Origin of the sequence: Burkholderia sp. Bp9140, from assembly GCF_003853425.1 — a bacterium.
Taxonomy (GTDB): Bacteria; Pseudomonadota; Gammaproteobacteria; order Burkholderiales; family Burkholderiaceae; genus Burkholderia.
Genome location: NZ_QTPQ01000020.1, coordinates 1 through 56,255 on the forward strand (window position 1 = coordinate 1; position 56,255 = coordinate 56,255).

General features: G+C 68.9%; 53 protein-coding genes (1 of these 53 running past the window's edge). 34 read left to right on the plus strand and 19 right to left on the minus strand.

Annotated features, from left to right (window positions below; translation table 11 throughout):
* The 3 genes from DIE21_RS17725 to DIE21_RS17735 all read left to right on the plus strand — a co-directional run.
* Positions 1-105, plus strand: a 105-nt coding sequence (locus tag DIE21_RS17725) for a hypothetical protein (RefSeq protein WP_133117963.1), incomplete at its 5' end; no start/stop codon positions are given.
* Between the two features lie 217 nt (positions 106-322).
* Complete coding sequence (phbB, locus tag DIE21_RS17730) at positions 323-1,066, plus strand: acetoacetyl-CoA reductase (RefSeq protein WP_124498928.1); 744 nt, start codon at positions 323-325, stop codon at positions 1,064-1,066.
* A 198-nt stretch (positions 1,067-1,264) separates the two neighbouring features.
* Positions 1,265-1,465 (plus strand): hypothetical protein, encoded by a 201-nt coding sequence (locus DIE21_RS17735; protein WP_124498929.1) that lies wholly within the window; start codon positions 1,265-1,267, stop codon positions 1,463-1,465.
* An 81-nt stretch (positions 1,466-1,546) separates the two neighbouring features.
* On the opposite strand, the gene DIE21_RS17740 is transcribed toward DIE21_RS17735, so the two are convergent.
* From DIE21_RS17740 to DIE21_RS17785, 10 genes are all read right to left on the minus strand, one after another.
* Positions 1,547-1,840 carry a hypothetical protein gene (locus DIE21_RS17740; protein WP_124498930.1) on the minus strand — a complete coding sequence of 98 codons (294 nt, stop codon included), beginning with the start codon at positions 1,838-1,840 and terminating at the stop codon, positions 1,547-1,549.
* A 22-nt stretch (positions 1,841-1,862) separates the two neighbouring features.
* The gene (locus DIE21_RS17745; RefSeq protein ID WP_124498931.1) at positions 1,863-2,402 is read right to left on the minus strand and encodes a hotdog family protein; all 540 of its coding nucleotides are present in this window, start codon (positions 2,400-2,402) and stop codon (positions 1,863-1,865) included.
* On the minus strand, positions 2,399-3,217 hold the full coding sequence (locus DIE21_RS17750; protein ID WP_124498932.1) for a beta-ketoacyl synthase chain length factor: 819 nt from the start codon (positions 3,215-3,217) through the stop codon (positions 2,399-2,401). Before DIE21_RS17750 ends, DIE21_RS17745 begins: the two co-directional genes overlap by 4 nt.
* Positions 3,214-4,437 carry a beta-ketoacyl-[acyl-carrier-protein] synthase family protein gene (locus DIE21_RS17755; RefSeq protein ID WP_124498933.1) on the minus strand — a complete coding sequence of 408 codons (1,224 nt, stop codon included), beginning with the start codon at positions 4,435-4,437 and terminating at the stop codon, positions 3,214-3,216. Before DIE21_RS17755 ends, DIE21_RS17750 begins: the two co-directional genes overlap by 4 nt.
* Before the next feature lie 63 nt (positions 4,438-4,500).
* Positions 4,501-5,394 (minus strand): polysaccharide deacetylase family protein, encoded by an 894-nt coding sequence (locus tag DIE21_RS17760; RefSeq protein WP_124498934.1) that lies wholly within the window; start codon positions 5,392-5,394, stop codon positions 4,501-4,503.
* Positions 5,391-7,871 carry an MMPL family transporter gene (locus DIE21_RS17765; protein ID WP_124498935.1) on the minus strand — a complete coding sequence of 827 codons (2,481 nt, stop codon included), beginning with the start codon at positions 7,869-7,871 and terminating at the stop codon, positions 5,391-5,393. Before DIE21_RS17765 ends, DIE21_RS17760 begins: the two co-directional genes overlap by 4 nt.
* Positions 7,871-8,521, minus strand: a complete 651-nt coding sequence (locus DIE21_RS17770) for an outer membrane lipoprotein carrier protein LolA (RefSeq protein ID WP_124498936.1) — start codon at positions 8,519-8,521, stop codon at positions 7,871-7,873. The genes DIE21_RS17765 and DIE21_RS17770 overlap by 1 nt, the downstream gene beginning before the upstream one ends.
* A complete protein-coding gene (locus DIE21_RS17775) occupies positions 8,518-9,492 on the minus strand; it encodes an acyl-CoA synthetase (protein ID WP_124498937.1) in 975 nt (324 codons plus the stop codon). The genes DIE21_RS17770 and DIE21_RS17775 overlap by 4 nt, the downstream gene beginning before the upstream one ends.
* On the minus strand, positions 9,489-11,258 hold the full coding sequence (locus DIE21_RS17780; protein ID WP_124498938.1) for an AMP-binding protein: 1,770 nt from the start codon (positions 11,256-11,258) through the stop codon (positions 9,489-9,491). The genes DIE21_RS17775 and DIE21_RS17780 overlap by 4 nt, the downstream gene beginning before the upstream one ends.
* A gap of 65 nt (positions 11,259-11,323) precedes the next feature.
* Positions 11,324-11,968, minus strand: coding sequence for a hypothetical protein (locus DIE21_RS17785; RefSeq protein ID WP_124498939.1), 645 nt, complete (start codon positions 11,966-11,968; stop codon positions 11,324-11,326).
* Between the two features lie 568 nt (positions 11,969-12,536).
* Here DIE21_RS17785 and DIE21_RS17790 point away from each other — a divergent pair.
* The 5 genes from DIE21_RS17790 (at position 12,537) to DIE21_RS17810 (ending at position 16,861) form a co-directional block, all read left to right on the plus strand.
* On the plus strand, positions 12,537-12,821 hold the full coding sequence (locus tag DIE21_RS17790) for a phosphopantetheine-binding protein (RefSeq protein WP_014896047.1): 285 nt from the start codon (positions 12,537-12,539) through the stop codon (positions 12,819-12,821).
* Between the two features lie 95 nt (positions 12,822-12,916).
* On the plus strand, positions 12,917-13,633 hold the full coding sequence (fabG, locus tag DIE21_RS17795) for a 3-oxoacyl-ACP reductase FabG (RefSeq protein WP_124498940.1): 717 nt from the start codon (positions 12,917-12,919) through the stop codon (positions 13,631-13,633).
* An 85-nt stretch (positions 13,634-13,718) separates the two neighbouring features.
* Positions 13,719-15,017 carry an endoribonuclease L-PSP gene (locus DIE21_RS17800; RefSeq protein WP_124498941.1) on the plus strand — a complete coding sequence of 433 codons (1,299 nt, stop codon included), beginning with the start codon at positions 13,719-13,721 and terminating at the stop codon, positions 15,015-15,017.
* 125 nt (positions 15,018-15,142) lie between these two features.
* Positions 15,143-15,949: a glycosyltransferase family 2 protein gene (locus DIE21_RS17805; RefSeq protein ID WP_124498942.1), complete on the plus strand. Its 807-nt coding sequence runs from the start codon at positions 15,143-15,145 to the stop codon at positions 15,947-15,949.
* A gap of 150 nt (positions 15,950-16,099) precedes the next feature.
* Positions 16,100-16,861 carry a M48 family metalloprotease gene (locus tag DIE21_RS17810; protein ID WP_124498943.1) on the plus strand — a complete coding sequence of 254 codons (762 nt, stop codon included), beginning with the start codon at positions 16,100-16,102 and terminating at the stop codon, positions 16,859-16,861.
* A 109-nt stretch (positions 16,862-16,970) separates the two neighbouring features.
* Here the strand turns inward: DIE21_RS17810 and DIE21_RS17815 are convergent, their stop codons facing one another.
* Genes DIE21_RS17815 through DIE21_RS17830 form a run of 4 tightly spaced genes read right to left on the minus strand, consistent with a single transcriptional unit; the run spans position 16,971 to position 21,684 of the window.
* Entirely contained in the window at positions 16,971-18,671 is a 1,701-nt protein-coding gene (locus DIE21_RS17815) for a lactate permease LctP family transporter (protein WP_124498944.1), read from the minus strand.
* A gap of 51 nt (positions 18,672-18,722) precedes the next feature.
* Complete coding sequence (locus tag DIE21_RS17820) at positions 18,723-20,168, minus strand: LutB/LldF family L-lactate oxidation iron-sulfur protein (protein ID WP_124498945.1); 1,446 nt, start codon at positions 20,166-20,168, stop codon at positions 18,723-18,725.
* The gene (locus tag DIE21_RS17825; protein ID WP_124498946.1) at positions 20,165-20,887 is read right to left on the minus strand and encodes a lactate utilization protein C; all 723 of its coding nucleotides are present in this window, start codon (positions 20,885-20,887) and stop codon (positions 20,165-20,167) included. Before DIE21_RS17825 ends, DIE21_RS17820 begins: the two co-directional genes overlap by 4 nt.
* A complete protein-coding gene (locus DIE21_RS17830) occupies positions 20,884-21,684 on the minus strand; it encodes a (Fe-S)-binding protein (protein ID WP_124498947.1) in 801 nt (266 codons plus the stop codon). The genes DIE21_RS17825 and DIE21_RS17830 overlap by 4 nt, the downstream gene beginning before the upstream one ends.
* A gap of 134 nt (positions 21,685-21,818) precedes the next feature.
* On the opposite strand from DIE21_RS17830, the gene DIE21_RS17835 reads away from it, so the two are divergent.
* The 5 genes from DIE21_RS17835 (at position 21,819) to DIE21_RS17855 (ending at position 27,251) form a co-directional block, all read left to right on the plus strand.
* Positions 21,819-22,535 (plus strand): FadR/GntR family transcriptional regulator, encoded by a 717-nt coding sequence (locus DIE21_RS17835; protein ID WP_124498948.1) that lies wholly within the window; start codon positions 21,819-21,821, stop codon positions 22,533-22,535.
* 224 nt (positions 22,536-22,759) lie between these two features.
* Positions 22,760-24,385 (plus strand): phospholipase D family protein, encoded by a 1,626-nt coding sequence (locus DIE21_RS17840; RefSeq protein ID WP_124498949.1) that lies wholly within the window; start codon positions 22,760-22,762, stop codon positions 24,383-24,385.
* Between the two features lie 230 nt (positions 24,386-24,615).
* On the plus strand, positions 24,616-25,389 hold the full coding sequence (locus DIE21_RS17845) for a class II aldolase/adducin family protein (protein ID WP_124498950.1): 774 nt from the start codon (positions 24,616-24,618) through the stop codon (positions 25,387-25,389).
* Positions 25,390-25,750: 361 nt separating this feature from the next.
* The gene (locus tag DIE21_RS17850) at positions 25,751-26,185 is read left to right on the plus strand and encodes a CHRD domain-containing protein (RefSeq protein WP_124498951.1); all 435 of its coding nucleotides are present in this window, start codon (positions 25,751-25,753) and stop codon (positions 26,183-26,185) included.
* Positions 26,186-26,288: 103 nt separating this feature from the next.
* A complete protein-coding gene (locus DIE21_RS17855) occupies positions 26,289-27,251 on the plus strand; it encodes an alpha/beta hydrolase (protein ID WP_124498952.1) in 963 nt (320 codons plus the stop codon).
* Here the strand turns inward: DIE21_RS17855 and DIE21_RS17860 are convergent.
* Positions 27,221-28,063, minus strand: coding sequence for an EcsC family protein (locus tag DIE21_RS17860; protein WP_124498953.1), 843 nt, complete (start codon positions 28,061-28,063; stop codon positions 27,221-27,223). The genes DIE21_RS17855 and DIE21_RS17860 overlap by 31 nt on opposite strands.
* A 107-nt stretch (positions 28,064-28,170) precedes the next feature.
* On the opposite strand from DIE21_RS17860, the gene DIE21_RS17865 reads away from it, so the two are divergent.
* Positions 28,171-29,766 carry an MDR family MFS transporter gene (locus tag DIE21_RS17865; protein WP_124498954.1) on the plus strand — a complete coding sequence of 532 codons (1,596 nt, stop codon included), beginning with the start codon at positions 28,171-28,173 and terminating at the stop codon, positions 29,764-29,766.
* Between the two features lie 34 nt (positions 29,767-29,800).
* Complete coding sequence (locus DIE21_RS17870; RefSeq protein WP_124498955.1) at positions 29,801-30,247, plus strand: MarR family winged helix-turn-helix transcriptional regulator; 447 nt, start codon at positions 29,801-29,803, stop codon at positions 30,245-30,247.
* 115 nt (positions 30,248-30,362) lie between these two features.
* Here the strand turns inward: DIE21_RS17870 and DIE21_RS17875 are convergent, their stop codons facing one another.
* Positions 30,363-30,944: a DJ-1/PfpI family protein gene (locus DIE21_RS17875; RefSeq protein WP_124498956.1), complete on the minus strand. Its 582-nt coding sequence runs from the start codon at positions 30,942-30,944 to the stop codon at positions 30,363-30,365.
* Positions 30,945-31,108: 164 nt separating this feature from the next.
* Positions 31,109-32,389 (minus strand): amino acid deaminase, encoded by a 1,281-nt coding sequence (locus DIE21_RS17880; protein WP_124498957.1) that lies wholly within the window; start codon positions 32,387-32,389, stop codon positions 31,109-31,111.
* Between the two features lie 119 nt (positions 32,390-32,508).
* Here DIE21_RS17880 and DIE21_RS17885 point away from each other — a divergent pair, with 119 nt between their 5' ends.
* The 3 genes from DIE21_RS17885 (at position 32,509) to DIE21_RS17895 (ending at position 35,444) form a co-directional block, all read left to right on the plus strand.
* Positions 32,509-33,444: a MurR/RpiR family transcriptional regulator gene (locus tag DIE21_RS17885; protein WP_124499038.1), complete on the plus strand. Its 936-nt coding sequence runs from the start codon at positions 32,509-32,511 to the stop codon at positions 33,442-33,444.
* 2 nt (positions 33,445-33,446) lie between these two features.
* Positions 33,447-34,928 carry an amidohydrolase family protein gene (locus tag DIE21_RS17890; protein WP_124498958.1) on the plus strand — a complete coding sequence of 494 codons (1,482 nt, stop codon included), beginning with the start codon at positions 33,447-33,449 and terminating at the stop codon, positions 34,926-34,928.
* Between the two features lie 129 nt (positions 34,929-35,057).
* Positions 35,058-35,444 (plus strand): RidA family protein, encoded by a 387-nt coding sequence (locus DIE21_RS17895; RefSeq protein ID WP_006751946.1) that lies wholly within the window; start codon positions 35,058-35,060, stop codon positions 35,442-35,444.
* A gap of 109 nt (positions 35,445-35,553) precedes the next feature.
* On the opposite strand, the gene queF is transcribed toward DIE21_RS17895, so the two are convergent.
* Entirely contained in the window at positions 35,554-36,378 is an 825-nt protein-coding gene (gene queF / locus DIE21_RS17900; RefSeq protein ID WP_124498959.1) for an NADPH-dependent 7-cyano-7-deazaguanine reductase QueF, read from the minus strand.
* A gap of 12 nt (positions 36,379-36,390) precedes the next feature.
* Positions 36,391-37,914, minus strand: a complete 1,524-nt coding sequence (gene ilvA / locus DIE21_RS17905; RefSeq protein WP_124498960.1) for a threonine ammonia-lyase, biosynthetic — start codon at positions 37,912-37,914, stop codon at positions 36,391-36,393.
* Positions 37,915-38,489: 575 nt separating this feature from the next.
* Between ilvA and DIE21_RS17915 the strand changes: the two genes are divergently transcribed.
* From DIE21_RS17915 to DIE21_RS17990, 16 genes are all read left to right on the plus strand, one after another.
* A complete protein-coding gene (locus tag DIE21_RS17915; protein ID WP_124498961.1) occupies positions 38,490-42,512 on the plus strand; it encodes a DUF3683 domain-containing protein in 4,023 nt (1,340 codons plus the stop codon).
* Positions 42,513-42,597: 85 nt separating this feature from the next.
* Entirely contained in the window at positions 42,598-43,041 is a 444-nt protein-coding gene (locus tag DIE21_RS17920) for an HIT family protein (RefSeq protein ID WP_124498962.1), read from the plus strand.
* Positions 43,038-43,451 (plus strand): gamma-butyrobetaine hydroxylase-like domain-containing protein, encoded by a 414-nt coding sequence (locus tag DIE21_RS17925; protein WP_124498963.1) that lies wholly within the window; start codon positions 43,038-43,040, stop codon positions 43,449-43,451. Before DIE21_RS17920 ends, DIE21_RS17925 begins: the two co-directional genes overlap by 4 nt.
* Before the next feature lie 52 nt (positions 43,452-43,503).
* A complete protein-coding gene (ubiE, locus tag DIE21_RS17930; protein ID WP_124498964.1) occupies positions 43,504-44,235 on the plus strand; it encodes a bifunctional demethylmenaquinone methyltransferase/2-methoxy-6-polyprenyl-1,4-benzoquinol methylase UbiE in 732 nt (243 codons plus the stop codon).
* A gap of 41 nt (positions 44,236-44,276) precedes the next feature.
* Positions 44,277-45,311 carry a Tim44 domain-containing protein gene (locus tag DIE21_RS17935; protein WP_124498965.1) on the plus strand — a complete coding sequence of 345 codons (1,035 nt, stop codon included), beginning with the start codon at positions 44,277-44,279 and terminating at the stop codon, positions 45,309-45,311.
* A gap of 163 nt (positions 45,312-45,474) precedes the next feature.
* A complete protein-coding gene (locus tag DIE21_RS17940; RefSeq protein ID WP_124498966.1) occupies positions 45,475-46,101 on the plus strand; it encodes an SCP2 domain-containing protein in 627 nt (208 codons plus the stop codon).
* Between the two features lie 12 nt (positions 46,102-46,113).
* Positions 46,114-47,691: a ubiquinone biosynthesis regulatory protein kinase UbiB gene (gene ubiB, locus DIE21_RS17945; protein ID WP_124498967.1), complete on the plus strand. Its 1,578-nt coding sequence runs from the start codon at positions 46,114-46,116 to the stop codon at positions 47,689-47,691.
* A 17-nt stretch (positions 47,692-47,708) separates the two neighbouring features.
* Complete coding sequence (locus DIE21_RS17950; RefSeq protein ID WP_124498968.1) at positions 47,709-48,335, plus strand: SAM-dependent methyltransferase; 627 nt, start codon at positions 47,709-47,711, stop codon at positions 48,333-48,335.
* Positions 48,336-48,431: 96 nt separating this feature from the next.
* On the plus strand, positions 48,432-48,770 hold the full coding sequence (locus tag DIE21_RS17955) for an FmdB family zinc ribbon protein (RefSeq protein ID WP_124498969.1): 339 nt from the start codon (positions 48,432-48,434) through the stop codon (positions 48,768-48,770).
* A gap of 61 nt (positions 48,771-48,831) precedes the next feature.
* On the plus strand, positions 48,832-49,482 hold the full coding sequence (locus tag DIE21_RS17960) for a DUF502 domain-containing protein (RefSeq protein WP_027785397.1): 651 nt from the start codon (positions 48,832-48,834) through the stop codon (positions 49,480-49,482).
* A gap of 67 nt (positions 49,483-49,549) precedes the next feature.
* Positions 49,550-51,352 (plus strand): aspartate--tRNA ligase, encoded by a 1,803-nt coding sequence (gene aspS / locus DIE21_RS17965; RefSeq protein ID WP_006477843.1) that lies wholly within the window; start codon positions 49,550-49,552, stop codon positions 51,350-51,352.
* A 158-nt stretch (positions 51,353-51,510) separates the two neighbouring features.
* Positions 51,511-52,005 (plus strand): dihydroneopterin triphosphate diphosphatase, encoded by a 495-nt coding sequence (gene nudB, locus DIE21_RS17970; RefSeq protein WP_124498970.1) that lies wholly within the window; start codon positions 51,511-51,513, stop codon positions 52,003-52,005.
* On the plus strand, positions 52,002-53,276 hold the full coding sequence (clsB, locus tag DIE21_RS17975; RefSeq protein ID WP_124498971.1) for a cardiolipin synthase ClsB: 1,275 nt from the start codon (positions 52,002-52,004) through the stop codon (positions 53,274-53,276). The genes nudB and clsB overlap by 4 nt, the downstream gene beginning before the upstream one ends.
* A 199-nt stretch (positions 53,277-53,475) precedes the next feature.
* Positions 53,476-54,075: a TetR/AcrR family transcriptional regulator gene (locus tag DIE21_RS17980; protein WP_006751498.1), complete on the plus strand. Its 600-nt coding sequence runs from the start codon at positions 53,476-53,478 to the stop codon at positions 54,073-54,075.
* 58 nt (positions 54,076-54,133) lie between these two features.
* The gene (locus DIE21_RS17985) at positions 54,134-55,921 is read left to right on the plus strand and encodes an acyl-CoA dehydrogenase C-terminal domain-containing protein (protein ID WP_124498972.1); all 1,788 of its coding nucleotides are present in this window, start codon (positions 54,134-54,136) and stop codon (positions 55,919-55,921) included.
* 113 nt (positions 55,922-56,034) lie between these two features.
* Positions 56,035-56,255: the beginning of a 3-hydroxyacyl-CoA dehydrogenase/enoyl-CoA hydratase family protein gene (locus DIE21_RS17990; RefSeq protein WP_124498973.1), read on the plus strand. The gene runs 2,215 nt beyond the window's last position; only the first 221 of its 2,436 coding nucleotides appear in the window; the start codon lies at positions 56,035-56,037; the stop codon falls past the right edge of the window.

A 56,255-nucleotide genomic window follows, 5' to 3' on the forward strand; every position in this document is an offset into this window, starting at 1 on the left:
GTGACGCTGCTGCACGAGATGGTCAAGCGCGACGCGAAGCGCGGGCTGGCGTCGCTGTGCATCGGCGGCGGGATGGGCGTGGCGCTCGCGGTCGAGCGCGGTTGAGCAGGGTCTGACGAGATTGCGCGTGTGCGGCGCCGGCCTGCGCCGCACACGCGCGAAGCAAACTTCGCGCAAAACAAGCTACCAACAACAAGCGTGATGTTCCGGTGCGCGCCGTGTCCGCCTTGCGGACGCCAGCGCACCGCAGCGGTGGGGCGGCAGCATGTGCGATGCCGCCGCCCCGCACCATTGACTACTTTATTTGTCGGTAACTTATAGGATGACTAAGCGAATTGCAGTTGTGACAGGTGGGATGGGCGGCCTCGGCGAAGCAATCAGCATCCGGTTGCACGATGCGGGCCACCGGGTCGTGGTCACGTATTCGCCGAACAATGCGGGCGCCGATCGCTGGCTGACCGAGATGCATGCGGCCGGCCGCGAATTCCACGCGTATCCGGTGGACGTGGCCGATCACGATTCGTGCCAGCAGTGCATCGAGAAGATCGTCCGGGACGTCGGCCCGGTCGACATCCTGGTGAACAATGCCGGCATCACGCGCGACATGACGCTGCGCAAGCTCGACAAGGTCAACTGGGATGCGGTGATCCGCACCAACCTCGATTCCGTGTTCAACATGACGAAGCCGGTTTGCGACGGCATGGTCGAGCGCGGCTGGGGGCGCATCGTCAACATCGCGTCGGTCAACGGCTCGAAGGGTTCGGTCGGCCAGACCAACTACGCGGCGGCGAAGGCCGGCATGCACGGCTTCACGAAATCGCTCGCGCTCGAGATCGCGCGCAAGGGCGTGACGGTGAACACGGTGTCGCCGGGCTATCTCGCGACGAAGATGGTGACGGCGATCCCGCAGGACATCCTCGATACGAAGATCCTTCCGCAGATTCCGGCGGGACGGCTCGGTCAACCCGAGGAAGTCGCGGCGCTGGTCGCGTATCTGTGCTCGGAGGAGGCCGGCTTCGTGACGGGCTCCAACATCGCGATCAACGGCGGCCAGCACATGCACTGACGCGCGGCGGCCCGGGCGGCGTTCGCGCGCGCGTCCGGGCCGTGCTCCCGCTGTATCCAGCGCCGGGGCGGCGCGCACGCGCGCGGTGACGGATCACGGACGCACGCTCGCCGCGCGTGCGGCGGGCAGTGTGCGCCCGCGGTCCGGCCACCGTGTCGCGGCAGGCGCGCCGTACCGGCCTCGCATTCCGGAGGAGGCATGGGTGAAACCTGGATGGGACTCGCGATCGGCGGCTCGGCACTGGCCGTCGCGCTGACGATGGCGATCGCGCTTCACTGGCTCGAGCGGCGCCGCGCGCGGCTGCTGCGCAACTTCGATCATCGCGATTGCTGGCTCGTCGCGTACGGCAAGTGCCTCGCACGCAGGCCGGCGCGCCGCACGCGCGGCAGCGCGCGATGACGGTGGCGGTGCGGCATCGGCGCGCTCAACGGTCGTGCCGCATCCCGCGCATCCCGTCTGCGGTGCGCGGGCCGCCTACACTCAATCGTGGCTTTTCTCGGCGCCTGCGCCCGAATCGTTCTTGTGGAAGATCCGCTTCGTCGTGCGCTTGGTGGCATCCCAGCCCTCGCGCGACGCATGCGCGATGCCGTGGCCGACCGTCTTCGCGGCGCTCGCGGTCGCATGGCCGAAGCTGCGCGCGGCCTCGCCGGTCTTGTGCGCGGCTTCCTTCGAATCGCGCTTGATGTCCTGCTTCACTTCCGACATGTCCGCGTGCGCGATCGGGCTGATCAGCGCGAGAACGAACGCGGTGCAAATGAACTGACGTGCTTTCACGGCCTGGTTTCCTTGGGCAAATTCATCGAGGGTCCGCGCGGCCGGCAGGCGGCGGAACGAGTGGGCCGGCCGCCGATGCATCGAGCATCACCGCGGCGCGGCCGCTGAGCAGCACGCGCTCGCCGCAGCGCAGCGCGAATCCGTACAGCACGGAGCGGTCGTCGCCGCCGATGCGCTCGGCGTCGACGATCAGCGGCAGCGCGAACGTGTCGAGCCGATCGACGAACGCGTCGACGTTGCGCACGCTCGCGAGATAGCCGGCGCGCGGCCGCGCGTGTTCCGTCCGCGCCGGTTGCGCACCGAGCAGCGCGCCGTGCACGGCCATCGCCTGCGCCGCGTATTCGATTCCGCAGACCACCGCAAGCCGGCCGCGCGAACGCAGCGGGTTGTGCGGATCGCGGTGGCTCGTCGCGCTGCAGCGGATGCGCGCGGCATCCCATGCTTCGACGCGGTCGAGCACGCACATCGCGCCGTCGTGCGGAATGTGCGCGGCGATCCATGCGCGATCGAGCGTCGTCATCAGCGGCGGCGTCGGTGTCGGAGTCGAGACGGGCGCAGTCATTGCGCGTGCTCCGCGGCGGCATCCGGCAGCGCGATATCGACCTGCACGCGCGCATCTTCCAGATAGTCGAGCACGACGCGCGTCGCACGCCGCGCGGCGAGCGCGTCGAGCAGCGGCAGCGCACGCGCGGCCGGATTGCCGGTGCGCAGCGCGTCGAGTTCGCGGTTCGCGAGCGTCGTCGCCGGCGCGTCGGTGAGCTGCACGTCGATGCGCGCGAGCGCGCGTTCGCTTGCGTCGGGCGCGAGCACGAGCGCGACGCCGAATGCGTCGACGATCGGCCGCACCGCGCGCAGCGGCTCCGGATAGTCGGTGTCGTAGGCGATCAGCAGGCTCGGCACGCGATCGACCGCGACCTGGCACAGGCTCTCGAGCAGGCCCGCGGCAAAGCTGCCGTCGTACGCGCACAGCACGTTCGACGTCGCCATCGCGCGGGCCGCGATGCTCCAGTAGCCGGCCGGCGCGTTGTGCACGGAGTTGTGAAAGCGCGTGGGCGACAGGTGGCGATCGTCACCGGCGAGGGTCTCGCAGATCGCGTGGCAGTTCTGGCCGTCGCCGCCGGACGCGCTGAACACGGTCGCGAGCGTGGCGGCATCGCGCCCGCTCGCGGCGGCCGCTTCGAGCCCGACCGCGAGCGCGACGCGCACGACGGGCCCCGTGCGGCGGCGCTCGGCCGGCGGCAGGCCGGCCGGCGGCGGCAGCACGGTGCGCGCGCTGGCATAGGCCGCGCGGCCCGCGAGCACCTCGGCCGCGTGCGGCCAGTCGTTCAGTCCCGGCCCGACGAGGCCGACGCTTTCGATGAAGGCGGTGAGTGTCATGTCGGCTCCCGGCGGCGGGCGTGCTCGGCGCGGCCGAGGATCAGGCTGCAATTCGTGCCGCCGAAGCCGAACGAATTGGACAGGACCGCCCGCACGCGGGCGTCGCGGCTCGCGAGCACGTAGTCGGCGGCCAGCGTCGGGTCGGGTTGCGTCGTATTGACGCCGGCCGGCACGAACTGCTCGCGCAGCGCGAGCGCGGCGACGACCGCTTCGAGCGCGCCGGCGGCGCCGAGCGTGTGGCCGGTCGCTCCCTTCGTCGAGCTGCACGGCGTGCGCGCGAGCAGCGTGCCCACGGCGCGGCTTTCGGCGGCGTCGTTGCTGGGCGTCGCGGTGCCGTGCAGGTTCACGTAGTCGATGTCGCTTGCATCGAGGCCGGCCGACGCGAGCGCCTGTTCGATCGCGATGCGCGCGCCGAGCCCTTCCGGATGCGGCGACGACATGTGATGCGCATCGCTCGATTCACCGAGGCCGAGCAGCAGGATCGCGTCGTCGTCGAGCGCGGCGGGCGCATCCGGCACGCGTTCGAGCAGCGCGAACGCCGCGGCTTCGCCGATCGAGATGCCGTCGCGCGAGACGTCGAACGGCCGGCACGGCCGGCGCGACAGCAGCTCGAGCGAATTGAAGCCGTACAGCGTCGTCAGGCACAGCGAATCGACGCCGCCGACGACGGCTGCATCGATCAGCCCCGCCTCGATCATCCGGCGCGCGGAGCCGAATACCTTCGCGCCGGACGAACACGCGGACGAGATCGCCATCGCTGGCCCGCGCAGCGCGAAATACGCGCGCACGAACGCGGCCGGCGAATACGGGTTGTGCGTATGCGCGTAGCGGAACCCGGCGGGCAGCGCGCCGCTCGCCGGATCGCGCTGCTCATACGCGCGTTCGGTCTCGAGGATGCCGGACGTGCTCGTGCCGACGAACACGCCGACGCGCGCAGCGCCGTGGCGCGACACGGCTGCCGCGACGCGCGCGGCGAAACCGTCCTGGACGAGGCCGAGCTGCGCGAGGCGGTTGTTGCGGCAGTCGAAGTCGGCGAGATCCGCGCGCACGGGCTGTGCGTCGACGCTGTCCACCGAGCCGATCCAGGTGTCGAGTTCGGCGCGCTCGAAGTCGCACGGCGTGAGTCCGCCGCGCGCGTGGCGCAGCGCGGCGAGGGTCGCGTCGAGGCCGCGGCCGATGCAGCTGGTGGCGGTGAAGTGCGAGAGCAGGAGAGGTTTCACGAGGGTCGCATCCGGTGGCCGGAACGGGCGCCGCAGCGGGGCTGGCGGGCGCGCCGGGCATGGTCAGATTTTATCAAACGGGGGTGCCGGCATGCCCGGCCGGCCGGGCGGTGCGGGCGGCTCCGGCGCGAGCGCGGCGCGCAGCGTGGTCCACTGCAACTGTGCATCGGCAGCCGCGCGCAGCAGCGCCGGCAGCACGTCGAGTACGACCGGTTCGCCGCGCGCATCGCGCGCCGCGTGACCGTCATGCACGAGCAGGATGTCGCGGGGCGCCAGGCCGTTCAGCAGGCGGCGCGTAACGATGCCCGCATCGTGCGCGCGCGTGTCGAAGCCGCGCCGCGTCCAGCTGGCGAGTTGCAGGCCGAGCTCGCAGAGCACCGGCTCGAGAAACGGATTGCGCAGGCCGGCCGGCGCGCGGAAGAAGCGCGGGCGCGTGCCGGCGATCTCGGTCAGCGTCTGCTGCGCCGCCGCGACTTCGCGCCGCAGTGCGGCGGGGCCCGACAGCGAGAACGTATGCCGGTGCCGCTGGCTGTGGTTCTCGACCGTGTGGCCGCGCGCGACGATCGCCTCGATCCACTGCGGATGGCGGCGCGCGAGATCGCCGATGCAGAAGAACGTGGCGCGCGTATCGTAACGATCGAGCAGGTCGAGCACGCGCGGCGTGACGTCGGGGTCCGGGCCGTCGTCGATCGTCAGCGCGATCCGGCGGCCGGCATCGGCCGGCAGGCGAGTCCAGTTCGGCCCGAGCAGCGCGCTGCGCGGCCACAGGCCCGCGGCGGTCAGCGCGAGATGCGACGCGACCACGCCGCCGGCGGCCCACGGCCAGGCGGCCGGTTGCGCGACGACGGCCGCGAGCGCACCTGCGTGCAGCGCGGCCGTGCCCGCGATCAGCGGCGTCGGTTTCCAGCGGCGCGTATCGCCGGGCTGGCGCGGCGGAACGGACGACGGTGCGTTCATGAGCGGGCTCCTGCCGGATCACGAGGACGGCTGCTGGCGGCCGCGGCACGCGGCGCGAGAATCGCCGCGAACGCAAGCGCGAGCATCGCGCCGGGGCCGACGGTCAGACCGAAGGTTTCGAGCAGCGGCACCCGCGAAAGCGCGAGCAGGCCGAAGCCGGCGACCGTCGCGAGGTTCGCGATCAGCAGCGACACGAGCGTGTGCGGCGTGACCGGTTGCGCGTCGTCGCGCTTGCAGAAGAACAGCGCGTAGTTCGAGCCGACCGCCACGATCAGCAGCATCCCGACGAGGTGCAGGATCGTCAGCTGCACGCCGGCGAGCGCGAAGCCGGCCGTCACCACGAGCACGGCCGCGACCAGCGGCGCGAGCGCGCGCACGACGCGGCGCGGCGAGCGTAGCGCGATCAGCAGTAGCACGGCGATCGCGGCGAAACCCGCGAGCGACAGCCGGATGTCCTCGTGCACGTAGTTCACGTACAGGCGATCGGCCTCGGCCTTCATGTCGACGAACAGCGCGTCGGGTACGCCGGCGCGCGCGACGGCCGCGCGGATCGGCGCGGCATCGAGCGCCGGCGCAGCCGCCGACGCGGTGCGTGCGACGTCCGGCGCGCGCAGCGGCAGCATCGCGCTCCAGCGGCCCGCGCGCTCGGTCAGCAGCGCGTCGACGGCGAGCGCCATCGACGTGCCGTGCAGGTCCGCGCGCGTGAGCAGCGGCGCGTGGCGTGCGGCCTCGACATCGGCGATGAACGGCGCGAACAACGCGGGCCTGACCGAGACCGGCTGGTTCGCGACGGCCGCGCGCATGCGCGCGGCAAGCACGTCCGCGTCCGGCAGGCTCGCCTGGCGCGCGTGCTGCGCGGCGTCGCTCGGCAGGTAGCGCGCGGGACTTTCGAAGCCCGCGAGCGTGCCGCGATCGACGAGCGGCTGCAATTGCGCGGCGACCCGTTCCGCGCGTTCGAGCGCGGCCTGTTCGGTCGGTGCCGAAATCACGACGAGGTAGCGCACGTCCGGTGCGCCGATATCGGCGCGCAGGCGTGCGTCGAGTGCCTGCGCCCGGGCGGGAACCGGGCTCAGCGCCGCGAGCTCGCGGCTCCACAGACCGTCGCGATGCAGCACGAGCGTCGCGCACGCGACGAGCACGAGCACGGCGAGCGGCCAGCGCAGCCGCGGCGCCGCGCGGGCCGCCCGCGCGAGCCCCGCGCCGACGCGCGACACGTCGCGAATCGCGACGTGCTCGCCGCGCAGGTGCGGCAGCACGAAGCGCGTAACGAGCGCGGCGGCCGTCAGCCCGACGATCGAGTACAGCCCGAGCTGCACGAGGCCCGGAAAGCCGGAGAACAGCATCGACGCGAAACCGCATACGGACGTCAGCACGCCGAGCCGGATCGTCGGCCAGTATGCGGCGACCCACGCGCGTGTCGCGTCGGCTGGCCGTGCGGCGCCGCGCGGGCCGGCCTGCGCCGATTGCACGAACAGGTAGATCGAATAGTCGACGGCTTCGCCGATCAGCGTCGTGCCGAAGCCGAGCGTCAGCCCGTGGACCGTGCCGAACGCGACACTGACCGCCGCGATGCCGGCCGCGATGCCCGTCAGCACCGGCAGCAGCCCCAGCGCGAGCGTGCGCGGCGAGCGGTACAGCGTCAGCAGCAGCGCGACGATCAGCACGACGCTCGCCGTCGACAGCCGCTCGACGTCATGCCGGATCGTGTCGCGCGTGTCGACCGAGAACACGCCGGGGCCGGTCATCGCGAGCGTGTATGCGCCCGGGTTCGGCAGCGTCTGCGCTGCGGCGGAGAATGCGCGGCGCACCGCGTCGATCGCGCGGGCCTGCGCGTCGGTGTCGGAGCCGGCAGCGGCTGTCTGCACGACGAGCACCGCGCGCGTGCCGTCGCGCGACGCCCACACGCCGTCGCGGACGGCGGGCTGCGCGCCGCTGTCGAGCTGGTCGATGAGGGCGGTCACTTCGCCGGTCGGGTCGTGCGGCAGCATCGCCTTCGCGACGAGGCCCGCCGACGAGCTCAGCAGGTCGAGGCTGTCGCCGAGCGCCTGGTGCAGGCCGTCCGCGCTGAAGCGCTGCGGCGTGACGGCCGGGCTCAGCAGGTAGCGATGGTCGAACACGAACTGCCGGTCGCGCGTGTCGTTGACGGCCTCGCCGTTGTTGACCGCCGCGAATTGCCGGTCGGCGCGCAGCGTGCCGGCGACGCGCTGCGACAGCGCGGCGCGCGTGGCCGCATCGCCGCCGTCGATCGCGACGAGGATCAGCCGCGACACGATGCCGTCGCGCAGCTGATCGACGAGCACGCGCTGGCCGGCGCTCGGCGCACTCGGCAGGAACGCGGACAGGTCGGCCGTGAAATTCGCGCGGGCGATCGCGATCCCGCATGCGACGAGCGCGACCAGCCACACGAGCACGGCGCGTTGCCGCAACGCGGGCAGGCGCTGCGTGACGGGGGCGGGCGGCCGGGTGCGTTCGTCCATCAGTTCGCCGGGACGGGTTGCAGGCGCATCATCGAATGGTCGCCGTCGGCCTGCCGGATCGCGACGCTGCGCAACACGTCGCGCGTGCCTTCGAGCGTGATCGTGCTGACGACCTTCAGCATCCGCGAATCGAGCGGCGTGAGCGTCAGCGTCCAGTCGTCGCCGCGACCGGCGAGCGCGACCTTGTAGACCTGCTCGAGCGCGTAGCGGTTGCCGGCGAGCGTCGCGCGAATGCTGTCGATGAACGCGCCGAGCTCCGGATAGCGTGCGAGCGCGAGCGTGTACTTGCGATTGGTGCGCTCGACGGTGAGCATGTCGCCGTCGACGACGAGATGTTCGGGCTTCGGGGTCAGCGTGTGCTTCTCGAGATGGTCGGGTGCGACGAACACGAGCTCGCCCGACGACTCGACCGGTTGCGTGGCGATCGACAGCGTCTTCGTCTCGGTGAAGGTCGCGCGCCCGGACTTGTGCTGCGCGAGCGTCGACATCAGCCGGTCGAGGGTCCACGCCGAACCGGTGTCGGCCGCATGCGCGGGCAGCGCGAGCGCGATGGCGGCCGCGACGGCGAACGCGCGCGCGGCGCGGCGCGGCACGCGCGCGCACCGCAACGGGAACAGCAGCAGCGGCAGGAAGCGGCGAACGGCGGTCATGCGTCGGAATTCCTCGTGGCGGGCAGGTCGGTGCAGGCGCGCGCATCGTCGCGGCGTGCGGCGGCCTCGCCGGTCTGCCAGAAATCGAAATAGTTGAACCAGTTGTACGGCGCCGCACGGCAATACGCGTCGAGCAGCGCGACGTAGCGCGCAAGTGCCGCATCGACGGCCGCCGCGCGCGTATCGCGGCGCACATCGGAGAAATCGGCGATCGTCTCGAAGTGCACATCGTAGCGGTTGCCGTCGCGATAAAGGCCCGTCATGAACAGCACCGGACGCCGCAGCATCGCGGCCATGTACAGCGGCCCGAGCGGGAACGCGGCCGGCGTGCCGAGCAGCGGCAGCCGCCGCAGCGACGCGGCCGCGTCGTCGAGCAGCGTGCGGTCGGCCAGCATCCCGACCATGCAGTTCGCGTCGAGGCGCTCGCGCACCTTCAGCATCGAGTCGACCTGCCCGAGCGGAATGACTTCCGGCTTCGCGGCCGGATTCACGGCGGCGAGCGTCGCGTTGATCTTGCGTGCATTCTCTTCGAACATCGTGACGACGACGCGCAGGTCCGGACGCGTGCGGCCGATCGCCCGGACGACTTCGAAGCTGCCGAGGTGCGCGCCCATCAGGAATGCGCCGCGTCCGCCGGCGAGCGCGTCGTCGACCCGCGTTTCGCCGTGCAGCCGGATGTCGAACAGGTCGAAGCGGCCGTTCATCAGGTAGATGCGGTCATGGATCGTCGCCGCGAACGTGAACACGTGCCGGTACACGTCGCGCCAGCGCGCGGGACGGCCGAGCACGCGGCGCAGGTAGTCGCGCGACGCCGCGCAGGCGACCGGCGAGAACAGCACGAAATAGGTCGCGACGGCGTGCAGCACGACGCGCGACGGCCGCCGGCCGAAACGCAGCGAGATCCAGGCCATCGCGCGCAGCAACCCCGCGTTGCTGCGTTCCTGGCGCTCGGCCCACCCGGTGCGCTTCATGGCTGCGGGCCGTCCGGTGCGGCCGGCGGCGCGGCCAGCACGCCGGTCGCGACGTCGCGCGCGCCGGCGCGCAGCGTGAAGCGGATCGCACCGCCGGCCGCCGCATCGAACGCGAGATCGAGCGGTTCGCCGGGCGCGACCGGGCTCAGGAATTTCGCGGACGCCAGCCGCCACGTATCGAGCGGGCGGTTCAGCGACGCGCCGAGCGCGGTGATCGCGTGATCGAGCAGCACGACGCCCGGCACGATCGGATGACCAGGGAAATGGCCGGGCAGCGCCGGGTGATCGGCGGGAATCGTGAACGCGAGCGGCGCATCCGTTTCGCCGCGATCGCGCACGTCGGTCGCGGCGGCGCGCGTGTGCCGTGCGACGAGCGCGGCGAGCACGTCGCGCGGCAGCTTGCCCGTTTCGTTGCGCGGCAGTGCGTCGACGAACATGAGCGGACGCGGCATGAACGCGGGATCGATCCGCTCGCGCAGCGCGCGCTGCAGATCGGCTGCGGCGAGCGTCGGTGCGACCACGAGCGCCACGAGGCGCGTGACCGGTTCGCGGGTCGCATCGGCGTCGGCCGGCGCGGCTTCGTCCGGCATGAAGAACACGCCGTCGGCGACGCCGGCGATCGCGTTCAATTGATGATTCAGATAGGCGAGCGACGTGCGCTTGCCGGCGATGTTGACGAGGTCCGCCTTGCGGCCGTGCAGCAGGAACCGGCCGTCGCCGAGCAGCTCGAGCGCGTCGCCCATCGGCACGGGCGTCTCGACGTGTCCGCCCGACACCCACACGGTCGGGCCGCTGTCGTCGCCTGCGGCGTCGCGCTCCGACGCGTCATGCGCATCACTCGCGTCACGCGCGTCGAGCCGGATACCCGGGAACAGCTGCCACGTCGCGCCCTGCGACGTGCGGCGCGTCGCGATCTGGCCGGTCTCGGTGCTGCCGTAGATCTCGACGAGCGGCGCGTCGAGCGCGGCCTCGGCTTCGCACGCGAGTTTTTCCGACAGCGGCGCGGTGGCCGACAGCACGAGCGCGGCCGGCGGCAGCGCGTGGCCGGCCGACAACAGCGCGCGCAGGTGGATCGGCGACGTGACGAGCACGCGCGGCTGCGGGATCGCGTCGAGTTCGTCGCGAATGTCGACCGGATAGAACGGCTGGCGGTTGCTGAACGCGAGGCCGCCGATCAGCGCGAGCAGCACCGTCGATTCGAAGCCGTACATGTGCTGCGCGGGTACGGTGCCGATCAGCGTGGCCGCGCGGCCGTCGAGCAGGCCGAGGCGGTCGGCCGCCGCGCGCACGCAGCCGACCAGGAAGCCCCAGGTCTTGCGGTGCGGCACCGGCGCGCCGGTCGAGCCGGACGTGAACACGTACGCCATGATCCGCGCGGCGTCGATCTGCGGCACCACGCACGGCGCGTCGTCGGCGAGTTCGCCGGGTGCGGCGTCCGGATACGCGAAGCGCGGCAGGTCGATCGTGCAGTCCGGCGCGTCGTGCAGGCAGAACGCGTCCGGTGCGAACGACGCCAGCTGGCGCACCATCTCCGGCGTGTGCGTCGACGGCAGCAGGCTGATCTTGCCGGAGACGAGCGCCGCGCACAGGCTGACCGCGAAGCGGTAGCGGTCGCGGCACACGTTGAACACGTGGCCGCCGGCAGGCAGCGCGGCGGCCACGCGCGCGACGTCGGCGACGAACGCGCGCACGGTGACGGGCGTGGCGTCGCGCCAGGCGATCGTCTGGTCCGGCGAGGAATGGAATACCAGCGGGTGAGTCGGCATAAATCGGCAAAAGCGGGAAGCGGTTGCCGGCGCGGCCGCGATGCGGCGCGGCGCCGGCCATGAATTCATCGTGACGGCTGCGTCGACGCGCGATACGCGCGCACCGCGTCGACCATCCGCGGCCGCGCGTCGTGCGGCAGCGCGAAGCGCCGGCACGCGTGCTCGGCGGCGAACATCACGGCGACGAGCGGCAGCGACAGGTAGTTCGCGAACGTCGACCACGCCGCGATCGGCGCGGTCGCGAACATCAGCGTCGACACGGCGGCGATCGCGACGAAGAACAGCGTCCACGCGAGCGTGATGCGCCGCGTGTAGCGCGCGACGGCCGGCGTGATCGCACCGTGGATCATCGTCGCGAAACGCGTGCACAGCGGCACCTGGCCGGCCGCCAGCGTGCGGCCGAACAGCAGCGCCATCGCGAGGTTGAAGCTCGCGTGCTCCAGATACAGGCCCCATTCGAAATGACGCGCGAGCGGGATGCGCGCGGTCCACAGCGCGGCGGCGGCCAGCAGCCACGCCGGCACGAGCCAGGCGCGCCGCGGCGAGCGCAATGCCGCGCCGAGCGCGAGCAGCAGCGGCGGCACGAGCGCCATCGCGAGGCCGAAGCCATGCGCGCCGGGCGTCGCGGCCGCGTAATGCGCGCCGATCTGGTACGCCGCCACCGCGGCGAGCGCGCCGACGCCGCGCGCGATGTCGAGCGGCGTGCTCATCGCGGCGCTCCGGGCGCGCGGCGCGCACGCACGTTGCCACAGGCCGCCGCGGCACGGTGGTGGCGGACGGGCGGGCAAACCGGGGCGAGACAAACGGACGGGCGCGGCATGGCTGCTGGAAACATCGGGCGGATCGGGGCCGGACGCATGCATCGGGCCGTCAAACATCATATGAATGGCGGCCGGGACGCTAGTCCGGGCCGGCTGTCGTGCACGCCCATTTTAGGGCCCCGGCGCGGCGGTTCGAGACGGGCGCAGCCAGGTTTTGTAACCGAATGTATGGCTGCGCACCGAAGCTTTCGCGGCGGCGATCCATTTCCATCCGAAGCGGCTCAAGCGTCTGCTGCGATCGGGTCCCGAAACCGGCCGTGGCCGGGGCCCTTCAGTCTGTAACCATTCGCGGTATACGCACCGATACCCATCGTCTAGAATCCGCGTAACTTTTACAAATGATCCCCAATAACGCAGGCGGGGAAGCCGGCAGACGCCGGAGGGACGGAGATTCGCGCGTGCTTCGCACGCGCCGGGCGTGCACGACGGTTGCCGTTTCCGGACGCCTCCCGCTGCCATGGGCCGCCTGCCCGCAAGCATGATGAACGCACTGGAACAAGAGCTCGCCACGCTGATCATCGGCGAACTGAATCTCGAGGACGTCCCGCTCGAAACGGTGACGGCCGGGACCCCGCTGTATGGCGAGGGCTTCGGGCTCGACTCCATCGACATCCTGGAAATCGCGCTGCTGATCTCGAAGAAATACGGCTTCGAGCTGCGCTCGGACAATCCGGACAACCAGAAGATCTTCGCGACGCTCGGCGCGCTTGCCGCGTACGTCGCCGCGCATCGCACGAAGTGACGGTGGCACGCAGATGATGACGGCACGCGGCGGCGGTCGCTGGACGATACGCCGCCGCGTCGATCGAGGTGAAACGCGATGAACGGAGCAATTCGATGCGGGCGCTCGTAACGGGCGGCAGCGGCGCACTCGGGCAGGCGATCTGCACGATGCTCGCGCAGGCCGGTCACGAAGTCTGGGTGCACGCGAACCGGAATCTCGCGCAGGCGGAGACGGTCGCGCGGCAGATCGTGGCGGCCGGCGGCACCGCACACGCGATCGCGTTCGACGTGACCGACGCCGACGCGACGCTCGCCGCGCTCGCGCCGTTCGTCGACGACGCGCCGGTGCAGATCCTCGTCAACAACGCGGGCATTCACGACGACGCGCCGATGGCCGGCATGTCGCGCCGGCAATGGCACAGCGTGATCGACGTGACGCTCAACGGTTTTTTCAACGTCACGCAGCCGCTGTTGCTGCCGATGATCCGCACGCGGCGCGGCCGGATCGTCAACATCGCGTCGGTCGCCGGCGTGACAGGCAACCGCGGGCAGGTCAATTACGCAGCCGCGAAGGCGGGGCTGATCGGCGCGACGAAGTCGCTGTCGCTGGAGCTCGCGTCGCGCGGCATCACGGTGAACGCGGTCGCGCCCGGCATCATCGAATCGCCGATGGCCGACCACGCGTTTCCCGCCGAACGGATCAAGCAGCTCGTGCCGGCGCAACGCGCGGGCCGGCCCGACGAAGTCGCGGCGATGGTCGCGTATCTGGTATCCGATGCGGCCGCCTATGTGACGGGACAGGTGCTGTCCGTCAACGGCGGGCTCGCATGACGACACGCGCCGCGTCGGCTTGACGCGAGGCAACGGCGCGCGGCCGCGGTGCCGCGAGCCTGCGCCGCATAGTGAGGAAATCGAAGTGTCAGTGCATCCAGTCGACACCGAACGGCGAGCGTGTTCCCCGTCGTCCGCCACGACCGCGGTCGCGCGCGGCCACATGGCAGCCGGGCCCGCCGCATCGCGAGCGGGCATCTCGCCCGCAGCGCACGGCGGCAACCGTGCGCTGCGACTCGTCCAGGTCGATCATGCGCGGCTGGCCGCGCTGCTGCACGCTGCGCAGCAGCGGGGCGACGCATTCGACCAGGTGTTCCCCGGCGCGCTGGGCGCGGTGTGCATCGGCGCGGCCGGATCGCCGGTCGATGCGATGGCACGCATGCTCGCCGTCGCCGCGCCCGGCCTGCCGATCGCACCGGTGCCGATGGCGCTGCTCGACGCCGGCGGCCACGCACGCGCCGGCGCGGTCTGCGAAATCTGGCAGTGCGGCGCGCACGACCTGCGCAGCGCGCGACGCGGCGCGCTGCAGTACCGCTACAGCGAAACGGCAGGGCTCGTGTTCGGCAGCATCGTCGTGCAGGAAGCGCAGGAAGCGCACGAAACGACCGACGTGGATCGCGACGGCGGCACGCCGCTCGAACGCGCGACACACGCTGCCTACCGCGCGCTGTTCGACGTGCTCGACACGCTCGGTCTCCCGCATCCGCTGCGGATCTGGAACACGGTGCCGGCGATCAATGCGCAGCAGTTCGGGATCGAGCGCTATCGTCAGTTCAATATCGGCCGGCAGCGCGCGTTCGATGCGTGCCGCCGCGTGCTGACGGGCGGCGTGCCGGCCGCCTGCGCGCTCGGTTCGGTCGTGCCGGTCGCGGGCGACACACCGCCGGCCGCGCCGCTCGCGATCCATTTCATCGCGAGCCGCACGCCGGCCGATCCGGTCGAGAACCCGCGCCAGGTCAGCGCGTATCACTACCCGGCGGAGTACGGCCCGCGGGCGCCGACGTTCGCGCGCGCGGCCGCATGGGCCGACGGCGATGCGGCACCGCTGCTGTTCGTGTCGGGTACCGCCAGCATCGTCGGGCACCGCACCGTGCATTGCGGCGACGTCGTCGCGCAATCGCGCGAGACGATCGCGAACCTGGCGGCCGTGCTCGAGCAGGCCGCACGGCAGGGGCACGGCCCGTTCACGCTCGCCGACCTGAGCTATCGCGTCTACGTGCGCGACGCCGGCGATGCCGCGGCGCTCGCCGCGATCGAACGCGAGTTGCGCGCCGCGGCCGGCCCCGGCGTGCGGACGCTGTTCGTCCACGCGGACGTGTGCCGCGACGATCTGCTGGTCGAGATCGAGGCGAGTGCCGGCCATCCGCTGGAGCAGTTGTCGTGAAGCGCGCGGGCCTGTCGCTGCGCGAACCGACGCCGCATGCGGGCGGTGTCGACGAAGCCTGTCGGCGGTCGCCCGCAGGTCATAAACTTTTGTCAGGATCATCGTCTTCGCAATCGGCCGTTCCCATGTCCAAGCCGCACGCCTCGTCCACCCATCTCGTGCTGATTCCGAGCTACAACCCGGGCGTCAAGGTCGACACGACCGTGCGCAACGCCCGCGCGCAGTGGAATCCGGTGTGGGTCGTCGTCGACGGCAGCACCGACGGCAGCGCCGAGCGGCTGCAGGCGATGGCCGAGCGCGATCCGGGGCTGCGCGTGATCGTGCTGCCGGAGAACCGCGGCAAGGGCGCCGCGGTGCTGGCCGGCCTCGACGCGGCGGCCGCGAGCGGCTTCACGCACGTGCTGACGATGGATTCCGACGGCCAGCATCCGGCCGACCTGATTCCCGAATTCATGGCCGCCTCGCAGGCGAGCCCGGACGCGATGGTGCTGGGCCTGCCGAAGTTCGACGCGAGCGCGCCGCAGCTGCGCGTGCAGGGCCGGCGGCTGTCGAACGGATGGGCCGACCTCGAGACGCTGTGGGCCGGGATCGGCGATTCACTGTACGGCTTTCGCGTGTATCCGGTCGCGCCGCTCGCGGCGATCATGCATCGGCAGCCGTGGATGCGCGGCTTCGACTTCGATCCGGAAGCGGCCGTGCGGCTGTGCTGGGCCGGCGTGCGGCCGATCCGGATCGAAGCGCCGGTGCGCTACTTCGGCGCGCACGAGGGCGGCGTGTCGCATTTCCACTATGGCCGCGACAACGCGCTGCTCGCGTGGATGCACCTGCGGCTGTTCGCCGGCTTCGTGGTGCGCCTGCCGATGCTGGTCGCGCGGCGGTTGACGCGCCGGTCGCGTTCCGCGTTCGGCCGGTCGCCCGGCCGCGGCGATTGACGGCCTGTTTGTCGTCAGTTTGCTGAACAATCGCATCGTTCATTTCGAATGACGCGGTAATCAAGCTGTCATTCGATGTAAACATCTGGTAATTTTCTGCCGGATTATGCAAAATCGCCGCTCCCAATACTAACTACCGAGGGATCCGGGATGCATATCAAGAAAGCGGCGGCAGCGTGTGGCATGGCGTTCCTGTTGAGCGCATGCGGCGGCGTGCAGAGTCTCGACGCAAACAGCCTGACGTCGGCGGGGACCAACCTGGTCAAGGCGGCGACGCTGTCGGACAGCGACATCGCGGCACTGTCGAACGACTCGTGCAAGGCGAGCGACGCCGAATCGAAGATCGCCGCGCCGAACAGCGCGTACGCGAAGCGCCTGACGAAGGTGATGAAGGGCTTTGGCGACATGACGCTGAACGGCCAGAAGATCAACTACAAGGTCTACATGACCAAGGACGTCAACGCGTGGGCGATGGGCAACGGCTGCGTGCGCGTATACAGCGGCCTGATGGACATGATGAACGACGACGAACTGCGCGGCGTGATCGGTCATGAAATGGGCCACGTCGCGCTGGGTCACTCGAAGAAGGCGATGCAGACCGCCTACGCGGTCAGCGCGGCGCGCAGCGCGGCCGGCGCGGCATCGCCGGGCGTCGCGGCCCTGACGAGCTCGCAACTCGGCGACATCACCGAGAAGTTCATCAACGCGCAGTTCTCGCAGACGCAGGAAAGCGCGGCCGACGACTACTCGTTCGACCTGATGAAGCAGAAGAGCATGAGCCAGAAGGGCCTCGTCACCGCGTTCCAGAAGCTCGCGCAGCTCGACGGCGGCAAGAGCTCGATGATGAGCTCGCACCCGTCCTCGGCGAGCCGTGCGCAGCACATCCAGGATCGCATCGCGAAGGGCAGCTGATCGAGGCTCGAGGCGCCGGATTCGTCCGGCGCCCGGGACGAAGAAAACCCCGCGCTCTTTCGAGCGCGGGGTTTTTGTTTTTCGGGAGCAGGAAAAACGGCCGCGCCGCTTACGGCACCATCCCCGGCAGCACGTAGGCCTGCACGAGCGTGATCAGGCCGACGACCACCGCGAACAGCAGGCTGTGGCGTACCGTGAAGCGGAACAATTCAGACTCCTTGCCGACGAGGCCGGTCGCCGCGCATGCCACGGCGATCGACTGCGGCGAGATCATCTTCGCGGTCACGCCGCCGGTGGTGTTTGCGGCGACCGCGAGTGTCTCGGGCACGCCGAGCTGGTGCGCGGTCGCTTGCTGCAGCGAGCAGAACAGCGCGTTCGACGACGTGTCCGAGCCGGTCAGGAACACGCCGAGCCAGCCGAGGAACGGCGAGAAGAACGGGAACGCGGCGCCGGTCGCGGCCAGCATCAGCGCGAGCGTCGACGACATCCCCGAGTAGTTCGCGACGAACGCGAATGCGAGCACGAGGCCGATCGACAGGATCGGGCGCGTGAGTTCCTTCAGCGTTTCGCCGAACGTGACGAGCGCGTCGCGCGGCTTCATCCGCAGCAGCGCCATCGAGATCAGCGCGGTCACGAGGATCGCGCTGCCCACCGCCGACACGAGGTCGATCTTGAGCACTGCTTCGAGTGCCTTCGGCGTCGCGGCGATCGGCGCGGTCTTCACGACGAGCTGGTCGAGCCCGGCCACATGGAACTTCAGGACGGTCGACGCGAGCGCGCCGTGCGCGGCGAACAGCGCCTTGAACGGCGCGATGCTCCACACCGTGACGACGGCCGTCAGGATCAGGAACGGCGACCACGCGCGCACGGTCTGCGCGAGCGTGTACGGCGACGCCTGGCGGCTCGTGGCCGACCCGTTGCCGCCCGCGCCGAACCCCGCGAGCGCCGCACCGCCGCCGGACGCGACGAGGCCGCCTGCCGCCTGCTTCGCGCTGCTCGGCTGCCAGACCTTCAGGAACGCGGCAAGCGACACGAGGCTCACGAGCGACGACGTGATGTCCGGCAGCTCGGGCCCGATATGGTTCGACGTGAAGTACTGCGTGATCGCGAAGCTGCCGCCGGCGACGAGCGCGGCCGGCCAGGTCTGCCGCACGCCGCGCAGCCCGTCCATCATGAACACGAGCCAGAACGGCACCGCGAGCGACAGCAGCGGCAACTGGCGGCCGGCCATCGCGCCGATGTGGAACGCGTCGATGCCCGTCACCTGCCCGGCGACGATGATCGGGATGCCCATCGCACCGAACGCGACCGGCGCGGTGTTTGCAATCAGACACAGTCCGGCCGCGTGCAGCGGCTTGAAGCCGAGGCCGACGAGTAGCGCGGCCGTGATCGCGACAGGCGCGCCGAAGCCGGCGGCGCCTTCGAGGAATGCGCCGAACGAGAAGCCGATCAGCAGCATCTGCAGCCGCTGGTCGTCGGTGATGGCCAGCACCGATGCGCGGATGATGTCGAACTGGCCGGTCTTCACGACGATCTTGTACAGGAACACGGCCGCGACGATGATCCACGCGATCGGCCACAGGCCGTATGCGAAGCCGAAGCCGGCCGCCGCGAGCGCCTGCGGCACGGGCATCCCGTACGCGAGGATCGCGACGCCGAGCGCCAGCAGCAGCGTGATCGCGGCCGCGACGTGCCCCTTCATCCGCAGGGCGGCGAGCGCGATGAAAAAGAAGATGATCGGAATTGCGGCGACGAGCGCCGACAGCCCGAGGCTGCCGAGCGGCGTGTAGATCTGATGCCAAACCTGCATGGGTGTCTCCTCCATGGATTTCTATCGGTACGGGTTTTAAAGCGAGGTGGTCTATTCGGGCTGGCCGCGTGCGCGCAGCAGGTCGGACAGGCTGCGCGGCGCCGGTTCGAGCGGCGTGCGGTGCTGCGTCCAGCCCATCTGATTCGCCGGCGTCAGCGCGCGCAGCCGCGTCGCGGTCCAGCGGAACGCGCGATAGGCGCGCGGATGCGCGAATGCGCCCGACCAGAAGCGCCACACGAGGTCTTCCGCGCGGTTGTAGTTCGCGCCCTGGCCGCGCAGCGGATGCGCGACGGCTTCGTCGGGCTTGCGGTTCGCCTCGGTGCGCAGCCGCACGAGCAGTTGCGGGATCGGAATTCGCACGGGGCACACCTCGCCGCAGGCGCCGCACAGCGTCGACGCGGTCGGCAGGTCGGCCGTCGCGTCGAGGCCGAGCAGGTGCGGCGAGATGATCTTGCCGATCGGGCCGGGATAGGTCGTGCCGTATGCGTGGCCGCCGATGCGCGTATAGACGGGGCAGTGGTTCATGCACGCGCCGCAGCGGATGCATTGCAGCGTCGCGCGCAGCTGCTCGTCCGCATAGGCCTGCGTGCGGCCGTTGTCGAGCAGCACGAGATGCAGCTCGCGCGGGCCGTCGCGCTCGCCGTCGCGGCGCGGGCCCGAGATCAGGTTGAAGTAGGTCGTGATCGCCTGGCCGGTGGCCGAACGCGTCAGGAGGCTCGACAGCGGCACGATGTGCTCGAGCTTCTCGACGACCTTCTCGATGCCCATGATCGCGACGTGCGTGTCGGGTACGGTGGTCGACAGCCGGCCGTTGCCCTCGTTCTCGACGAGCCACAGCGTGCCCGTGTCGGCCGCTGCGAAGTTCACGCCGGACAGGCCGATGTCGGCTTGCGCGAACGCGCGGCGCAGCGCGCGCCGGCCGGTCTGGATCAGCTCGTCGACGTCCTCCGTGTAGCGCGTGCCGGGGATGTGCTCCTCGAAGAGTGCGGCGATGTCGCCGCGCGTCTTGTGGATCGCCGGCATCACGATGTGCGACGGCTTCTCGCCCGCGAGCTGCACGATGAACTCGCCCATGTCGGACTCGATGCAGTCGACGCCGTGATCCGCGAGGTAATGGTTCAGCTCGATTTCCTCGCTCGCCATCGACTTGCCCTTGATCACGCGGCGCGCCTTGTTCGCCTGCGCGATGCCGAGCACGATCGCGTTCGCGTCGGCGGCCGTCTCGGCCCAGTGCACGTGCACGCCGGCCGCGGTGAGCTTTGCCTCCAGCCGCACGAGCAGCGCGGGCAGTTGCGCGAGCGCGTGCCGCCGCACGGCTTCGCCGAGATCGCGCAGCTGCTGCAGCTCGGTATCGTCGGGGAACTGGGTCGCGCGCTTGCCCTGCAGGAAGTCCATCGCGCCGCGAAAGCTCCGGCGCAGCGCGGGATCGTCGAGCGCGGCGCGCGCGCGGGCCTTGAAGTCGCCGGGGGCGACGAATTGCAGTGGCTGGTCGCTCATTGCGGCAGGTCCTGGCAAGCGGTTGCGGTCGGTTCGGTGACGATCACGACCCAGAGGTTGCGCGGGCCGTGGGCGCCGTACGCGAGGGTCTGCTGGATATCCGACGTCTTCGACGGGCCCGACACCAGCACGACGTTGGTCGGCATGCCGGCGTGCCAGCGCTCCGCGTGCACGGCCGCGTGAAGGTCCGGATGCAGCGTGTTCGCATGAACGAGCGCGACGTGCAGCGGCGGCACCAGCGACACCGTGCGTGGCGTGCCGGCATCGGGCGCGAGCACGACGGTGCCGGTCGCCGCGATGCCCGAGCGCGCGACGGTGAAGCCCGCATCGATCGTGTCGAACAGCTCGGCTTTCCATGCGTCGATCGGCCGGTCGAACGGCACCGGCGCGACCGCGCCGGGCAGCGCGCGCGCGAGCGCCGCGGCTTCGGGGCGGGCCGGGTCGAGCAGCACCCGGCGCACGCCGGCGTCGGCCAGGCGCGCGGCAAGCTGTGCGGGCCATGCATCGGCGGTGGCGCACCAGACTTCGGCGTGCGACGCGGCGAGCGCGGCCTGCATCGTCTGCGCGAGCGCGTGAGGATCGGTGGCGACCGGCTCACGCCGCGCCGCGTAATGCGCGTCGATGCGCGTATCGAGTGCGGGCGCGGCGTGCGCGGCGTGCGCGGCGACGCCGGGCGCGGCGGTGCGCAGGCGCGCGAGGATTGCGTCGCGCGCGCTCATTGCGCGTCTCCGCGCAGCGACGCGGCATCGGCCGTGCGGCGCCACAGGAAGCTCGCGAGATGCTCGACGGGTAGCGTCGCGCCGGCCTTGTCGGCAGCGTGACCGATGTTCAGCAGGCAGCCGCAGTCCGCGGACACGAGCCGGTCGCAGCCCGTCGCGCAGGCCGATGCGACCTTGTCGCGCACCATCGCGCCCGAGATGTCCGGATGTTTCAGCGAAAACGTGCCGCCGAAGCCGCAGCATTCCGATTCGCGTTCATGGTCGATGCGCGTGACGCCCGGCAGCGCGTCGACGAGCGCGACGCCGTGCATGCGGGTGCCCATCTCGCGGCGGGCCGCGCACGACGTGTGCAGCACCACGCGCTCGTCCGGGCCGGCGTTCGCGGTGACGGCGTCGAGCCGCACGTCGAGCACGTGGACGAGGAATTCGGCAAGTTCATAGGTGCGCTCCGCGATCGCGCGGGCCTTCGGGCCATGCACGGGATCGTCGGCGAACAGCGCCGGCCAATGGTGCCGGATCATGCCCGCGCACGAGCCGGACGGCACGATCACGGGCCAGGGCTGCGCGAACAGGTCGAGCTGCGCGGCCGCGACGCGGCGTGCTTCGTCGGGATTGCCGCTGCTGTAGGCCGGCTGCCCGCAGCAGCTCTGGCCGCGCGGATAGTGGACGGTCAGGCCTTCGCGTTCCAGCAGGCGGACCGCGTCGAGCCCGGCTTCGGGCACGAACAGGTCGACCAGGCAGGTCGCGAACAGATAGACGTGCGCGGGGGCGGCGGTGGGGTAGTGCCTTTCGTTCATGTCTCGCTCCAGGGGCGACGGCCCGGCATGCGCATGCGGGACGACGATTTCGCTGCATAATTCCCGCGACGGCGCCGCAGCTCAAATTGGTTGGGCCAATCGGTGCGACGGGTATTCCGGATGGAGAGACGGCGATGGCGGCGATGACGGCACGGGGCCGGACCGAAGTGGTGATGCGCAAGATCGAGATGGCGCTGCTCGACGGCACCTGGCCGGCCGGCGCGCGGCTGCCGGCCGAGCGCGTGCTCGCGCAGCAATACGGCGTCGCGCGCAATACGGTGCGCGAGGCGACCCAGCGGCTCGTCGCGCGCGGGCTGCTGCAGAGCCGGCGCGGCGCGGGCGTGTACGTGACGGACCAGTTGCGCGCCGGCATCGCGTCGCCATGGGGCCAGCTGGTCGCCGACCACCCGGCGCTGCGCGACGACATTCTCGAATTCCGCCGCGTGCTCGAAGGCGCGACCGCATATTTCGCCGCGCTGCGCGCCGACGCGAACGACCGGCGCCGGATCCGCGCGCTGCTGCGCGAACTCGAAACCGCGCACGCGAACGACGATGCGGCCGTCGAGGCGTCGACCGACGCGAAGCTGCACGAGGCGATCGCGCTCGCGTCGCACAACACGATGTTCCTGCACCTGCACACGAGCGTGATCGGGATGCTGCGCGAGCACATCTCGATCAACGTCGCGGGGATGACGACGCACGACGAGCAGGCGTCTGAGCTGCTGTTGCTGCAGCACCGGGTGGTTTGCGACGCGATCTGCGCGCATCGGCCCGAGGAGGCGCGCACCGCGATGCAGACCCATATCGACTATGTGCGAAGCCACTTCGAGCGAAGCGGCGATGCAGCGTGAGATTGGTTGGACCGTGGCCGCCGCAGGGCCGCCCGGCGGCCGGTCGCGAGCCGCAGGGCCTGGCGGTCTTCGCGGGCGGCGCGCGCAGCGGCAGCGCGGCGCCGGATGCGCCGGCCGCGCGATTGACCGGTTCGGCGGGCGCCCACTAGAATCGGCCGGAACCGCCCGTCAGCCGCGCGCCGCGGCGATTGCGGCCCATTGATCCGCCTGTCGAGGAAGCTTTCGTGCTCACGACCTTGATCCGGCGCGCGCCGGCCGCGCTGTCGTGGCGCGCCGCCGGCCGCCCGGCCCGCGCGCTTGCCGTGTGCGCGCTGCTGTCGCTGGGTGCCGCCTGCGCGACGCATCCGCCCGCCACCACGCTCGATCGCCCCGTCTCGCACGCGTTGCCGGCCGATACCGCGACGCCGTTGCGCGATGCACTGGTCGCGCCTGAAGCCGCGCATCGCGGCCAGTCGGGCTTCCGGCTGCTGCCCGACGGCGCGACCGCGCTGCAGATGCGCATCGCGCTCGCGCGCGCGGCGACGCAGACGCTCGACATGCAGTACTACATCGCGACCGAGGACACGACCGGCAAGCTGCTGCTCGCCGCGGCGCTGTACGCGGCCGATCGCGGCGTGCGCGTGCGGATGCTGGTCGACGACCTGAACTTCCGCGACATCGACCGCGTGATGGCCGCGCTGAATACGCACCCGAACATCGAGATCCGCGTGTTCAACCCGTTCGGCGCTTCGCAGTACAGGATGGTCGAGCGCACGGCCAACTTCTTCACGCGGATCGGCAGCTTTACGCGCCGGATGCACAACAAGGCGATGATCGCGGACAACCAGCTCGCGATCGTCGGCGGCCGCAATCTCGGCGACGAATACTTCAGCGCGAGCCCGACGCTGCAGTTCCGCGATCTTGACGTGCTCGCGGCCGGCCCCGTGACGAACGACATCTCGAAGAGCTTCGACGACTACTGGGCGAGCGCGAGCAGCTACCCGCTGCGGGTGCTGAATCATCAGACGTTCGATCCGAAGGATCTCGACGCGATGCGTGATGAGCTGCGCGACCACTGGCGCAAGAACGCCGACCCGTACAACGCGAAGCCGCTGAACGCGACGCCGCTCGCGCGGCAGATCGCGCGCGACGAGCTCGGGCTCGTCTGGGCGCCGGCCGAATTCAAGGTCGACGCGCCGGACAAGGTCGCGCGGCCGACCGACGCGTACGTGAGCCCGCCGATGCAGCGCCTCGTCGAGCTGACGCGCGGCGCGCAGAACGAATTCCTCGCGTTCTCGCCGTACTTCGTGCCGCACGACGCGGGCGTGAAGATTCTCGGCGACACGACCGCGCGTGGCGTGCGCGTGGCGATCCTGACCAATTCGCTTGCCGCGACCGACGCGGTTGCCGTGCAGGCCGGCTACGCGCCATACCGCGTGCCGCTGCTGCAGCACGGCGTCGAGCTGTACGAGTTCAAGGCGCAGCCGGAGCAGCCGGCTCCGCGACTGTTCGGCTCGCGCTCACGGGCGAGCCTGCATGCGAAGGCGTACGTGATCGACCGGAAGATCCTCGTGATCGGCTCGTTGAACCTCGATCCGCGTTCCGCGCACCTGAACACCGAGCTCGCGCTCGTGATCCACAGCCCGGCGATCGCGCAGCAGGCGGCAGCGATCTTCGCGCGCGTCACGCAGCCTGACGAAAGCTATCGCGTGAGCCTCGCGACGCCGGCGGGCGGCGGCACGCCCGAGCTCCAGTGGGCCGGCACGGACAACGGCGTGCCGACCACCTATCACGTCGACCCGCATGCCGGGCTGATGCGCAACCTGATGACCGGCATCTTCATGCTGCTGCCGGTCGACGACCAGTTGTAAGGGCCGGAACGGCTCGGGCCAAACCCGCGATACCGGTGCGCGGCGAAAGGTGATATGGTTGTGTGCGCAACGATATGCGTATCGTGCAGGTGCCGGCTGAAGGCGCGCGCAATGCGGGCCGCGGCGGCGCCATGCGCCACGCCGCACGAGCCGCGTGCGACGCCAGGAGACGATGGACGATGCGCGCAGCCGCCCCGCACGGCCGCGCACGCCCGCAACCGGAGTGCCCCATGCAACGTGTACCGAACCAGCCGTTCACGCGTCCCGCCCGTTTCTCCGAAGCCGAGTGGCAGGCGCGCGTGCAGCTCGCGGCTGCCTACCGGATCTTCGACCATCTCGGCTGGACCGAGCTGATCTACAACCATATCTCGCTGCGCGTGCCGGGCGAGGACGGCCATTTCCTGATCAATCCGTTCGGGCTCCATTACCGTGAGGTCTGCGCGTCGAACCTCGTGAAGATCGACATCGACGGCAACGTGATCGGCCATTCCGACTGGCCGACCAACCCGGCGGGTTTCACGTTCCACAGCGCGATCCACGCGGCGCTGCCCGACGCGCACTGCGTGATGCACGTGCATACGACGCCCGCGATGGCCGTGTGCTGCTCGCGCGACGGGCTGTCGTTCTCGAACTTCTATTCGGCGCAGCTGTACGGGAAGATCGCGTATCACGATTTCGAGGGCATCACCGTGCATCTCGACGAAGGGCGGCGCATCGTCGAGAGTGCCGGCGGGCGGCCCGTGCTGCTGCTGCGCAACCACGGGCCCGTGACGATCGGCGCGACGCTCGCGCAGGCCTTCTCGCTGATGTGGCTGCTCAATCGCGCGTGTGAGGTGCAGGTCGCGACCCATGCGATCGGCGACGCACTGCCGATCGCGCCGCCCGTGCTGGAGGGCTGCGTGCGCGATTCGCTGAATTTCGACCCGAAGCACGGCGCGGGACAGGACGCGTTCGACGCGTTGCAGCGGATCGTCGATCGCGTCGACCCCGGCTATCGCGCGTGAGCGCGCGGTGCCGGCGCGATGTCGGGTTCGATTGCCACGGCGAAACTTGATTCGCGATGCCTGATGGCCGGCGAAGCCGAACTTGCCCGACGATGCCCGCTTGCCGTGCGGCACGGGCAAAAAAAACGCGGCCGGATGGCCGCGTGAATACTCGCAGACTCCTTCGGACGAAGGAAACAAGCAACTGTGAGACGAAGTGTAGCGAAACGCCGCGCGCGGATTCAGGGCTCCCGCTGCAAAGGTCTCTTCCAGGTTCCGGCAGGCTGGCGAACGACGCGCAGGCTGCCGGATCGGCGGTGATCGACTACCATCATGGAACGTCCCCGTCCGGGTGGCGTACCCCGTCGTACAAGGAGGATTCATGCCGAAGCTGCGTTTGCTCCAGGTGGCGTTGCTCGCGGGCGTGCTGGCCGCCGGCAGTGTCGCTGCCGAAACGGTGCGCCTGTCCGCCAACCTGCAGCCGTCGAGCGAAGTGCCGCCTACCGCGACCAAGGGCTCCGGCGCCGTCGACGCGACCTACGACACGGCCACCCGCATGCTGCAGTGGACGGCGACTTACGAACACCTCACGGGGCCGGTGACCGCCGCGCACTTCCACGGGCCCGCGTCGGTCGGCCAGAATGCCGGTGTGCAGGTGCCGATCCCGAAGGACGGACTCGCGAGCCCGATCAAGGGTTCGAAGGAGCTGACCGACGCGCAGGTGACCGACCTGATGGGCGGCAAGTGGTACTTCAACGTTCATACGAAGGAGCATCCGGCCGGCGAGATCCGCGGTCAGCTGATGCCGGCGAGCTGAGGCCGGCCAGCCGCGCACCGGCGTTTGATGTAGAGGCTCCCGTCGAGCGGCGCGGCAACGATCGCACGTACCATCGTCACACTGCGATGACGGAGTAGGTTCGATGAGTTGGCAAAGCAAGTTCGCGTGCTGGCTGCTGCGCTGGCAGTTTCGTCCCGAGACCACGCGCCCGGCGCTCGATCCTGCCCGCGCGCGGCGCTTCACCGACCTGAGAATGGTCGTGCCGCGTCGCGCGCCGCCGGGCTACCGGCTGCGCCAATGCTACGGTCCCGGCGACGCGCCGCTGCGCGGCGAATGGCTCGAACGCACGGACACGGTCGCCGCTCGCGGGCCCGGCCGCACGCTGCTGTACTTCCACGGCGGCGGCTACTACTTCTGTTCGACGAAAACCCATCGGCCGCTCGTGTTCGGCCTCACGAAGCGCGCGGGCGTGCGCTCGTTCTCGCTCGACTACCGGCTCGCGCCCGAAAACCGCTTCCCGGCCGCGCTCGACGACGCGCTGGCCGCGTACCGGCAATTGCTGGCGCTCGGCACGCCGCCCGAGTCGATCGTGTTGGGCGGCGATTCGGCGGGCGGCGGCCTCGCGCTCGCGACGCTCGTCGCGCTGCGCGACCGCGGCGAGCCGTTGCCGGCCGGCGCGATCCTGTTCTCGCCGTGGACCGACCTGGCCGGCACCGGCGGCACGATGCGCAGCAACGACGGCCGCGATCCGATGTTCGCGGCCGCGGCGCTGCCGAAGGCCGCGAAGCTGTATCTGGGAGAGGCGTCGGCGACGCATCCGTACGCGTCGCCGCTTTATGCGGATTTCACCGGGCTGCCGCCGCTGTTCATCCAGGCTGGCAGTACCGAGGTGCTGCTCGACGATTCGCGCCGCGTCGCCGACAGCGCGAAGGCGGCCGGCGTGCCGGTGCAGATCGAGGTGTGGCCCGGCATGCCGCACGTGTGGCAGCTCTACACGCCGATGGTGCCGGAGTCGCGCGACGCGCTCGACCGGGCGGCCGCGTTCCTGCGCAGCGTCGCGGTCGAGCGGGCGGTTCAGCGCGCGGGCGAGCCGTCGATCGCCTGATACGCGGCCTGCACGGCCACCGGGCCGTACTTGCGCTCGAGCCGGCGCACGGTGAAGTGGCCGTGCGCCATCTGCTGGAAGTGGTCGATGAACAGCGTGTTGACGGTCGCGCCGAGCACGGCTCCGATCGCCGGGATCGACTTCGCGGCCATCTGCTCGGTGACCTGCACCGAGAAGCGTGATGCCACCGTCTGCACGAGCTTGAACACCGCCGCCGAGCTGTGCGCGGCAATCCCTTTCGTCGTGATGTCCGACGACGCCTTCGAAATCGCCTGCGCGAGCGCGCCGCGCAGCACGAAATAGCCCAGATCGGCGTCCTCTTCCCGCTTGTCCGCGTTGCCGCCCATGCCGAGCACGGCCAGGCACTGCAGCTGCGTATCCACCGAGCCCAGGTCCTCGCCCTCGCTGCGCGCGATGTCGCAGACCGAGCGGAAGATCAGCGTGGTCGTCACCGGCAGCTCGACCGGCAGCGCGAGGAAGCCGAACGCGCCACCCGCCGCGCCGGTCGTCGCGACCGCGAGCTTGTGCAGCAGGTTGCTCGGCTTGTCCGGCTCGGCGTCGGGCGTCTGAGGGCTGCCGAGCGTGCGCAGCGCGATGTTCAGGCACTTGCGCAGCGCGAGCTGCGTCGCGTCGTTGATCTTGCCGGTCGCGAAGTCCGGCAGCCGCGCGATCATCTTCTCGACCGGCGCGCCCAGCACGCCCGTCAGCTTCATCGTCAGCGACGGGCTTTCCAGCACCTGCTTCGCGCGCCGCAGCGCGTCCTGGTCCTCCTGCGACAGCGTCGCGGCAGGCGTGATTGAAATCGGTTCCATCGTTCTCCTTGGCGGCCGGGGCAGGTTAAGCCGTCGCCAGCCTAGATTACTCCGGCATGCTAGAATTTTGAGATTGTTTGACTCGTCAAAAGTTGCATCAACAAAAAATGGCCGTCCATACTGCCGCCCACCATTCGAGCGGGCAAGTCCTGCCGTTCCGCGAATCGCTGCTGGCGATGATCGGGATTTCGTTCGTCACCATGCTCGTCGCGCTCGACCAGACGGTCGTCGGCACCGCGCTGCCGACCATCGTCGCCGAGTTGCGAGGCTTCGACCTGTACGCGTGGGTCGCGACCTCGTACCTGCTCAGTTCCGTGATCACCGTGCCGATCTTCGGCCGCCTCGGCGATTATTACGGGCGCAAGCCGTTCGTGATCGCATCGATCGTCGTGTTCACCGGCGCGTCGGTGCTGTGCGGGATGGCGAACGACATGCTGTTCCTGGTGCTCGCGCGCGGCCTGCAGGGGATCGGCGGCGGGATGCTGGTCGGCACCGCGTTCGCGTGCATTCCCGACCTGTTCCCCGATTCCGTCGTGCGGCTGCGCTGGCAGGTGCTGATGAGCTCCGCGTTCGGTATCGCGAACGCGGTCGGGCCGTCGCTCGGCGGGATCCTGACCCAGTCGTTCGGCTGGCGCTCGGTGTTCTACGTGAACCTGCCGGTCGGCCTGCTGTCGCTGTTCTTCGTGTGGCGCTACCTGCCGCACCTGCGGCATGTCGAGCACGACCGCAAGATGCGGCTCGACTGGCCGGGCGCGCTGCTGATCGCGCTGTCGCTCGGCGCGCTGCAGCTGTTCGTCGAATGGCTGCCGAAGTACGGCGTCGTGAGCTGGGCGTCGCTGCTGCTGGTCGTCGCGGTCGGCGCCGGCGTCGGTTTGTGGCATTGGGAAAAGCGCTGCGCGCAGCCGATTCTGCCGTTCGACATGTTCGGCAACCGCGCGCTGTCGGCGCTGTTCGTGCTTGCGATCCTCGCCGGCTTCTCGATGTTCTCGCTGCTGTTCTACGCGCCGCTGCTGTTCCAGGGCGGCTTCGGGATGTCGCCGAAGGAGGCGGGGCTCGTGATCACGCCGCTCGTCGTGTTCATCACGATCGGCAGCATCATGAACGGTCGCGTCGTCACGCGCATTCGCAATCCGAACGCGATGCTGCACGTCGGTTTCGTGCTGTTCGCGATCGCGTGCGCGGGCATCGTCGTGTCGACGCACACGACGCCGACCTGGGTGCTGATGGCGCTGATGGCCGCGGGCGGCATCGGCCTCGGTTTCGTGCTGCCGAACCTCACCGTGTTCGCGCAGCAGACGGCCGGCCGCGAACACCTTGGCATCGCGACCGCGCTGCTGCAGTCGCTGCGGATGGTCGGCGGGATGATCGGCACCGCGCTGACGGGCACGCTCGTCAACCAGCTGTATTCGAGCGGCGTGCGCGATGCGCTGTCGGGCGACCGCGCGCTGCAGTGGCACGCGCGGCTCGCCGATCCGCAGATCCTGATCGACCGCGCCGCGCAGGGCGGTCTCGTCGCGGAGCTGACCCGCGCCGGGCATAATGGCGCGCTGCTGCTCGAAGCGGCCCGCGAATCGCTGGTCGGCGCGATTCACCTGGGGGTCGCGATGGCGGCCGTCGTCGCCGTGGTGTCGGTGTGGCAGTGCCGCCGCGTGCCGCCGATCGCGCTGCGGCACAAGATCGAGCCGCATGTCGCGGCCGATTGACCGATTCACCGATTGAACGAACAGAACCGAGCGCATGGAAGAACAGGACCGCGTCGCGATCTTGCAGCAATTCGGACGCACGTATCGCGCGTTCATGACCGCCTTCGAAACGCACGTCGGGCAGCCGATGCCGCGCTGGCGGATCATGGTCGCGCTGCACACGATGGGCGGGCATTCGTCGCAGAAGAAGCTCGTCGAGGTGCTGCGCATCGATCCGGGCGCGCTCACGCGCCAGCTGAAATCGCTCGACGCGCTCGGCTGGATCGAGCGCGCGTCCGATGCCCGCGACAACCGCGTGACCAACGTCACGCTGACCGCCGATGGGCGCGCCGCGTTCGACGCGTGCCTGCCGCGCCGCAAGGCGTTTCTCGAACAGACGATGGCGCAACTGCCGGACGACGTGCTGACCGCGCTGTCGGGCGCGCTCGCGATGCTGGAGTCGCGGATCGCGGAGGTCGGCTCGACGCCGGCATCGCGCTGAAGGGCGGGAAGCAGCGCGCCGGCGCGCTCCCGCCGGCCGTTCGTGACCGGCGCGGCACACGGGTCGCACGAACCCGCCGCCGGCCGGCGTTTCATTTCATCTCATTCGACTTCGTTCACAGCTCGATGCGCGTGCCCAGCAGCGCGAGGAACTGGGCGAGCCACGCCGGATGCGCGGGCCATGCGGGCGCGGTGACGAACGGCGCGTCGGTCACGGCCGCATCGACCGGGATGTCCGCGTACTCGCCGCCCGCGAGCTTCACTTCGGGCGCGCAGGCCGGGTAGGCGGAGATGCGTTTGCCGCGGATCACGTCGGCGGCCGCGAGCAGCTGCGCCGCATGGCAGATCGCTGCGATCGGCTTGCCGGCTTCCGCGAACGCGCGCACCAGCGCGATCACCTTCGCATCGAGACGCAGGTATTCGGGTGCGCGGCCGCCCGCGATCGCGAGCGCGTCGTAGCCCGACGCATCGACGTCGTCGAACGTCGCATTGAGCGTGAACTGGTGGCCGGGTTTTTCGGTGTAGGTCTGGTCGCCCTCGAAATCGTGGATCGCGGTCTTGACCTTGTCGCCCGCGCGCTTGCCCGGGCAGACTGCATCGACGCGATGGCCGACGGCCTGCAGCGCCTGGAACGGCACCATCGTTTCGTAGTCTTCGGCGAAATCACCGGTCAGGAACAGGATCTTCTTCGCGGCCATGGCTTTCTCCATTGAACAGCGTTGAGGGTCCGTTCGCGCCGTGAGCAGCAGACGGGCGCTACGGCGGCGAAACGGCCCCGAGGACGAAAGCGCAGTGTACTCCGGCAGATTGAAGCGCGCGTGACGGCCGCCCCGCGCGGCGGCGGGGCGGTGCGCGCGGGGCGTCAGAAGAACGTTTCGACGACTTCCGTCACGCGGAACTGCGGATCGAGGACGAGCAGCTGGCGCCACTTGTCGAACGTCAGGCACGGGTGCGAGATGTCGAACGCGACCATGTCGCCGACCTTCACGTCCGCGCCCGGCGGGATCTGCAGGTACGCGTGCTGATCCATCATCCCGGTGACGGCCCAGCCCTCGCTCGCGGCGACGTCGCGCGGCGCGCTGTCGCGGCCCGGGCGGAAGTGGCGCGCCGGCTCGGGCATGCCCGCGTCGAACGCCGCGTCGCGCTTGCCGAGCGCGATGATCGCGCGATCGGGTTCCGGCACCGACTGCACGTACGCCCACAGCTGCAGCGCCGGCAGCAGCCCTTCGCCCATCCTGCGGGCGATCGGGTTGCGCGCGAACACGTCGGTCTGCGCCTTCTTGTAGATGCCGACGTCGTGCGTCAGGTAGCAGCCCGGACGCAGCACGACTTCCGCGAAGCCGGCGTCGGACGCCTTCGCGAATTCCTCCGCGACCACGTCGTACCATGCCGAGCCGGCACCCGACAGGATCGCCGGCGTGCGCGCGAAACGGCCGGCCTCGGCCAGCTCGCGCGTGAGCGCGACCGCGTCCTGCAGGAACGCGCGAATCTCGCCTTCCTCCTTCAGCACGCCTTCGTAGAGTTCGATGCCGGCCAGCTTCAGCGTGTCCGGGTAGCGCGCGATCGCGTCGAGCACGGCCTTGCGCTGCGCGGCGTCGCGCACGCCCGCGCGGCCGCCCGGCACGCCGAGCTCGATCAGCACGTTCAGCGTCTTTTTCGCGTCGCCGAAGAAGCGGCCGAGCTGGTCGACGCTGTCGGCCGAATCGACCAGGCAGAAGAATTCGAAGTCAGGGTCGGACAGCAGCTCCGCGATGATCGTCATGTTCTGGCGGCCGACCAGCTGGTTCGCGAGCAGCACGCGCCGCACGCCGCCGTGATAGGCCGCTTGCGTCTGGTGCGCGGTCGCCAGCGTGATGCCCCATGCGCCGGCCGCGAGCTGGCGGCGGAACAGTTGCGGCGCCATCGTCGTCTTGCCGTGCGGCGCGAACTGGGCGCCGTACTGCTGGACGAACGCCTGCATCCAGTTCAGATTGTGTTCGATGCGATCCGCGTACAGCACGGCGGCCGGCAGGCTGACGTCTTCCGCGAGCAGGCTCCACTCGAGGCGGCCTGCGTCGTCGAGCGGCACGCTCGCGCTCGGCAGGTTGCCGAGGCCCTTGCCCAACGGATTGATTGTCGGTTCCTGATAGTTTGTAACTTTCATGTCATCCCGCTCCATCATCACTATGCATTGCACTGAAGTTGACATGCAGATGGTACAGAAAGTAGCATCGGCGCGGTGATGTTATTTAGTATCATAAGGTGCCACACCCCTTTCAGCAGATGAATTCGCCCGCCACCCCGTCCGCTCCGTTCGCCGCCGCGCAACCGGCTCCGGTCGCCCAGCCGGTCCTCGACATCGTCGCGCGGATCGCCGAATGCGCGCCCGAGCTGCGCGAGGCCGAACGCAAGGTCGCGGCATTCATCCTCGCCGATCTCGCGCGCGCCGCCCATGCGAGCATCGGTGCGCTCGCGCGCGACGCGGAGGTCAGCGTCGCGACGGTCACGCGTTTCGCGAAGGCCGTCGGCTGCCGCGACGTGCGCGAACTGAAGGTGCTCGTCGCGCAGGCGGCGGCCGTCGGCCAGCGCTTTCTCGTGCCGTCCGGCGAGCATTCCGAAGAAGACGCGAGCCCGGCATCGGTCGTCTATGACGAGATCCGCGTGGCGCTCGCGCACAACCACCAGCTGCTGCGCAACACGTCGTTCGACGCGGCGGCCGACCTGCTCGCCGGCGCGAAGATGATCTACGTGTACGGGCAGGGCGGCGGCTCGACCGCGCTCGCCGACGAATTGCGCTTCCGGCTCGTGCGCTTCGGCCGGCCGGTCGCGAGCTACCAGGACAGCCTGCTGCAGCGGATGGTGTCGGCGACGCTGTCGCGCGACGCGGTGGTCGTCGCGCTGTCGGTGAGCGGGCGCGTGCCCGAGCTGCTCGAGAGCTGCCGCCTCGCGAAGCGCTACGGCGCGAAGCTGATCGCGATCACCGCGCCGGCTTCGCCGCTCGCGAAGCTCGCCGACCACCTGATCCCGGTCGTCGCGTTCGAAACCGACTTCATTTACAAGCCTTCGACATCGCGCTACGCGATGATGATGGCGATCGACGTGCTCGTCACCGGAGTCGCGCTGCGGCTCGGCGATGCGGGCCGGGAATCGCTGCGCCGCATCAAGCATGCGCTCGACGCGCACCGCGGCGGCGGAGACCGTCAACCGGTAGGAGACTGACCATGCATTCGCATCCCGAAGCCGCCGATACGCTGATCGTCGGCGCGCAGCTGTACGACGGCACCGGCGCACCGCCCGTCACGCGCGACGTCGCGATCCGCAACGGCGTGATCGCGGCGATCGGCAACCTGTCGAACTGGCTCGCCGAGACGGTCGTCGATGCGAACGGCCGCGCGCTCGCGCCGGGCTTCGTCGACGTCCACACGCACGACGACACGCACGTGATCTGCGCGCCGGAGATGCTGCCGAAGATCTCGCAGGGCGTGACGACCGTGATCGTCGGCAACTGCGGGATCAGCGCGTCGCCGGTGACGCTCGCGGGCGATCCGCCCGACCCGATGAACCTGCTCGGCGATCGCGACGCGTTCCGCTACCCGACCTTCGCCGCCTATGTCGCGGCCGTGAACGATGCGCGCCCGGCCGTGAACGTCGCGGCGCTCGTCGGGCACACCGCGCTGCGCAACAACCAGATGGACCGCCTCGACCGCGCGGCGACCGACGGCGAAATCGCCGGGATGCGCACCCAGCTCGAGGAGGCGCTCGCGAACGGCGCGCTCGGGCTGTCGTCGGGCCTTGCGTACGGCTCTGCATTCGCGGCGCCGGCCGAGGAGGTGATGGCGCTTGCCGAGCCGCTCGCGAATGCGGGCGCGCTGTACACGACCCACATGCGCACGGAGTTCGACGCGATCCTCGACGCGATGGACGAGGCCTACCGCGTCGGCCGTCACGCGCAGGTGCCGGTCGTGATCTCGCACCTGAAATGCGCGGGCCCGTCGAACTGGGGGCGCAGCACCGAGGTGCTCGCATCGCTCGAAGGCGCGCGCCGCTACCAGCCGGTCGGCTGCGACTGCTATCCGTACAGCCGCAGCTCGTCGACGCTCGACCTGAAGCAGGTGACGGGCGACATCGACATCACGATCACATGGTCGGAGCCGCATCCGGAAGTGGCGGGCAAGCTGCTGAAGGCGATCGCGGCGGAGTGGGGCGTGACCGAGCAGGAAGCCGCGCAGCGCATCCGCCCGGCCGGCGCCGTGTACCACAACATGTCCGAGGACGACGTGCGCCGGATCCTGTCGCACCCGGCGACGATGGTCGGCTCCGACGGCCTGCCGAACGATCCGCTGCCGCACCCGCGGCTGTGGGGCGCGTTCCCGCGCGTGCTCGGCCATTACGTGCGCGACACGAACCTGCTGCCGCTCGAGGAGGCGATCCGCAAGATGACGTCGCTGTCCGCGCGCCGCTACGGGATCGCGCGGCGCGGCGAAGTGCACGTCGGCTACCACGCGGATCTCGTGCTGTTCGATCCGGCGCGCGTGCTCGATGCCGCGACGTTCGAGCAGCCGCAGCAGCCCGCGCACGGGATCGACGCGGTATGGGTGAACGGCGTGCTGACCTACGAGAACGGCCAGCCGACCGGCGCGCGCGCCGGCGGCTTCGTCGCGCGCGGCGAGCGCGTGCCGGTGGGGGCCGACGCCGCGTTCTGAACGCGGTCCCGATCCGATTTGCCGCGTGCGCCATGTCGGCGCGCGCATCCGCAACCGTGCGTTGCATGGGACTGGTGCGGGCGCTGACGCTTGCGCGCCGATGCCGGTCGACAAACCAGGAGTGAAACGATGAAGCGATATGGCGTAGGCGAGGCGAAGGGTACCGGCGGCCAGGTGATGCCGTTTGCACGCGCGGTCGAGGCCGACGGCTGGCTGTACGTGTCGGGCCAGACGCCGATGGTGAACGGCGAGGTCGTCGAAGGCGGGATCGTCACGCAGTCGAAGCAGACAATCGAGAACGTGATCGCGATCCTGAAGGAAGCCGGCTACGGTCTCGAGCACGTCGTGCGCTGCGGCGTGTGGCTCGACGACGCACGCGATTTCGCGTCGTTCAACAAGGTGTTCGTGTCGTACTTCGGCGAGCATCCGCCGGCCCGCGCGTGCGTGCAGTCGAGCATGGTCATCGACTGCAAGGTCGAGGTCGACTGCATCGCTTACAAGGCGCCTGCGAAGTAACGCGCGCGCTTCCCGCGCACGGAAAAACAGCCCCGCCGGCGCGAGCCGGCGGGGCTGTTTCGTTTCGGGTGGGCCGCGACCGCTGGCCGCTATCGCCTGCCGGCGCGTGTCACTGCCGCGCAGTCCGCGCGTTGTCCGGCATCGGCTGGTTGTAGTTCGTGCGGAACGGGTTGATGTCGAGCCCGCCGCGGCGCGTATAGCGCGCGTACACCGCGAGCTTCACCGGTTTGCATGCGTGCAGGATGTCGAGGAAGATGCGCTCGACGCACTGCTCATGAAAGCCCGTGTGATTGCGAAACGAGATGATGTAGCGCAGCAGGCCCGCATGGTCGATCTGCGGGCCGACGTAGTGGATCTGCACGCTGCCCCAGTCGGGCTGGCCGGTGACCGGGCAGTTCGAGCGCAGCAGGTCGGACACGAGCGTCTCCTCGACCGGCGCTTCGTCCTGGGCGGCCGACAGCAGCGACGGATCGGGTTCGTACACGTCGGTGTCGAGGTCGAGCCGGTCGAGCGACAGCCCGTCGAGCTCCTCCATCTCGAGCTTGCCGAAATCATGCGGCGACACGAGCTGTACCGACACGCTCGCGCCGCACGCGGCCGACACGTCGCGCTTCAACACGTCGCGCACCGCGTCGACCGAGTCGAACTTCGATTGCGCGAACGCGCCGAGATACAGCTTGAACGACTTCGATTCGACGATGTTCGGCGATTCGGCCGGCACGAAGAACGTCGCGACCGCGAGCTGCGGCTTGCCGCGCGCGTTGAGCCACGACAGCTCGTACGCATTCCAGATGTCGGTGCCGAAGAACGGCAGCGCCGACGTGATGCCGAGCTGCTCGCGCGCTCCGGCGCGCGGGATCGGAAACAGCAGCGACGCGTCGTACCGGGCTGCGTAGACGGTGGCCTTGCCGAGCGGGGAATGTTCGGGATTCATTGCGTGACGCCTTTACGACAGGAAGAGGCGGTAGGCCGGATTGGCGCTCTCTTCGACATACGGATAGCCGAGCGCGGCGAGGAAGCGTTCGAACTCGGCATGATCGGCCTGCGGCACCTGCAGCCCGACGAGGATCGAGCTGTAGTCCGCGCCCTGGTTGCGGTAGTGGAACAGGCTGATGTTCCAGTCCGGCGCCATCGACGACAGGAACTTCATCAGCGCGCCCGGCCGTTCCGGGAATTCGAAGCGGAACAGGCGTTCATCGAGCGCGAGCGGCGAGCGGCCGCCCACCATGTAGCGGATATGCTCCTTCGACAGCTCGTCGTGCGTCAGGTCGACGGTCTGGAAGCCGTGCGACTCGAAGTTCGCGGCGATCTCGGCCGATTCGCCGCGCCGCTTGATCTGCACGCCGACGAAGATGTGCGCGGATTGCGCATCGGCGATCCGGTAATTGAACTCGGTCACGTTGCGATCGCCGACGAGCGAGCAGAAGCGCTTGAAGCTGCCGCGTTCCTCGGGGATCGTGACCGCGAACACGGCCTCGCGTGCCTCGCCGACTTCCGCGCGCTCGGCAACGAAGCGCATCCGGTCGAAGTTCATGTTCGCGCCGGACGTGACCGCGACGAGCGTCTGGTTCTCGATCCCTTCGCGTTCGGCATAGCGTTTCGCGCCGGCGACCGCGAGCGCGCCGGACGGCTCGAGCACGCTGCGCGTGTCCTGGAACACGTCCTTGATCGCCGCGCACAGCGCGTCGGTGTCGACGGTCACGACGCCGTCGAGGAATTCGCGGCAGAGCCGGAAGGTTTCCTCGCCGACGAGCTTCACCGCGGTGCCGTCCGCGAACAGGCCGACCTCGGCCAGCTCGACGCGCTCGCCTTTTTGCAGCGACTGCGCCATCGCGCACGAATCCTCGGCCTGCACGCCGAACACCTTGATCTCCGGCCGCACCGCTTTTACATAGGCAGCCACGCCGGCCGCGAGCCCGCCGCCGCCGATCGGCACGAAGATCGCGTGAATCGGGCCCTGGTGCTGACGCAGGATTTCCATCGCGATCGTGCCCTGGCCGGCGATCACGTACGGATCGTCGAACGGGTGTACGAACGTGAGGTCGCGTTCCGCCTGCACCTTGACTGCATGCGCGTATGCATCGCTGTACGACTCGCCCGCCTGGATCACCTCGACGCTCGGGCCGCCGTGCGCGCGCACCGCATCGACCTTCACCTGCGGCGTCGTGACGGGCACGACGATCACGGCCTTGATGCCCATCCGGGCCGCCGAGAACGCGACGCCCTGCGCGTGGTTGCCTGCCGACGCCGTAATCACGCCGCGCGCGAGCGCATCGGCCGGAATGTGCGCCATCTTGTTGTACGCGCCGCGCAGCTTGAACGAGAACACCGGCTGGTTGTCCTCGCGCTTCAGGTAGACGGGGTTGCGCAGCCGGGCCGACAGGTTGCGGGCGGGTTCGAGTTCCGTCTCGAGGGCGACGTCGTAGACGCGCGCGGTGAGGATTTTCTTCAGGTAATCGTGGGATGCCATGGGCGCTCGCGTGCAGTGCGGAAGCAGACGGTAAAGGATCAATGATAGCGCCAAGGGTCCGCCCGCACGCAAGCGGCATGCCGGGCGCACCGTCGCGGAACCGGGGCGGCGGGCGTGTTTGCCGCGTGGCGCGCCCCTTTTTACCGGTTTAACCGCGCGGTTACCGACCGGACGGATGGCGAATCCCGGCGTAAAATCGTGCCGAACCAGGCCTGGCGCGGGTTGCGGCGATAGCCCCACGGCCTGTCCGGCGTGTCACGCATGGGCCGATCATGGGTTAGAATTCCGTTTTGAATCAAGGATCGGAAGATGCAGAGGCACCCTCGGATCGCTCCGTTGAAGCCGTCGCCGCGCGCAGCCAGCCCCGCGGCGCAGCGGCATGCGCGCCGCGCGCGATCGTGCTGATGGCCCCGAGTGCCGCCAGGCCCTGCCGGCCCGGAACGGTGAGTCCAGACCCGCTCCGGCCCCATGCGAGATAGTCGCGCGCCTGGCACCAGAACAGATTTCCCCAAGATTGCGCCTACGCGCTTGCCGACGCCCGTGCACGGTGTATCGGCCCTCCGAGTCGTCCGAACATGAACGCACCACAAGTTTTCGATCCGCATGGCGCGGCCGCCGCCGTCGCCGCCGACCCCGCGCCCCGACTGCGCGAGATCCCCTACAACTACACGTCCTTCTCCGACCGCGAGATCGTGATCCGCCTGCTCGGCGAGGAGGCGTGGTCGGTACTCGACGAACTGCGCGCCGAACGCCGCACGGGCCGCTCGGCACGGATGCTGTATGAAGTGCTCGGCGACATCTGGGTCGTGCGCCGCAACCCGTACCTGCAGGACGACCTGCTCGACAATCCGAAGCGCCGCGCGCTCCTGATCGAGGCGCTGAACCACCGCCTGACCGAGATCGGCAAGCGCCGCCGCGCCGACCTGACCGCGCACCACGACGACGCGGGCCGCGAACGCGCCGGACGCGTCGAGATGCTCGAGGCCGCCGCGCAGCGCGCGGTCGACGAGTTCGCCGACGAATTCGACAAGATGGCCGACCTGCGCCGCCGCGCGACCAAGGCGCTCGGCCGCTGCACGCAGAAGGACAATATCCGCTTCGACGGGCTGTCGCGCGTGTCGCACGTGACCGACGCGACCGACTGGCGCGTCGAATACCCGTTCGTCGTGCTGACCCCCGATACCGAAGCCGAGATCGCGGGGCTGATCAAGGCCTGCTTCGAGCTCGGCCTGACCGTGATCCCGCGCGGCGGCGGCACCGGCTATACGGGCGGCGCGGTGCCGCTCACGCCGTTCTCCGCGGTGATCAACACCGAGAAGCTCGAACAGCTCGGCGCGGTCGAGCTCACCGAGCTGCCGGGCGTCGCGCACAAGGTGCCGACGATCTTCTCCGGCGCGGGCGTCGTCACGCGCCGCGTGACCGAGGCGGCCGAGGCGGCCGGCTACGTGTTCGCGGTCGATCCGACCTCGCTCGACGCGTCGTGCATCGGCGGCAACGTCGCGATGAACGCCGGCGGCAAGAAGGCCGTGCTGTGGGGCACCGCGCTCGACAACCTGGCGTGGTGGCGGATGGTCGACCCGGACGGCAACTGGCTCGAAGTCACGCGCCACGAGCACAACCAGGGCAAGATCCACGACATCGCGGTCGCGCGTTTCGAGCTGAAGTGGTTCGACGGTGCGCATGCGCCGGGCGAGAAGCTGCTGAAGACCGAGATGCTCGAGATCGAAGGCCGCCGGTTCCGCAAGGAAGGCCTCGGCAAGGACGTGACCGACAAGTTCCTCGCGGGCCTGCCGGGCGTGCAGAAGGAAGGCTGCGACGGGCTGATCACGTCCGCGCGCTGGGTGCTGCACAAGATGCCCGCGCACACGCGCACCGTCTGCCTCGAGTTCTTCGGCCAGGCGCGCGAGGCGATCCCGAGCATCGTCGAGATCAAGGACTACCTGTTCGAGACGTCGAAGCAGGGCGGCGCGATCCTCGCGGGCCTCGAGCACCTCGACGAGCGCTACCTGCGCGCGGTCGGCTACGCGACCAAGAGCAAGCGCAACGCATTCCCCAAGATGGTGCTGATCGGCGACATCGTCGGCGATGACGCAGATGCGGTCGCGCACGCGACATCCGAAGTGATCCGGATGGCGAACGGCAAGAGCGGCGAAGGCTTCGTCGCGATCAGCGCGGAGGCGCGCAAGCGCTTCTGGCTCGACCGCAGCCGCACGGCCGCGATCGCGAAGCACACGAACGCGTTCAAGATCAACGAAGACGTCGTCATCCCGCTGAACCGGATGGGCGAGTACACCGACGGCATCGAGCGGATCAACATCGAGCTGTCGCTGAAGAACAAGCTGCAGCTCGTCGACGCGCTCGAGGCGTTTTTCCGCGCCGGCAACCTGCCGCTCGGCAAGACCGACGACGCGAACGAGATCCCGAGCGCCGAACTGCTCGAGGATCGTGTCCAGCAGGCGCTGGAGTTGCTCAAGCGCGTGCGCGCGCGCTGGGAATTCGTGCGCGACCGGCTCGACCAGCCGCTGCGCGAGGCGCAGCACTACCTCGTGCAGCTCGGTTACGAGGCGCTCGCCGAGAAGTTCGCCGACCGTGCGGACGAGCAGCCGGGCGCGACCGTGTTCCACATCACGCAGGACCGCACGGTCCGCATCTCGTGGAAGCAGGAGATCCGCGCGGAGCTGCGCGCGATCTTCAACGGCGGCGCGTTCAAGCAGATCCTCGACGAAGCGCAGGCGATCCACAAGCAGGTGCTGCGCGGCCGCGTGTTCGTCGCGCTGCACATGCACGCGGGCGACGGCAACGTCCACACCAACCTGCCGGTCAACTCCGACAACTACGAGATGCTGCAGGATGCGCACGCGGCGGTTGCGCGCATCATGACGCTCGCGCGCTCGCTCGACGGCGTGATCTCCGGCGAGCACGGGATCGGCATCACGAAGCTCGAGTTCCTGACCGACGACGAGATCGCCGAATTCCGCGCGTACAAGCAGCGCGTCGACCCGAACGGCCGCTTCAACAAGGGCAAGCTGCTCGACGGCGCCGATCTTCGCAACGCGTACACGCCGAGCTTCGGGCTGATGGGCTACGAGTCGCTGATCATGCAGCAGTCCGACATCGGCGCGATCGCCGATTCGGTGAAGGACTGCCTGCGCTGCGGCAAGTGCAAGCCGGTGTGCGCGACCCACGTGCCGCGCGCGAACCTGCTGTACAGCCCGCGCAACAAGATCCTCGCGACCTCGCTCTTGGTCGAGGCGTTCCTGTACGAGGAACAGACGCGCCGCGGCGTGTCGATCAAGCACTGGGACGAGTTCAACGACGTGGCCGACCACTGCACGGTGTGCCACAAGTGCGCGACGCCGTGCCCGGTGAAGATCGACTTCGGCGACGTCACGATGAACATGCGCAACCTGTTGCGCAAGATGGGCAAGAAGAAGTTCAACGCCGGCAATGCGGCGGGCATGTTCTTCCTGAACGCGACCAATCCGCAGACGATCAACGCCGCGCGCGGCGTGATGATGGGCGTCGGCTACAAGGTGCAGCGCTTCGCGAACGACATGCTGAAGAAGGTCGTGACGAAGCAGACGCAGCACCCGCCGGCAACGGTCGGCAAGCCGCCCGTCGTCGAGCAGGTGATCCACTTCGTCAACAAGAAGATGCCGGGCAACCTGCCGAAGAAGACGGCGCGCGCGCTGCTCGACATCGAGGACAACAAGATCGTGCCGATCATCCGCAACCCGAAGTCGACGACCGTCGATTCGGAAGCGGTGTTCTACTTCCCGGGCTGCGGCTCCGAGCGCCTGTTCTCGCAGGTCGGCCTCGCGACGCAGGCGATGCTGTGGGAAGCCGGCGTGCAGACCGTCTTGCCGCCGGGCTACCTGTGCTGCGGTTATCCGCAGCGCGGCTCGGGCCAGTACGACAAGGCCGAGAAGATCGTCACCGACAACCGCGTGCTGTTCCACCGCGTCGCGAACACGCTGAACTACCTCGACATCAAGACGGTGGTCGTGTCGTGCGGCACCTGCTACGACCAGCTCGCGGGCTATGAATTCGACAAGATCTTCCCGGGCTGCCGGATCATCGACATCCACGAGTTCCTGCTCGAGAAGGGGATGAAGCTCGACGGCGTGACGGGCACGCGCTACATGTATCACGACCCGTGCCACACGCCGATCAAGACGATGGACCCGGTGAAGCTCGTCAACGAACTGATGGGCGCGGAGAAGGACGGCTACCGGATCGAGAAGAACGAGCGCTGCTGCGGCGAATCGGGCACGCTCGCGGTCACGCGTCCGGACATCTCGACGCAGGTCCGCTTCCGCAAGGAAGAGGAGATCCGCAAGGGGGCCGCCAAGCTGCGCAGCATCCCGGTCGTGGCCGGCAGCGCGCCGGCGCCGGCCGCGGCCGCGAACGGCCCGGACGTGAAGATCCTGACGAGCTGCCCGTCGTGCCTGCAGGGCCTGTCGCGCTACAACGAGGATGCGAACATCGAGGCCGACTACATCGTCGTCGAAATCGCGCGCCAGGTGCTCGGCGAGAACTGGATGGCCGACTATGTCGCACACGCGAACAATGGCGGGATCGAGCGCGTGCTGGTCTAATGCGGGCATGATGACCGCCCGGCCGGGCTAGGGATGAGCGGGCGCCGGCGCATGAGCGCCGGCGCCCGCCCACATGGGAGCGACGATGGAATGTGTGTTTTGCCGTGAAGACGGCGGCGAGGTGCTCTGGCAGGACGACATGCTGCGCGTCGTCCTCGCGGCGGGCGAGCACGAGTACCCGGGCTTCTGCCGGGTGATCTGGGGCGCGCACGTGGCCGAGTTCTCCGATCTCGGCGAGCCCGAGCGGGCACACCTGATGCGCGTGGTGTACGCGGTGGAGCGGGCCGTGCGCCGCGTGATGCAGCCGAACAAGGTGAATCTCGCGAGCCTCGGCAACATGGTGCCGCACGTGCACTGGCACGTGATTCCGCGCTTCTCGAACGACGCCCATTTCCCGCAGCCCGTCTGGGCGCCACGCCAGCGCGGCGTGTCCGAGGCGCTGCTGCGCACGCGCGCGGCGCAGGCCTCGCTGCTGCACAATGCGGTGCGCGAGGAAATTCAACGAACGACCGATCCGAGGCAGCCATGAGCGGTTTGACTTCCACGACGCCGATTCCGTCCGGCGTCGTCGTGCACGCGGTGTCGCGCGTGCTCGAATTGCAGTACCCGAACGGCGAGAGTTACCGGATTCCGTTCGAGCTGATGCGCGTCTGTTCGCCGTCGGCCGAGGTGCGCGGCCACGGGCCCGGCCAGGAGACGCTGCAGACCGGCAAGCGCGAGGTGACGATCACCGCGCTCGAGGGCGTGGGCAACTACGCGCTGCAGCCGACGTTCTCCGACGGCCATTCGACCGGCATCTACTCGTGGGACCTGCTGTACGAACTGGCGACGCAGCAGGACGCGCTGTGGCGCGACTATTTCGACAAACTGAAGGCGGCGGGCGTCGAGCGCGACGCGCCGATGCCGGCGGCCTCCGCGCCGCACGGCCACTGCCACTGAAATCGACGGCGCCCGCTCGGCGCCGTCTTGCCATTTACTGAGGATCAACGCGATGAGCAAAACCCACTTCGGCTTCGAAAGCGTCGAGGAAAACGAAAAAGCGAAGAAAGTGGCGGGCGTGTTCCATTCGGTCGCGAGCAACTACGATCTGATGAACGACCTGATGTCGGCCGGCATGCACCGCGCGTGGAAGGCGTTCACGATCGCGCAGGCGAACGTGCGCCCCGGCTTCAAGGTGCTCGACCTTGCAGCCGGCACCGGCGACCTGACCAAGGCGTTCGCGAAGGCGGCCGGGCCGACGGGCGAGGTCTGGCACACGGACATCAACGAATCGATGCTGCGCGTCGGCCGCGACCGGCTGCTCGACAAGGGTATCGTGACGCCGTCGCTCCTGTGCGACGCGGAGAAAATTCCCTTTCCGGACAACTACTTCGATGTGGTCACGGTCGCATTCGGGCTGCGCAACATGACGCACAAGGATGCCGCGCTGGCCGAGATGCGCCGCGTGACGAAGCCCGGCGGCCGCGTGATGGTGCTGGAATTCTCGAAAGTCTGGGATCCGCTGAAAAAAGCGTACGATCTGTATTCTTTCAAAGTATTACCGTGGCTTGGCGACAAGTTCGCGAAAGATGCTGAAAGTTACCGGTATCTTGCTGAATCTATCCGGATGCACCCCGATCAGGACACGCTGAAGACGATGATGGAACAAGCGGGCCTCGATGCCGTCAAATATTACAATTTGTCAGGTGGCGTGGTAGCTTTACACATGGGAGCCAAGTACTAAGGGGCTCTTCCCATACATTTGTCTTACATCCGGAGAAACTGATGTTTGAATCGCGTTCGTTGTTCAACCGTAGCAAGCCGTCGAAGCCGTGGGCTCGACGGGTCGGCACGCTGCTGATGGTCGGCCTGCTCACGGCCGGCACGTTCGCATCGCTCGACGCCGAGGCCAAGCGCATGGGCGGCGGCCGCAGCATCGGCCGCCAGAGTTCCACCGTCACGCAGCGCCAGGCCACGCCGCCCGCGCAGCAGCCGATGCAGCAGGCTGCGCCGGCGCAGGCGCAGCGCACGAATCCGGCCGCGCCGGCACCCGCCGCGCAGCCCAACCGCTCGCGCTGGCTCGGGCCGATCGCCGGTCTCGCGGCCGGCCTCGGCATCGCGGCGCTGCTGTCGCACTTCGGCCTGGGCGGCGCGTTCGCGAGCATGATGGCGAACGTCATCGTGATCGCACTGCTCGCGATGGTCGGCATCTGGCTCATCCGCAAGTTCATGAACCGTCGCCGTTCGCAGGAGCCGGCGTACTCGGCCGGCGGCTCGGCATCGTCGTCGGGCAGCTACTCGCAAAGCCCGTCGTTCCAGCAGGGCAGCACCGGCAGCAACCATGCGGGCAGCGGCAGCAGCTATGCGAACGAAGCGCAGGGCGTGTTCGGCGGCGGCACACCGGCCGCCGGCGCGGCGGGCGCGATGGCGGCCGCACCGCTGCAGGTGCCGGCCGGCTTCGACACCGAAGCGTTCCTGCGCAGCTCGAAGGTCTACTTCGTGCGCCTGCAGGCGGCATGGGATCAGGGCAACCTGGCCGACATCCGCGAGTTCACGACGCCGGAAATGTTCGCCGAGATCAAGATCGATCTCGACTCGCGCGGCAACGAGGTGAACCAGACCGATGTCGTTCAGCTCGACGCGGAACTGGTCGCGATCGAGGATCGCGGCATCGAGCAGTCGGCGAGCGTGCGCTTCCACGGGCTGATCCGCGAGTCGGCGAGTGCGTCGGCGGCGCCGTTCGACGAGGTGTGGAACCTGTCGAAGTCGGGCAGCCAGGGCTGGCTGCTCGCGGGTATCCAGCAGCTCAACACGCACTGAGCGTGACCGGCGGCCGGCTTGCCGGCTGCCCGGGCGACGGCCGCCGCGGTGCGACCGCTTGCCGCCCGGGTGTGCGGTTGGCCGCAGTCTGCCGACGATCCGACGTTACAATAGAAACCCGCGCAGGCGCCCGGCCTGCGCGGGTTTTTTCTTTCCCAGCCCGATGACCTTTGCCGCCAAGCCTTTTGCTGCTGCTGTCAATCACCTGCTCGCGCGCGAATCGTGGGCGCGCGACCGCCTGATCCCCTATGCGGGCAAGACCGCCCGGCTCGACGTGCCGCCCGTCACGCTCACGCTGCTCGTGCAGCCCGACGGCTATCTGTGCGCGGTGGAAGCGCACGATGCGCAACACGTCGACGTGTCGATCGCGCTCGCGGGCGATACGGTCGCCGCATTCCTGCAGGGCGGCCAGGCGGCCGTGATGAAGCACGTGAAGATCGAGGGCGACGCGGAGTTCGCGACGCAGATCGCGAAGCTGGCCGAGCACCTGCGCTGGGAACCTGAGGAAGATCTCGCGAAGCTGGTCGGCGACGCGGCGGCGCACCGGATCGCGACGGTCGTGCGCGACGCCGGCGCGCGCGCGCGCCGCACCGGCCGCAACGTGCTCGATTCCGTCGCCGAGTACTGGCTCGACGAGAACCCGCAAGTCGTCCGGCGCACGGTGCTCGGCGGCTTCGACGCCGAACTGGCGCGTGCGCGCGATGCGCTCGCGCGGGTCGAGAAACGGGTCGAGCGACTCGAACAAAAAATCGGCGCGCGCACGGGCTCCGGCCCGCGCGGCGCGCACTGAGGGCCGCAGGGCATGCGCATTTTCCGTTTCATCAAGATTGTCTACACCGTCATCCGCTTTGGCCTCGACGAAGTGATGCTGTCCCGGATCGACGACCGGCGCGTGAAGCTGCTGCTGCGGATCACGACGATCGGCCGCCGCTATTCCGATCCGCCCGCCGTGCGGCTGCGTCACGCGCTCGAAAGCCTCGGCCCGATCTTCGTGAAGTTCGGCCAGGTGCTGTCGACGCGCCGCGACCTGCTGACGGTCGATTTCGCGAACGAACTCGCGAAGCTGCAGGACCAGGTGCCGCCGTTCGATCCGGCGGTCGCGATCGCGATCATCGAGAAGTCGCTCGGTGCGCCGGTCGACGAGCTGTTCGACGAATTCGAGCGCGAGCCCGTCGCGAGCGCGTCGATCGCGCAGGTGCATTTCGCGAAACTCAAGCAGGGCGCGCATGCGGGCAAGGCGGTCGCCGTCAAGGTGCTGCGCCCGAACATGCTGTCCGTGATCGACTCCGACCTCGCGCTGATGCGCGACATCGCGATCTGGACCGAGCGCATGTGGGCCGACGGCCGGCGCCTGAAGCCGCGCGAAGTCGTCGCCGAATTCGACAAGTACCTGCACGACGAGCTCGACCTGATGCGCGAGGCCGCGAACGGCAGCCAGCTGCGCCGCAACTTCGCGGGCCTCGACCTGCTGCTCGTGCCCGAGATGTTCTGGGATTTCTCGACCTCGCAGGTGCTCGTGATGGAGCGCATGACCGGCGTGCCGATCAGCCAGGTCGAGACGCTGCGTACCGCGGGCGTCGACATCAAGAAGCTCGCGCGCGAAGGTGTCGAGATCTTCTTCACGCAGGTGTTCCGCGACGGGTTCTTCCATGCGGACATGCACCCGGGCAACATCCAGGTGAGTCTCGATCCGAAGACCTTCGGCCGCTATGTCGCGCTTGATTTCGGGATCGTCGGCGCGTTGTCGGATTTCGACAAGAACTACCTCGCGCAAAACTTCCTCGCGTTCTTCAAGCGCGATTACCACCGCGTTGCGACGCTGCACCTCGAATCGGGCTGGGTGCCGCCCGAGACGCGCGTCGAGGAACTCGAAAGCGCGATCCGCGCGGTGTGCGAGCCGTATTTCGACCGCGCGCTGAAGGACATCTCGCTCGGCCAGGTGCTGATGCGCCTGTTCTCGACGTCACGCCGCTTCAACGTCGAGATCCAGCCGCAGCTCGTGCTGCTGCAGAAGACGATGCTGAACGTCGAGGGGCTCGGCCGCTCGCTCGACCCCGAGCTCGACCTGTGGAAGACCGCGAAGCCGTATCTCGAGCGCTGGATGACCGAGCAGATCGGCCTGCGCGGCTGGTACGAGCGCTTCAAGGTCGAGGCGCCGCAGTGGAGCAAGACGCTGCCGCAACTGCCGCGCCTGATCCATCACGCGATGGCGGCACGCCACGATGCGCCGCGTGCGGCAAGCGAGGAACTGATGCGCCAGATCCTCGTCGAGCAGAAACGTACCAACCGGTTGCTGCAGGCATTGCTGATCTTCGGTCTTGCCGTCGGCGTCGGGGCGCTCGTCGCGCGCGTGCTGCTCGCGCTCGCGTACGGCGCATGACCGACAGGAGCCGTGCGATGTCCGAACGGAAGCAACCGTCCGCGCCGGGCCCCGCCGAGTTCGCGACGCGCGACCCCGGCAACGCATCGTTCTGGGACGAGCGGTTCGCGCGCGGCGTGACGCCCTGGGAATTCGGCGGCGTGCCGGACGGGTTTCGCGCGTTTGCGCAGCGGCGCGCGCCGTGCGCGGTGCTGATTCCCGGCTGCGGCAGTGCGCAGGAGGCCGGCTGGCTCGCGCAGGCCGGCTGGCCGGTGCGCGCGATCGATTTCGCCGCGCAGGCGGTGGCGGCCGCGAAGGCGCAGCTCGGCGCGCATGCGGACGTCGTCGAGCAGGCCGATTTCTTCGCGTACCGGCCGCCGTTCGACGTGCAGTGGGTGTACGAGCGCGCGTTCCTGTGCGCGCTGCCGCCGAGCCTGCGCGCCGGCTATGCGGCGCGGATGGCCGAACTGCTGCCCGCGGGCGCGCTGCTGGCCGGCTATTTCTTCGTGACGGCGAAACCGAAGGGGCCGCCGTTCGGGATCGAGCGTGCCGAACTCGACGCGCTGCTTTCGCCGCACTTCGAGCTGATCGAGGATTTGCCGGTGACCGATTCGCTGCCCGTGTTCGAAGGGCACGAGCGCTGGCTCACGTGGCGCCGCCGCTGAAGTCCGGGCGTCGCGGCCGTTGCCGGAGCGCGCCGGGGTTTCGGCTATAATTCAAGGTTTTGCAAGCCGTTTCCAGTTTCTGCGGGAAAAAATATCATGCCGATCTACGCCTATCGATGCGAAGCGTGTGGTTTCGCGAAGGACGTGCTCCAGAAGATGAGCGACGCGCCGCTGTCACAGTGTCCGGAATGCGGGAAGGATGCGTTTCGCAAGCAGGTCACTGCCGCGGGCTTCCAGCTGAAGGGATCGGGTTGGTATGTCACCGATTTCCGCGGCGGCTCGGGCGGCACCAGCGCACCGGCGGCGGCGTCGGGCGACGCGGCGCCGGCAGCGGCTGCGCAAGCAGCGCCCGCAGCGGCCGCGGCGGGCAGTTCCGAAAGCACGACGACGAGCGCCGCGCCGGCCCCGGCTGCGGCGCCCGCCGCCGGCAGTTGACAGTCGCGGCCCGGCCGGGCCGCGTCCACACCGCGCTTCCGGCGCGGTTCATTGACGGCAGATGATGAAAAAGACGACCCTGAAAACGGTGTTCCTGACCGGCCTGCTGGTTCTCGTCCCGCTCGCGATCACGCTGTGGGTGCTCGGCCTCATCATCGGCACGATGGACCAGACGCTGCTGCTGCTGCCCGAATCGTGGCAGCCGGAGCGGATGCTCGGCTTCCACCTGCCGGGGATCGGCGCGGTGCTGACGCTCGCGTTCATCTTCGTCGTCGGGCTGGCCACGCAGAACTTCATCGGCCAGAAGCTCGTCACGTGGTGGAACGCGGTCGTGCGTCACATCCCGGTCGTCGGGCCGATCTACACGAGCGTCAAGCAGGTGTCGGACACGCTGCTGTCGAGCAGCGGCAACGCGTTCCGCAAGGCGCTGCTGATCGAATACCCGCGCCGCGGCTCGTATACGATCGCGTTTCTGACCGGCGCGCCCGGCGGCGACGTGGTCAACCATCTGACGGAAGAGTACGTGAGCGTGTACGTGCCCACGACGCCGAACCCGACGTCGGGCTTCTTCCTGATGCTGCCGAAGAGCGAAGTCATCGAACTCGACATGTCGGTCGATGCCGCGCTCAAGTACATCGTCTCGATGGGCGTCGTGGCGCCTTCGGCGCCGGCCCCGGCGCCCGCCCGCCGTCCCGTCGAGCCGCCGCTGTAAGTAAAGAATCATCGCCCGGGCCGCGCGTTGCGGCACCCGTTGATCAAACCGAACGAAAGCAAACATCATGTCGATGCGTACTGAATACTGCGGTCTCGTGACCGAACACCTGCTGGGCCAAACCGTGTCGCTGTGCGGCTGGGTGCAGCGCCGCCGCGATCACGGCGGTGTGATCTTCATCGACCTGCGCGATCGTGAAGGCCTCGTGCAGGTGGTGTGCGACCCGGATCGCGCGGAAATGTTCGCGACCGCCGAAGGCGTGCGCAACGAGTTCTGCGTGCAGATCAAGGGTCTCGTGCGCAACCGTCCGGAAGGCACGGTCAACGCCGGCCTGAAGAGCGGCAAGATCGAAGTGCTGTGCCACGAGCTGAACGTGCTGAACGCGTCGGTGACGCCGCCGTTCCAGCTCGACGACGACAACCTGTCGGAAACGACGCGCCTCACGCACCGCGTGCTCGACCTGCGCCGCCCGCAGATGCAGCACAACCTGCGCCTGCGCTATCGCGTCGCGATCGAAGCGCGCAAGTACCTCGACGAGCAGGGCTTCATCGACATCGAAACGCCGATGCTGACGAAGAGCACGCCGGAAGGCGCACGCGACTACCTCGTGCCGTCGCGCGTGAACGCGGGCCAGTTCTTCGCGCTGCCGCAGTCGCCGCAGCTGTTCAAGCAGCTGCTGATGGTCGCGAACTTCGACCGTTACTACCAGATCACCAAGTGCTTCCGCGACGAGGACCTCCGTGCCGACCGTCAGCCGGAATTCACGCAGATCGACTGCGAGACGTCGTTCCTCGGCGAGCAGGAAATCCGCGATCTGTTCGAAGACATGATCCGTCACATCTTCAAGACGACGATCGACGTCGAACTCGACGCGAAATTCCCGGTGATGCCGTACTCGGAAGCGATGGCGCGTTTCGGTTCGGACAAGCCGGACCTGCGCGTGCAGCTCGAATTCACCGAGCTGACCGACGCGATGAAGGACGTCGACTTCAAGGTGTTCAGCACGCCGGCCAACGCGAAGGACGGCCGTGTCGCGGCGCTGCGCGTGCCGAAGGGCGGCGAGCTGTCGCGCGGCGACATCGACGGCTACACGGAATTCGTGCGCATCTACGGCGCGAAGGGCCTCGCGTGGATCAAGGTCAACGAGAAGGCGAAGGGCCGCGACGGCCTGCAGAGCCCGATCGTCAAGAACCTGCACGACGCGTCGATCGCGGCGATCCTCGAGCGCACCGGCGCCGAAGACGGCGACATCATCTTCTTCGCGGCCGACCGCGCGAAGGTCGTCAACGACAGCCTCGGCGCGCTGCGCCTGAAGATCGGCCATTCGGAATTCGGCAAGGCGAACGGCCTCGTCCAGGCCGGCTGGAAGCCGCTGTGGGTCGTCGACTTCCCGATGTTCGAATACGACGACGAGGACGCGCGCTACGTCGCGGCACACCACCCGTTCACGAGCCCGAAGGACGAGCACCTCGAATACCTCGAGACCGATCCGGGCCGCTGCCTCGCGAAGGCATACGACATGGTGCTGAACGGCTGGGAAATCGGCGGCGGCTCGGTGCGTATCCACCGCGAGGAAGTGCAGAGCAAGGTGTTCCGCGCGCTGAAGATCGGCGCGGAAGAAGCGCAGCTGAAGTTCGGCTTCCTGCTGGACGCGCTGCAGTACGGCGCGCCGCCGCACGGCGGTATCGCATTCGGTCTCGACCGCATCGTCACGATGATGGCCGGTGCCGATTCGATCCGCGACGTGATCGCGTTCCCGAAGACGCAGCGTGCGCAGGATCTGCTCACGCAGGCGCCGAGCCCGGTCGACGAGCGTCAGCTGCGCGAACTGCACATCCGTCTGCGCCAGCCGGAACAGCCGAAGGCGTAACGTGCTTCCCGGAGGTCGTGTGTGCGGCGACGCCCACACGACGCTCGATGAAAAAGGCGCAGCGATGCGCCTTTTTCGTTTTTTGCGGTACAGTCGCAGCACTTGCCGCACGTTCGGGCACAGGGCCGGCGCACGGCCCTGTGCCGCATGAAACCAAGATGACGAAGCCGCCGAAAATTCCCGAATCCGTTCTCGTCGTGATCTACACGCCGGAACTTGACGTGCTGGTGATCAAGCGGGCCGACCAGCCCGATTTCTGGCAGTCGGTGACCGGATCGAAGGACGCGCTCGACGAGCCGCTCGCGCTCACGGCCGCACGTGAGGTGGTCGAGGAAACCGGCATCGCGGTCGGGTCGCACGACGTGCCGGCCACCGCGCTGATCGACTGGCACCACCGGATCGAATACACGATCTATCCGCAATACCTGCATCGCTATGCGCCGGGCGTCACGCGCAACGTCGAGCACTGGTTCGGCCTGTGCGTGCCGCGCCGCGTCGACGTGACGTTGTCGCCGCGCGAGCATGTCGACCATGCGTGGCTGCCGTTCCGCGAAGCGGCCGCGCGCTGCTTCTCGCCGTCGAACGCCGAGGCGATCCTGCAACTGCCCGTGCGCGTGTCGCTCGCGCGGGCGCCGAACGGCGCGTCCGCATGAATGCGGAAACCCGCAAGCGCTTCGCGCAATTGCGGCAGATGTTCCTGCAGGAGCGCGGCTCCGCGTCGCGGCTCGCGTTCACGGCCGGCAACACGGTGCGGCTGTGCGAGACCGGCAACGAATTCTTCCACGCGCTGATCGAACGGATCGATGCGGCGCGCGAGCAGGTGATGCTCGAAACCTACATCTTCTGCGACGACGCGGCCGGCCGGCCGGTGTCGGATGCGTTGATCCGCGCGGCGCGGCGCGGCGTGCGCGTGCGCGTGATCACCGACGGCGTCGGCACCGCGCGCCTGCCGCTGTTCGACACGTGGGCCGAGGCCGGCGTCGAGCACTGCATCTACAACCGCTATCTGTTTGGCCGCTTCGGCTTCTCGCGCACCCACCGCAAGCTCGCGGTGATCGATCATGCGGTCGCATTCTGCGGCGGCATCAACATCGTCGACGACTACACGCAAGGCACCGCGACGCTGCCGTTTCCGCGCTGGGATTTCGCGGTCGAGATGGCCGGGCCGGCGGTGTCGGACGTGCGCGCCGCGTTCGAGCTGCAGTGGCACCGGATCCAGTTCGGCCACAAGCCGTACGCGCAGTACGCGGCCGGGCTGCACGGCGGCGAAGCGTTCCCCGACATGTTCCGGCGCTGGATACGCAGCCACCGGTGGATCAAGGCCGGTGCGCTGCGGGTCGTCACCGAGCCGAGCGTCGCGTTCGTCGCGCGCGACAACGTCGTGAACCGCCGCGCGATCGAGAAGGCGTATCTCGCCGCGATCGGCCAGGCACGCCAGCGGATCCTGCTCGCGAACCCGTACTTCATGCCCGGCCGCAAGCTGCGCCGCGCGCTGACGGGCGCGGCACGCCGCGGCGTCGACGTGCGGATCCTGATCGGCCGCAAGGAGTTCGCGGCGCTCGATACCGCCGTGCCGTTCCTGTATCACGCGCTGCTGCGCGCGGGCGTGCGCGTGGCGGAATACGACAAGACGATGCTGCACGGCAAGGTCGCGGTGATCGACGACAACTGGGCGACGGTCGGTTCGTCGAACCTGGACGCGCTGAGCCTGATGCTGAACAATGAGGCCAATGTCGTGCTGGTGCGTTACGACGCGATCACCAACCAACTGCGCGACGCGATCGCGGCCGCCTTCTCCGAAGGCCGCGAAATCGACGCCGCCCGGTATGCCGCCCGGCCGCGCATCGAGCGTATGCTGAACTGGCTCGCGTACAACACGTACCGCCTCGTGATGAAGGCGCTGACGGTCGGCGGTTACGACTGACACGGACTCAGCATCCGCTTCAAAAATCTGTCCGCACGTTCGTGCGGGAAAGCCGCTCCGGTCCCGCCGGAATCGCGCAAAATAGCGGCTCGGTTAGACACCGGTTTCTAATAATTTCCTTGTTTCGCGAGCGGCCGCACTCAATAATAGTACGGCCGTTCGATTTTATTCGAACCCCCGAACGGTGACAGAAATAGCTATGCGAAAAGGCGAACAGACGCGTGCCGCGATACTCGAAGCTGCTTTGGACCTCGCCAGCCGTGACGGGCTGGAGGGGCTGACGATCGGCCTCCTGGCCGAGCGCATGCAGATGAGCAAGAGCGGTGTGTTCGCGCACTTCGGATCGCGCGAGGACCTGCAGGTCGAGGTCGTCCGCGAGTATCACCATCGTTTCGAAAACGAGGTGTTCTTTCCGAGCCTGCGCGAGCCGCGAGGCTTGCCGCGCCTTCGGGCGATGCTGGCCCGCTGGACGGAGAAGCGCATCCAGGAGGTGACGACCGGATGCATCTACATCAGCGGTGCCGTCGAGTACGACGACCGGCCCGACAGCCCCGTGCGCGAGCAGCTGATCGCGAGCGTGACGGCCTGGCGTGCCGCGATGCTGCGTGCCATTTCGCAGGCGAAGGAAGAAGGCCATCTGCGTGCGGATACCGATCCGGACCTGATGCTCTTCGAGTTGTACAGCTTCACGCTCGGCCTGCATCACGACGCCCGCTTCCTGCATTCGCCGGATGCCGTGCGCCTCACGTGGGCCGCGCTGGAAAAGACGATCGTTTCGTATCAGAGCGAGAGCCGTTAGCGGCGCGGGAACCGCCCGCCAGGAGCTCGAGCCGTTTTGCCCACCTTTGGAGAGAGTCATGGGACAGTACGCCGCGCCGCTGCGCGACATGCAATTCGTGTTGCACGAGCTTCTGAACGTCGAAGCCGAAGTCAAGCAAATGCCCAAGCATGCGGACCTCGACGCCGACACGATCAACCAGGTCCTCGAGGAAGCGGGCAAGTTCTGCTCCGAGGTACTGTTCCCGCTGAACCAGGTCGGCGACCGCGAAGGCTGCACGTATGAAGGCGACGGCGTCGTGAAGACCCCGACCGGCTTCAAGGAAGCGTATCGGCAGTACGTCGAGGCCGGCTGGCCGGCGCTCGGCTGCGATCCGGACTACGGCGGCCAGGGCCTGCCCGCGTTCGTGAACAACGCGCTCTACGAAATGCTGAACTCGGCGAACCAGGCATGGACGATGTATCCGGGCCTGTCGCACGGCGCCTACGAATGCCTGCATGCGCACGGCGCGCCGGAACTGCAGCAGCAATATCTGCCGAAGCTCGTGTCGGGCGAATGGACGGGCACGATGTGCCTGACCGAGCCGCACTGCGGCACCGACCTCGGCATCCTGCGCACCAAGGCCGAACCGAACGGCGACGGCTCGTACTCGATCAGCGGCACGAAGATCTTCATCTCGAGCGGCGAGCACGACATGTCGAAGAACATCGTCCACCTCGTGCTCGCGCGCCTGCCGGACGCGCCGCAAGGCACGAAGGGGATCTCGCTGTTCATCGTGCCGAAGTTCATTCCGGACGCCGCGGGCGAGCCGGGCGAGCGCAACGGCATCAAGTGCGGCTCGATCGAGCACAAGATGGGCATCCACGGCAACTCGACGTGCGTGATGAACCTCGACAACGCGAAGGGCTGGATGGTCGGCGAGCCGAACAAGGGCTTGAACGCGATGTTCGTGATGATGAACGCCGCGCGCCTGGGCGTCGGCATGCAGGGCCTGGGCCTGACGGAAGTCGCGTACCAGAACTCGCTGACGTACGCGAAGGAGCGCCTGCAGATGCGCTCGCTGACGGGCCCGAAGGCACCGGACAAGCCGGCCGACCCGATCATCGTGCACCCGGACGTGCGCCGCATGCTGCTCACGCAGAAGGCCTACGCGGAAGGCGCGCGCGCCTTCACGTACTGGTCCGCGCTGCAGATCGACAAGGAACTGTCGCATGCTGACGAAGCGGTGCGCAAGGAAGCGGCCGACCTCGTCGCGCTGCTCACGCCGATCATCAAGGCGTTCCTGACCGACAACGCGTTCGAGTCGACCAACCACGCGATGCAGATCTACGGCGGCCACGGCTTCATCTCCGAGTGGGGCATGGAGCAGTACGTGCGCGACGCGCGGATCAACATGATCTACGAAGGCACGAACTCGATCCAGTCGCTCGACCTGCTGGGCCGCAAGGTGCTCGGCGACATGGGCGCGAAGCTGAAGAAGTTCGGCAAGCTCGTCACCGAATTCGCGGAAACCGAAGGCGTGAAGCCGGAGATGGCCGAGTTCATCGACCCGCTCGCCGACATTGGCGACAAGGTGCAGAAGCTGACGATGGAAATCGGCATGAAGGCGATGCAGAACCCGGACGAAGTCGGCGCCGCCGCCGTGCCGTACCTGCGCACCGTCGGCCACCTGGTGTTCTCGTACTTCTGGGCGCGCATGGCGCGTCTCGCGCTCGACAAGGAAGCGTCGGGCGATCCGTTCTACAAGTCGAAGCTCGCGACGGCCCGCTTCTACTTCGCGCGCCTCCTGCCCGAGACGGCGGCGACGATCCGCGCCGCGCGCGCCGGTTCGAAGACGATGATGGAAGTCGACGAATCGCTGTTCTGACGCGAGTCCGGGCGGTGCGCGCCGCGCGCCGCCCGAACGCAACGGTTCCTGGTACTCACTTCGCCGTGCAGCCCTCACAACCCGCGCTGCACGACACTATCCGGAGACATCCCGTGAGCAATTTCCTGATTCGCAAGGTCGCCGTGCTGGGCGCCGGCGTGATGGGCGCGCAGATCGCCGCGCATCTCGTCAACGCGCGCGTGCCGGTGCTGCTGTTCGACCTGCCGGCCAAGGAAGGCCCGAAAAACGCGATCGCGCTGAAGGCGATCGAGAACCTGAAGAAGCTGTCGCCCGCGCCGTTCGGCGTGAAGGACGACGCGAAATACCTCGAAGC

What these genes read in the sequence shown, in the direction of transcription:
- phbB (WP_124498928.1), top strand. Translation starts at nt 323, where the DNA reads ATGACTAAGCGAATTGCAGTTGTGACAGGTGGGATGGGCGGCCTCGGC.
- DIE21_RS17735 (WP_124498929.1), top strand. Translation starts at nt 1,265, where the DNA reads ATGGGTGAAACCTGGATGGGACTCGCGATCGGCGGCTCGGCACTGGCC.
- DIE21_RS17745 (WP_124498931.1), bottom strand. Translation starts at nt 2,402, where the DNA reads ATGACTGCGCCCGTCTCGACTCCGACACCGACGCCGCCGCTGATGACG.
- DIE21_RS17750 (WP_124498932.1), bottom strand. Translation starts at nt 3,217, where the DNA reads ATGACACTCACCGCCTTCATCGAAAGCGTCGGCCTCGTCGGGCCGGGA.
- DIE21_RS17760 (WP_124498934.1), bottom strand. Translation starts at nt 5,394, where the DNA reads ATGAACGCACCGTCGTCCGTTCCGCCGCGCCAGCCCGGCGATACGCGC.
- DIE21_RS17765 (WP_124498935.1), bottom strand. Translation starts at nt 7,871, where the DNA reads ATGGACGAACGCACCCGGCCGCCCGCCCCCGTCACGCAGCGCCTGCCC.
- DIE21_RS17770 (WP_124498936.1), bottom strand. Translation starts at nt 8,521, where the DNA reads ATGACCGCCGTTCGCCGCTTCCTGCCGCTGCTGCTGTTCCCGTTGCGG.
- DIE21_RS17775 (WP_124498937.1), bottom strand. Translation starts at nt 9,492, where the DNA reads ATGAAGCGCACCGGGTGGGCCGAGCGCCAGGAACGCAGCAACGCGGGG.
- DIE21_RS17780 (WP_124498938.1), bottom strand. Translation starts at nt 11,258, where the DNA reads ATGCCGACTCACCCGCTGGTATTCCATTCCTCGCCGGACCAGACGATC.
- DIE21_RS17785 (WP_124498939.1), bottom strand. Translation starts at nt 11,968, where the DNA reads ATGAGCACGCCGCTCGACATCGCGCGCGGCGTCGGCGCGCTCGCCGCG.
- DIE21_RS17790 (WP_014896047.1), top strand. Translation starts at nt 12,537, where the DNA reads ATGGGCCGCCTGCCCGCAAGCATGATGAACGCACTGGAACAAGAGCTC.
- fabG (WP_124498940.1), top strand. Translation starts at nt 12,917, where the DNA reads ATGCGGGCGCTCGTAACGGGCGGCAGCGGCGCACTCGGGCAGGCGATC.
- DIE21_RS17805 (WP_124498942.1), top strand. Translation starts at nt 15,143, where the DNA reads ATGTCCAAGCCGCACGCCTCGTCCACCCATCTCGTGCTGATTCCGAGC.
- DIE21_RS17810 (WP_124498943.1), top strand. Translation starts at nt 16,100, where the DNA reads ATGCATATCAAGAAAGCGGCGGCAGCGTGTGGCATGGCGTTCCTGTTG.
- DIE21_RS17815 (WP_124498944.1), bottom strand. Translation starts at nt 18,671, where the DNA reads ATGCAGGTTTGGCATCAGATCTACACGCCGCTCGGCAGCCTCGGGCTG.
- DIE21_RS17820 (WP_124498945.1), bottom strand. Translation starts at nt 20,168, where the DNA reads ATGAGCGACCAGCCACTGCAATTCGTCGCCCCCGGCGACTTCAAGGCC.
- DIE21_RS17825 (WP_124498946.1), bottom strand. Translation starts at nt 20,887, where the DNA reads ATGAGCGCGCGCGACGCAATCCTCGCGCGCCTGCGCACCGCCGCGCCC.
- DIE21_RS17830 (WP_124498947.1), bottom strand. Translation starts at nt 21,684, where the DNA reads ATGAACGAAAGGCACTACCCCACCGCCGCCCCCGCGCACGTCTATCTG.
- DIE21_RS17835 (WP_124498948.1), top strand. Translation starts at nt 21,819, where the DNA reads ATGGCGGCGATGACGGCACGGGGCCGGACCGAAGTGGTGATGCGCAAG.
- DIE21_RS17845 (WP_124498950.1), top strand. Translation starts at nt 24,616, where the DNA reads ATGCAACGTGTACCGAACCAGCCGTTCACGCGTCCCGCCCGTTTCTCC.
- DIE21_RS17850 (WP_124498951.1), top strand. Translation starts at nt 25,751, where the DNA reads ATGCCGAAGCTGCGTTTGCTCCAGGTGGCGTTGCTCGCGGGCGTGCTG.
- DIE21_RS17855 (WP_124498952.1), top strand. Translation starts at nt 26,289, where the DNA reads ATGAGTTGGCAAAGCAAGTTCGCGTGCTGGCTGCTGCGCTGGCAGTTT.
- DIE21_RS17860 (WP_124498953.1), bottom strand. Translation starts at nt 28,063, where the DNA reads ATGGAACCGATTTCAATCACGCCTGCCGCGACGCTGTCGCAGGAGGAC.
- DIE21_RS17865 (WP_124498954.1), top strand. Translation starts at nt 28,171, where the DNA reads ATGGCCGTCCATACTGCCGCCCACCATTCGAGCGGGCAAGTCCTGCCG.
- DIE21_RS17870 (WP_124498955.1), top strand. Translation starts at nt 29,801, where the DNA reads ATGGAAGAACAGGACCGCGTCGCGATCTTGCAGCAATTCGGACGCACG.
- DIE21_RS17875 (WP_124498956.1), bottom strand. Translation starts at nt 30,944, where the DNA reads ATGGCCGCGAAGAAGATCCTGTTCCTGACCGGTGATTTCGCCGAAGAC.
- DIE21_RS17880 (WP_124498957.1), bottom strand. Translation starts at nt 32,389, where the DNA reads ATGAAAGTTACAAACTATCAGGAACCGACAATCAATCCGTTGGGCAAG.
- DIE21_RS17885 (WP_124499038.1), top strand. Translation starts at nt 32,509, where the DNA reads ATGAATTCGCCCGCCACCCCGTCCGCTCCGTTCGCCGCCGCGCAACCG.
- DIE21_RS17890 (WP_124498958.1), top strand. Translation starts at nt 33,447, where the DNA reads ATGCATTCGCATCCCGAAGCCGCCGATACGCTGATCGTCGGCGCGCAG.
- DIE21_RS17895 (WP_006751946.1), top strand. Translation starts at nt 35,058, where the DNA reads ATGAAGCGATATGGCGTAGGCGAGGCGAAGGGTACCGGCGGCCAGGTG.
- queF (WP_124498959.1), bottom strand. Translation starts at nt 36,378, where the DNA reads ATGAATCCCGAACATTCCCCGCTCGGCAAGGCCACCGTCTACGCAGCC.
- ilvA (WP_124498960.1), bottom strand. Translation starts at nt 37,914, where the DNA reads ATGGCATCCCACGATTACCTGAAGAAAATCCTCACCGCGCGCGTCTAC.
- DIE21_RS17915 (WP_124498961.1), top strand. Translation starts at nt 38,490, where the DNA reads ATGAACGCACCACAAGTTTTCGATCCGCATGGCGCGGCCGCCGCCGTC.
- DIE21_RS17920 (WP_124498962.1), top strand. Translation starts at nt 42,598, where the DNA reads ATGGAATGTGTGTTTTGCCGTGAAGACGGCGGCGAGGTGCTCTGGCAG.
- DIE21_RS17925 (WP_124498963.1), top strand. Translation starts at nt 43,038, where the DNA reads ATGAGCGGTTTGACTTCCACGACGCCGATTCCGTCCGGCGTCGTCGTG.
- ubiE (WP_124498964.1), top strand. Translation starts at nt 43,504, where the DNA reads ATGAGCAAAACCCACTTCGGCTTCGAAAGCGTCGAGGAAAACGAAAAA.
- DIE21_RS17935 (WP_124498965.1), top strand. Translation starts at nt 44,277, where the DNA reads ATGTTTGAATCGCGTTCGTTGTTCAACCGTAGCAAGCCGTCGAAGCCG.
- DIE21_RS17940 (WP_124498966.1), top strand. Translation starts at nt 45,475, where the DNA reads ATGACCTTTGCCGCCAAGCCTTTTGCTGCTGCTGTCAATCACCTGCTC.
- ubiB (WP_124498967.1), top strand. Translation starts at nt 46,114, where the DNA reads ATGCGCATTTTCCGTTTCATCAAGATTGTCTACACCGTCATCCGCTTT.
- DIE21_RS17950 (WP_124498968.1), top strand. Translation starts at nt 47,709, where the DNA reads ATGTCCGAACGGAAGCAACCGTCCGCGCCGGGCCCCGCCGAGTTCGCG.
- DIE21_RS17955 (WP_124498969.1), top strand. Translation starts at nt 48,432, where the DNA reads ATGCCGATCTACGCCTATCGATGCGAAGCGTGTGGTTTCGCGAAGGAC.
- DIE21_RS17960 (WP_027785397.1), top strand. Translation starts at nt 48,832, where the DNA reads ATGATGAAAAAGACGACCCTGAAAACGGTGTTCCTGACCGGCCTGCTG.
- aspS (WP_006477843.1), top strand. Translation starts at nt 49,550, where the DNA reads ATGTCGATGCGTACTGAATACTGCGGTCTCGTGACCGAACACCTGCTG.
- nudB (WP_124498970.1), top strand. Translation starts at nt 51,511, where the DNA reads ATGACGAAGCCGCCGAAAATTCCCGAATCCGTTCTCGTCGTGATCTAC.
- clsB (WP_124498971.1), top strand. Translation starts at nt 52,002, where the DNA reads ATGAATGCGGAAACCCGCAAGCGCTTCGCGCAATTGCGGCAGATGTTC.
- DIE21_RS17980 (WP_006751498.1), top strand. Translation starts at nt 53,476, where the DNA reads ATGCGAAAAGGCGAACAGACGCGTGCCGCGATACTCGAAGCTGCTTTG.
- DIE21_RS17985 (WP_124498972.1), top strand. Translation starts at nt 54,134, where the DNA reads ATGGGACAGTACGCCGCGCCGCTGCGCGACATGCAATTCGTGTTGCAC.